The organism is Camelimonas sp. FR25 (assembly GCF_059740505.1).
Genome location: NZ_JCAWFG010000035.1, coordinates 1 through 57,671 on the forward strand (window position 1 = coordinate 1; position 57,671 = coordinate 57,671).

The following is a 57,671-nucleotide window of genomic DNA, read 5'->3' on the forward strand; positions in this document are numbered from 1 at the left end:
ATGGGAGCGAGACAGGCGCCCGACCTGTCAGCCTCGCGGCTTGCCCAGCGCCTCGGCCACATCATCCAGCACGCTCGCGTCCTCACCGGCCACCCAACCACGCGTGCGTCATGCCCGCGCTTGTCGCGGGCATCCACGTCCTGGGCCGGTATGGCTGCCGCCACGGCGGGGTGGGGTTGATAGCGACCGCGCCCGGGTTAATGGCCGTCACGCGCGTCGGCGGCGCAACCGTGGATGCCCGCAACAAGCGCGGGCATGACGGACAACAGGTGTTTCGGGAAAGGGGCCGCCTCGGCAAGGGGCAGGCTGGCCGCGAGCGACCGCCAGACCTGTCAGCCTCGCGGCTTGCCCAGCGCCTCGGCCACCTCATCCAGCACGCTCGGGTCTTCGATGGTCGCCGGCATGGTCCACGCCTCGGCGTCGGCGATTTTTTTCATCGTGCCGCGCAGGATCTTGCCGGAGCGGGTCTTGGGCAGGCGGCCGACGGTGACGACGGTCTTGAAGGCGGCGACCGGGCCGATCTTGTCGCGGACCAAAGCGACGATCTCTTTTTCGATGTCGAGCGGCGACTGGGTGACGCCGCGCTTCAGCACGATGAAGCCGCAGGGGATTTCGCCCTTGATGGCGTCGCGGGCGCCAATCACCGCGCATTCCGCCACCGCCGGATGCATGGCGATGACCTCCTCCATGCCGCCGGTCGACAGCCGGTGGCCAGCGACATTGATGATGTCGTCGGTGCGGCCCATCACGAAGATATAGCCGTCCTCATCAATGAAGCCGGCGTCGCCGGTGCGATAGTAGCCTGGGAAGTCGTCCAGATAGCTGGCGCGGAAGCGCGCCTCGTCGTTCCACAAGGTCGGCAGGCAGCCAGGCGGCAGCGGCAGGCGGATCGCCACGGAGCCCATGGTCCCGGACGGAACCTGCTTGCCCGCCTCATCGAGAATCTGCACGTCATAGCCAGGCATCGGCACGCCGGTGGAGCCATATTTCACCGGCAGCAGGCCGAGACCCACCGGATTGCCAGCGATGGCCCAGCCGGTCTCGGTCTGCCACCAATGGTCGACCACCGGGACCTTGAGCACCCGCTCCGCCCACTGGATCGTCTCCGGATCGGCGCGCTCGCCGGCCAGAAACAGGGTGCGGAAGCCCTTGAGGTCGTAATTCTGCAGCAGCTCGCCCTCGGGATCCTCCTTGCGGATGGCCCGCAAGGCGGTGGGGGCGGTGAATAGCGCCTTGGCGCCATGGTCGGCGATCACCCGCCAGAACGCCCCGGCGTCAGGCGTGCCCACGGGCTTGCCCTCATACAGGACGCTGGTCGCGCCATACACCAGCGGCGCATAGACAATATAGCTGTGTCCGACCACCCAGCCGACGTCGGAGGCGGTCCAGAACACCTCCCCTGGCTCGATGCTATACAGGCCCTTCATCGACCAGTTGAGCGCCACCAGATAGCCGCCGGTGTCGCGCACGACGCCCTTGGGCTTGCCGGTGGTGCCAGAGGTGTAAAGCACATATAGCGGCGCCGTGGCGTCGACCGGCACGCAATCGACGGTCTTGCCAGCAGCGCGGGCCCGGTCGACGAGGGTGGCCCAGTCGTGATCGCGGCCCTTGCACAGCTTCGCCTCCGCCTGCGGACGCTGCAGCACCACACAGGCGACCTTCTCGCCCGCCAGCTCCAGTGCTTCATCGAGCAGCGGCTTGTAGGGCACGATTTTCTGCCCCTCGACGCCACAGGAGGCCGCCAGCACCACCTTTGGTTTGGCGTCAGCGATCCGGGTCGCCAGCTCGCGCGCCGCAAAGCCGCCGAACACCACCGAATGGATGGCCCCGAGCCGGGCGCAGGCCAGCATGGCGATGGCCGCCTCTGGCACCATCGGCATGTAGATCACCACGCGATCGCCCTTGCTGACGCCCAGCCCCTGCAACACCGCCGCCAGCAGGTTAACTTCAGCCAGCAGGCCGTTGTAGGAGATGACGCGCTTTGAGCCGGTGACCGGGCTGTCATAGATGATGGCCGGCTGGGCGCCGCGCCCGCGCTCAACATGGCGATCAACCGCATTGTAGCAGGCGTTGAGCCGGCCATCACTGAACCAGCGGCCATAGACGCCGGCGCTGGCGTCGAAGATGGTCTTCGGCTTGCGCATCCAGTCGATGCCCTCCGCCGCCTGCTTCCAGAATGCTTCCGGATGCGCCATGGCGCTGGCGTGGACAGTCGCCCAATCGCCCGTCGTCGCGCTGTTTCCGCCTGTTGCTTTCGCCATCTGGAACAACCCGTCCCTCTGCCCCGGGACACGGCCACGCCGCGTCCATCAATCCTTGGAGATGGCGCCGCACGCGCGCCGCATCTCCGCTGCTGTTCATTGCGCCGCCAGACGCCATGCGTCTGCGCCGTCGCCATTGCCGATGCGCAAAACCCACGCGCCAGACCCAGTTTCCAGACCCATGCGCCAGACCTGATCGCCGCCTGGCGCGCACAGCTGGCTTCGTGCGGTGACGCTGGCGCATGTGGCGCGCCCTTTGCGCAAACTGTGTGACCTGCGAGGCGCCTGCGCGTGGCGTCCAGCGTATCCGCACTGGCGCGGGGCGCCACATGACGGCGGTCCGCCCTGTCACCATATCGCCTGGCGCTGCGCCGCACACCCCTCGCCCGTCGGCCGCCCCCTTCAAACGGACAAATGCACGCAACCCGATACTGGCCCGCGACCTGTAAGCGGTGGCCGGCATGTCGCGCCATGGGCCGCTTGCGCCACCGCAGCCCCGACCATGGAACTATTGTCAGCCCGGCGCAAACGGTGTCCATTCAGGCGATTTTTCCGGGGCGTCGCGCCGCCTGTGCGCCGCCGCCGGTTCGACGCTGCTGGAGCGCGCATGTCCTCGATCTACGCCCGTGACCTCGACCGCAACGCCGCCAATTTCCAGCCGCTGACGCCGCTGACCTATCTGGCGCGCGCCGCCGCCACCTTTCCCGATCAGCTGGCGGTGATCCACGGGCCGCTGCGACGCAATTATCGTGCGCTGTACCAGCGCAGCCGCCGCCTCGCCTCGGCCTTGCAGAAGGCTGGCGTCAAGCGTTTCGACACGGTCTCGGTGATGCTGGCCAACACGCCGGAGATGGTGGAGTGCCACTATGGCGTGCCGATGAGCGGGGCGGTGCTCAACACGCTGAACACCCGGCTTGACGCGGCCATCCTCGCCTTCACCCTCGACCACGCCGAAACCACTGTGCTGATCACTGATCGCGAGTTCTCGCGCGTCGTCGCCGAGGCGCTGGCGCTGGCCACGGTGAAGCCGCTGGTGATCGACGTCGATGATCCGGAATTTGACGGTCGCGGCGAGCTGATCGGACGCGAGACCTATGAAAGCTTCATCGCCGGCGGCGACGATGATTTTGTCTGGGCGCATCCCGACGATGAATGGGACGCGATCTCGCTGAACTACACCTCAGGCACCACCGGCGACCCCAAGGGCGTGGTCTATCACCATCGCGGAGCGGCGCTGCTGGCCATGGGCAATGTCATCAGCTGCGCCATGCCGAAGCATCCGGTCTATCTGTGGACGCTGCCGATGTTCCACTGCAATGGCTGGTGCTTCCCGTGGACGGTATCCGTGGTGGCGGGGACCCATGTCTGCCTGCGCCAGGTGCGGGCCAAAGCGATCTTTGACGCCATCGCCGATCATGGCGTCACCCATCTGTGCGGCGCGCCCATCGTCATGGCGACATTGCTGAACGCGCCCGACGACGAAAAGCGCGCCTTCAGCCATGCGGTGTCGTTCACCACCGCCGCCGCGCCGCCTCCTGAGGCGGTGCTGGCCGGCATGGCCGCCGCCGGTTTCCAGGTCACCCATGTCTATGGCCTCACCGAAAGTTATGGCCCGGCGGTGGTCAATGAATGGCATGCGGCGTGGGACGCCCTGCCCGCAGCGGAGCAGGCGCAGAAGAAGGCCCGCCAGGGCGTGCCCTATCCGGTGCTCGACGCCGTCGCCGTGCTCGATCCGCAGACCATGCAGCCTGTGCCCGCCGATGGCGCGACCATGGGCGAGGTGATGATGCGCGGCAATGTCATCATGAAGGGCTATCTGAAAAACCCGGCCGCGACGCAGAAGGCGTTCGACGGCGGCTGGTTTCACACCGGCGATCTTGGCGTGATGCACCCGGACGGCTATGTGCAGCTGAAGGACCGCTCCAAGGACATCATCATCTCGGGCGGCGAAAACATCTCGTCCATCGAGGTGGAGGACGCGCTGTACAAGCATCCGGCGGTGGCCAATGTGGCGGTGGTGGCGCGGCCAGACGACAAATGGGGCGAGACGCCTTGCGCCTTCGTCGAGCTCAAGCCCGGCAAGACCGCGACCGAGGCCGAACTGATCGACTGGTGCCGCGAGAAACTGGCGCGCTTTAAGGTGCCGAAGACCATCGTCTTCGCCGAGATCCCCAAGACCTCGACCGGCAAATTGCAGAAATTCCTGCTGCGCGACCGCGTCCGCGCCCTGTAGAGGCAGCGCCGCTGCGATATCGGCGGCGCAGACCGGCTCCGGCTGCGACGCGCGTCATACCAGGATGCGAAGATGCTGACATGCTCAGGCGCCGCACGGGCTTGATCAGAACGCGATCTGTCACGCTCATTGGGTGCTGGCGTCAGGCATAAAAAAGGGCGCGGCGGACATCGCCGGGCCCCATGCTTGTGTCGCTTGTCCTGACTGCGGTAACGGAGGTCAGCGACCGCTCAACGTCAATGCAGCGCGTGACCATTCACTTGTGTGCGCAATTTGACGATCTCTTCCTTGAGATGGAGCTTTTTCCGCTTGAGCTCGGTCAGCGCGACATCGGGCGTCGCGGGCTGCCTGCGCGCCGCTTCGAGCTCACGCTCGACAGCCTGATGGCGCCTCTCCAGTTCCGACAGATGGGACTGCACGCTCATGACGTATCCTTTCGTCGTTTCGGACGACAGGAGTGTGACACGCAGATCATGGCGAATGAAAGCCCCTCAGTGCGGCGATGGCGCTGCAATGACCTGCGGGCGTGGCGCAAACGCCGGGCAATTTGCCTGATCCAGAGGCGTAGCCCCAACCGCCACAGCACAAGCGCGGGGCATTCCCTTGCGTTGCGCAGCGCCCTGCATGACGCATAGGACAATATGCAGGACGCTGTGGTGACGCAGTTGTGATCACTTGCCCTCGGGGACGCCGAATCGCATAATTGTAGTTCCGGCGCCGTGATGCCGTCGTGCGTTAAAAACGTCACGGCGACAGGTGCTTATGCCCTTAGCCGATGTGCATGGCTCATCGGGTTCTGGTTAAGCCTGTGCGGCGCCTGAGCGTTTCAGGATGCGGATGCGTCAGCATCTTCGCGGACCCGTTTTATTGGCTATCGCCCCGCCACTTTGGGCGGACGCGGCGCCACCCTCCATGGATGCATGATGACCGACGCCCTTGAGCCAGGAACAGATCTGATCGCAGACCATGACAATAGCCCAATGCCCGACCCTGGTCTGGAGCAGCAGCGGCTGGGCGTGGAGCTGGCGCGACTGAAACAGGAGCATCGCGATCTCGACGCCGCCATTGACGCCCTTACCGAGACCGGCGTCGCCGATCTGCTGCAATTGCAGCGGCTGAAGAAACGTAAACTGCTGCTGAAAGACCGTATCATTCATCTTGAGGATGAACTGACGCCGGACATTATCGCCTGAGGCTGAAAGCGCGCCGCCCCGGCGCCAGTGTTCTGGCGGGGCCTGGCGCTGTTTTGCGCTCCAGCCTCCCTCTGGCCCGAAAAAACTTGCGAAACAGCCACCTTGCCGATAACAGCGCTTTTTCTGCGTGAGAGAAGTTCATGGCCAACAGCACGGGCAAAAGAGATGGCGGGCGTGACGGCGCGGGTCGCGTTCCGGTCGCCATTATCATGGGTAGCCAGTCTGACTGGGCAACGATGCGGCATGCCGCCGAGACGCTCGACGCGCTGGGCGTGGCCCATGACAGTCGGATTGTATCGGCCCATCGCACGCCGGAGCGGCTGGTGGATTTCGCCAGAGGCGCCCGCGACGCCGGGTTTCAGGTGATCATCGCTGGCGCTGGCGGCGCCGCGCATCTGCCGGGCATGGCCGCCGCCATGACGCCGCTGCCGGTGTTTGGGGTGCCGGTTGAGTCCAAGGCGCTCTCAGGCAAGGACAGCCTGCTGTCGATCGTGCAGATGCCTGGCGGCATTCCGGTCGGCACTCTGGCCATTGGCAAGCCCGGCGCCATCAACGCCGCGCTGCTCGCCGCCGCCGTGCTCGCGCTCAATGACCCGGCGCTGGCCGAACGGCTCGACGCCTGGCGCGCCCGCCAGACGGACGCCGTGGCGTTGCGCCCGGTCGACGAGGCCTGAGCGGCCACCTCATTACAGATACGGCAGGGAAAGCGCGATGCTGCGACCAGGCGCGACCATTGGGATTCTCGGCGGCGGCCAGCTTGGCCGCATGATGGCCATCGCCGCCGCCGGCTATGGTCTGAAATGCTGCATCTATTGCCCGGAAGCCGGCAGCCCGGCCTTTGAGGTCGCCGACAGCCATATTGAGGCCGCCTGGGACGATGAGGCGGCGCTGGCGCGCTTTTGCGCGCAGGTCGACGTCATCACCTATGAGTTCGAGAACATCCCGGCGCAGACCGCCGCCTTCATCGCCGCGCGCAAGCCGCTGGCCCCTGGCCTGAAGGCGCTGGAGACCTCGCAGGACCGGCTGGCCGAAAAATCCTTCGTCGCCAGCCTGGGCGTCGGCACGGCGCCGTTCGCGGCGGTCGATTCGGTCGCCGACCTTGAGGCGGCGCTGACCCGGCTTGGCCGCCCCGCCATCCTCAAGACCCGCCGCTTTGGCTATGACGGCAAGGGCCAGGTGCGCATCAATGACGGCGATGACGCCGCCAAAGCCTTTGACGCCATCGGCCGCGCCCCGGCGATCCTCGAAGGCTTCGTGCCCTTCGCCAAGGAAGTCTCGGTAGTCAGCGCACGCACGGCGACGGGTGACTTCGCTGCTTTCGATGTTTGCGAGAACGTCCACAAGCGCCACATCCTCGACGTCACCACCGTGCCGTCCAGCCTGTCGCCGGCGCTGGCCAAACGGGCGATCGCCGCAGCGCGTCAGATCGCAGACGCGCTCGACTATGTCGGCGTGCTGACGGTGGAGATGTTCGTGCTGGCCGATGGCGAGACGCTGCTGGTCAATGAGACCGCGCCGCGCGTCCACAATAGCGGTCACTGGACCATCGAAGGGGCCCGCACCTCGCAGTTCCAGCAGCATGTGCGCGCCGTGTGCGGCTGGCCGCTCGGCGACGTCAGCCGCTATGGCCGCGCCACCATGACCAACCTCATCGGTGACGACATCGACGCCTGGCAGGCGATTCTGGCGGAGCCAGGCGCCAGCCTGCACCTCTACGGCAAGGCCGAGGCGCGCGCAGGCCGCAAGATGGGCCACGTCACCCGCGTCACCCCGGAGTAAGGGCCGCGTCAGCAAGGCCCTCACTGGCCAGCCGCCTAGACCGCACTCCCGGCTCTGGCGATGATCCTCGCGGGGCTTCCCGCCACCGTCGCCCCTGCTGGCACGTCGCGCGTCACCACGGAGCCTGCGCCGACGATGGCGCCATCGCCGATGCGCACGCCAGGGGTGATGATCGCCCCGCCGCCAATCCAGACATCATCGCCGATTGTCACCGGCTTGCCGAACTCCACGCCACGGGCGCGGCTGGCGGCGTCGCGCGGGTGGTCGGCGGCATAGATCTGCACCATCGGCCCAATCTGCGTGCGCGCGCCGATCCGCACCGGACAGACGTCGAGGATAACGCAGTTGAAATTGAGGAAGGCCCCTGGCCCCAGCGCGATATTGTAACCATAATCGCAATGAAACGGCGGCCTGATCACCGCGCCTTCGCCAACAAGGCCGAGCCCCTCGCGCAGAATCGCCCCGCGACCGGAGGCGGGCATGGCCAGCGTGGCGTTGTAGCGCGCAAGCCACGCGAAGGTTTTGAACGCGTCAGCCTGCAACTCCGGGTCGGCTGGATCGTAGGGCAGCCCTGCGATCATGCGCTGTTTTTGGCTCTGGCCCGACATGACTCTCCTCCTGGCGGCTATGGACACGCCGGATGTTATCTGGTACCCGCAATCCAACGGCGCAATCCGGGCATTCGCTCCGAACGATTGCCTCTTTTCAAATCAAACCTTGGGACGAATTCGCGTGCAGGTACTTGTCCGTGACAACAACGTCGATCAGGCCCTCCGGGCCCTGAAAAAGAAGCTGCAGCGGGAAGGCGTTTTCCGTGAGATGAAGCTTCGCGACCATTTCGAGAAGCCCTCTGAGAAGCGCGCCCGCGAGAAGGCTGAAGCCGTCCGCCGCGCCCGCAAGCTGGCCCGCAAGAAGCTGCAGCGCGAAGGCCTGCTGCCGATGAAGGCGCGCCCTGCACGCTAAGTCATATCTGGCGCGGCCGCTGAGGTCGCGCGGCCAGATGTGATGGTAGCCAGGTTGTGATGTCGGATGTGTCCGGCCAGCCTGGCGATACGCGACTGCAGCGTCAGCAGATATCTCCGGACAGGATGCGGGCGACAGCCTCACGGCTTCTGCCCAGCCCCATTACGGAAATGCCGCGTTCAGGCGCGTCCAACGGCCCCACGGGGCCGTTTGTCGTTTGTGCGCCTGCGATTCAGGTGTGGGCAATGCTTCGGCCGCCTGACAGTCGGCTGCTGACGCCACGCACATCCTGTCCTGGGTCAGCCCTCACGCGGCGCGGCAGGCGCGATCAGCGCGCCACGGAACCTGCGCAGCCCGGCGCCAGTTTATTAACGAAATTCCCCGATACACTTGCGGGATCAGCCGCTTTCGTAACGGCGCCCTGGCGCCTGCGCGACAACGCGCTGACGCCATGCGCCGTGAAGGACATGGGCGACCGCGCCACACCTTCGCCAGTTTTGGGCGGGATGGACGCTGGCGCCCGTATCGCCACGCGCGGCGCCAGAACCCGACGAGCATGACTTATCGGGCTCTGGTCTAGCCCGTGCGGCGCCTGAGCATGTCTGGATGCGGATGCGTCAGCATCTTCGCATCCTGGTATAATACCAGAACCAGATGAGCTTCACTCATCGGGTTCTGGCTAAGCCCGTGCGGCGCCTGAGCATGTCTGGATGCGGATGCGTCAGCATCTTCGCATCCTGGTATGATCGGTCACGTCCGGGCCGCGCCATGGCGCAAGCCGCATCGTAAGTCAGCAAACCTGGTGGCCGTCTCCGCCCATGCGGTCCGGCGCCGTAATGGTAACCGGCCCGGCAGGCGGGCCGCCGCAGGAGACCCGGGCGATGGCCAGACAGCGCCCGCGTCGCATCTGTCGAGGGATGACCGTGCAATTGACCTTATCCAGACCCGGCGTTGCGGTGCTCTCAGCCGCGGCGCTCGCCCTTGCCCTCGCCGGTTGCGAGACCGTCAGCCCGCAGCGTTCGGTCAATGTCGCCGAGGTCGTCAACCAGGACCCGGAAGTCACCGGCGCCAATATCGGCTCGCTCAGCGAGGCGATCCGCAACAATCCGGGCAGCGCCCGCGCCTATAATACGCGCGGCGCCGCTTACGCCCGCACCGGCAATTATCGCAAGGCCATCGACGACTTCAGCCAGGCGATCCGGCTCGATCCGGCTGATGCGGCGGCCTACACCAACCGCGGCCTCGCCCAGCGCCAGAGCGGCGCGGCGGCGGCGGCGGAGCAGGACTTCAGCGCCGCCATCAACGCCAATCCCAATTACGCCCCGGCCTACATCGCCCGCGGTAATCTGCGGCGCGCCCAGAATGACCTGGCGGGCGCCCTGTCCGACATGGACAACGCCATCCGTCTCAATCCGGAATCGGCGGAAGCCCGCCATGCCCGCGCGCTGATCTATCAGCGCCAGGGCAATCACAGCCAGGCGGTGCTCGACTTCAACTCGGCCATCGACCGCAACCCCTTCGTCGCCGCGCCTTATGCGGCGCGCGGTCAGAGCGAGCTGGTGCTGGGGCGCAATGACAAGGCGCTGGAAGACTTTAACGCCGCGCTCAACGTCAACAACAAGCTTGCGGACGCCTGGGCCGGTCGCGGCCTCGCCCAGGAAAAGCTGGGGCAGCCCCAGGAGGCGCGTGGCTCGTTCAACAGCGCCCTTGGCATCGATCCCAACAATGAGATCGCCAAGGCCGGCCTGCGGCGCCTCGGCTCCTGAAGGCGGCCTGGCGTTCCAGGACAGCGACCCGGACAATTCAGGGGCCCAGCGATATCGCCGGGCCCCTTTTTGTTGCGCAGGCGACAAAAAAGGCGCGACCAGCGGACGCGCCTTGCAGGGACCAGCGGCGGCGCCGCCGCCTGCTGTCCTGATGCTCTCCCGCTGCCCGGGCCCGGCCAGCCCATACCAGGGCGGCGCCAGGGGCAGGCCCCAAGATCCAGACAAGGATCCGATCAACGATCCGGACCTGGGGGCAGGCTCAACAGCAATGCCCAGGGATCAGAGCAGGAACCACGCCATCAGCACAAGAATCAGGATGATGATCGACGTGCCCCAGATCGAGCCCTTGATGAAGCCGGCGTAGGTGTTTTCATGAGCCGGATAATCCATCGCCGGATGACCGCCGACGACGGAGTTATTGTGCTTCGCCATATCCTGTTTCCCCGATCTGAAGTCGACAGTAGCGCCGCGCCGGCTCTGGCGGCGCAGGCAGCGCCCCGGTCCGTCACAGGCGTAAGATTCAGACTTGATCTAGCCGAAGCCTCGCCCGCATGCAAACGCCTTGCTGTGAGGATAGCGGCGCAATTGTCGCGGCCCGGCGCGTCCACAGCCGGCGGCGACCGCCATCGCAGGAACGACGTCCGGCTCCCTGCGACCCGGCGCGCCTCTACGCAGTCACATCAGCGGGCTTGCGCCAGCCCCACGGCGTCCAGCGCCTCGCGCTGCCGCGCGCCCAGCTCCGCTTCGCTGAAGCCGTCGATCACCGCTTCGAACATGCGATGGAAGTTCAGCCGCGCGTCGAGGTGCAGGAACGCCGCGCCGAGGCCCACCGCCGCCCGGTCCATGAACACGAATTCGCGTGGAATGCGCAGCGGGCCGAGCTGTTTGAGCTGCTGGTGCACGGCGAAGGCTTCGCGCCGGCCATATTCGCCTGGCGCGACGCCATCGGCGATGCTGCGCTCGCGATCATCCAGCAACGGCCCATAGATAAACCGCGCCCAGATATTGAGCACGGCGATGGTCTCACGGGTCAGATTGGTGAAGCCCCAGGTCTCATAGGCGTGCGCCACCTCATCGTCGCGCCCATGCAGCAGACCGCGATATAGCGCGACCACGCCGGCGACGAAGCGTGGCGCAAAGATGCGGATGCAGCCGTAATCCAGCAGGTTGACGCCGCCGGGCAGCCCGTCGCCATCACGGAACACCGTGTAATTTCCGGGATGCGGGTCGCCATGGATGACGCCATGGCGACCAAATGGCCGCCACCACGCGGCGAACATGTGCTGCGCCACCAGATTGCGCGCCTGTTGCGTCGCGTCGCGCCAGTCGAGCAGCGGCGCCCCATCAAGCCAGCCGAGGGTCAGCAACCGGCCCGTCGACAGCTCGGGCCGCAGGTCGGGGACGCGCACCTGCGGCGTATCGGCGAGCATCAGCTGGTACAGCGCCACGTGACGCGCCTCGCGCCGGTAATCCAGCTCCTCATGCAGCCGCTCGGCCACCTCGATCGCCACGTCGCGGGTGTCGATGGCCGCGCCCATACGGCGGTGCAGGCCAAGCGCAAGCTCGAGCTGCTTCATATCCGCCGCCACCGCAGATTGCATGTCGGGATATTGCAGCTTGCAGGCCAGCGTCGCGCCATCGAGGGCGGTCGCCCGATGCACCTGGCCGAGCGAGGCGGCGGCCGCCGGGGTCAGGTCAAAGCTGTGGAAGCGGCGACGCCAGTCCGCGCCCAGCTCGTTCTGCATGCGGCGGCGCACGAAGGCAGGCCCCATCGGCGGCGCCTGGGACTGCAGTTTCTGGAATTCTGCAGCGTATTCCGGCGGGATGAGGTCCGGGATGGCGGCGGCCAGCTGGGCCACCTTCATCAGCGGCCCCTTCAGACCCCCGAGCGCCTGGGCGATGGCCAGCGCCTCGGCCTCGCGACCGCCGCCGCGCAGGCGGGCCCCGGCGACGCGGGCGGCGGCGCCGCCCAGCCCCACGCCAACCCTTGCGTAGCGGGCCACACGGGCGCCGAAGCGGTCGGCCTCATCGTCGTGCTGGTCGCTCACCGTCTCACCTCATGACGCCGCGCCTTACCCGGCGCGACGGTCCATGGCGGGCCCCATCTGACCAGAGCGCCGCCGCCCATGCGGCGCGCCCGCGCCAGGCCTCAGGGCAACACCGCCTCAGCCTCTATTTCCACGCAGGCGCCTGCATCGAGCAGGGCCGAAACCTCGACAATGGTCATCGCCGGAAAATGCCGGCCAAGCGACGCCGCCCACGCCGTCCCGACGGCGGCGCCATGGGCGTTGAAATCCGCGATACGCGTCAGATAGGCGCGCAGCGAGACGATGTGGCTCGCCTCGCCGCCGGCCGCCTGCACCACCGCCAGCACATTGGCCAGCGCCTGGGTGAATTGCGCGCCAAAATCCGCGTCCGCCGCCACCGCATGTTCGCCAGGCCTGACGCCTGTCTGGCCGGCCACCCGCAGGGTGCGGCCGCCGCTGGTGACCACGCCCTGGGAATAGCCGCGCGGACGCGGCCAGCCTTCGGGCAATACCGCCGTAAAACCATTATCCGCCATGTGTCATCCTCCCATGCTGTCGCCGCTCATTATGGCGGCGTGAAGCGGTCGCCGCCCCGGCAGCTCCGGGCGGCGCATTGATTGATATGCGGCGCGCCAGGCCGCGCCGGGGCGCCAGTCCCGGGGCGCCAGTCCCGCTCAGTCCGGCAGGCTCTCCAGCTCGGCGATGAAGCCCTCGATCATGCCGAGGCCGATCTGCCAGAACGCCGGATCAGCGGCGTTGAGCCCGAACGGCGCCAGCAGCTCGGCGTGGTGCTTGGTGCCGCCGGCTTCCAGCATGGCGAAATAGCGCTCGGCGAAGCCCTCGGCGGCGTTCTGGTAAACGCCATACAGCGAGTTCACCAGGCAGTCGCCGAAGGCATAAGCGTAGACGTAGAACGGCGAATGGATGAAGTGCGGGATATAGGCCCACCACACGCCATAGCTGTCATCCGTGCGGATCGCCGGACCCAGACTCTCGGTCTGCACCTCGAGCCAGAAGGCGTTGAGCTGCTCCGCCGTCAGCTCGCCGTCCCGGCGCGCCTCATGCACCTTGCGCTCGAAGGTGTAGAAGGCGACCTGGCGCACCACCGTGTTGATCATGTCCTCGACCTTGGCGGCGAGCATGGCCTTGCGCTCGGCCGGGGCCGCCGCGTCGAGCATGCGGCGGAAGGTCAGCATCTCGCCGAACACCGAGGCGGTCTCGGCGAGGGTCAGCGGCGTCGGGGCCATGAGCGCGCCCTGCTTGCCAGCCAGCACCTGGTGCACGCCGTGGCCCAGCTCATGGGCCAGGGTCATGACGTCGCGCGGTTTGCCGAGATAGTTCAGCATCACATAAGGATGCGCCGAGGGCACGGTCGGGTGGGCGAAGGCGCCGGGCGCCTTGCCCGGGCGCACCGGGGCGTCAATCCAGTTTTCGTCGAAGAAGCGCCGGGCGATGCGCTCCATCTCGGGAGCGAAATCGCCATAGGCGCCGAGCACGGTGTCGCGCGCCTCGTCCCAGCCGATCACCCGCTGCGCCACCTTGGGCAGCGGCGCGTTGCGATCCCAATAGTCCAGCTGCTCCTTGCCGAACCAGCGCGCCTTCAGCCGGTAATAGCGATGCGACAGGCGCGGATAAGCCTCGCGCACCGCCGAGACCATGGCGTCGACCACCTCACGCTCGACGCGATTGGCGAGGTGACGGCTGTCGGCGACATCCTCGAAACCGCGCCAGCGATCGGCGATCTCCTTGTCCATGGCCAGGGTGTTGGTGATCAGGGTGAAGGTGCGGGTATTGTCGCCAAACACCTTGCTGATGGCGCTGGCGGCTGCCTTGCGCCGGGCCGGATCGGCGTCCTGCAGATGGTTGAGCGTCGTCTCGATTGACAGGCTCTCGCCATCGACGTCGAAACGCAGCGCCGCGACGGTCTCATCGAACAAACGGTTCCAGGCGCCGACGCCGGTCACGGATTTCTCGTGGAACAGCCGCTCAATCTCATCGGACAGCTGGAACGGCTTCTCCTTGCGCATGTCGTCGAGCCACGGACGCCAGTGCGCCAGCGCCGGATCATTGCGCAGCGCATCCCACGCCGCATCGTCGAGGCGGTTCAGCTCGAGCTGGAAGAACAGCAGATGCACGCTGGCGGCGGTGACCCGCTCCTGGGCGTCGCCGTAGAATTTGGCGTGGGCCGGCGTTGCGGTGTCGCCATAATAGATCAGCCCGGCGTAGGACATGATGCGACCGAGGGTTTCGGACAGGCCCTCATAGGCGCGGATCGCCGCATCGAGCTGCTGCGGCCCATCGGCTGAAGCCGCCAGCCCGGCGATGCGGCCGCGCCACGTGTCGGCGAACGCGGCGCAGCGCGGCGCAATGGCGTCGAAATCCGCCTTGTAGGCCTCGGACTCCATACCCGGATACAGCGCCGACAGGTCCCAGCGCGGCAGATCGCCGAGGCTGGCGCCAGCGGCGACATCCGGGCCGGAGGCAGCGCCGGAGGCGCCTGCGGGCGCGGCGACAGCCGCGGCGAACAGACCAGGCTCAGGCAAACGCAGCGCTGAAGTGGCGCGTGACATCTTATTCCTCCGTTGCGGCCTGATCGCTTGCGGCTGCGACGACGCGTCCATCCGCGTCGCCACCGGCGCCGCCGGCAGATCTGGGCCCTCATATATTTCGGGCGTCTTTGCCCCACCGTCTCACCGCAAGGTGGCGACTGGGATGACAGGAAGCAATCGCTGGCCGGCATTTTCATGACGCGTGGCTTTAGAAACACGCCGCAGGGCCGGTTTTCTCCTGGTCCACCCCATGGGGCCCCCACCATTATGACGTCGTCATGCCCGCTATGACGCCGTCATGCCCGCGCTTGTCGCGGGTATCCACGGGCGCCGCCATGGCTGGCACCAGCGGCTGACTGGATTGCGATGGGTTAGCGGTAATGCTTTGGCGGCGTTGGCGTTCCATGGCTGGGCGAAGACGTGGATGCCCGCGACAAGCGCGGGCATGACGGCGTGAGGGGCGATTGGGGACTGGCGATGGACGATGGCGCCGGGCAAGCGTCAGGCGACGCGCAATGGCGGCAGACGGATGACGGGTGGCGGATGGCGGATGGCGGTGGATGGGCCCGGCCAGTGCTTCAGGCCGGCAAGGCGCCGATCGGTGGACGGCGGCAGACCCGCGCCCGGCGCGGGCAACAATTTTGCGACAGCGTTAACACCGACTTTACCGTTGTGCGCGAGCATGCTCCGGAACGACACACAGGGGTGGCATCATCTGCAGCGGCGCGAGCCGCACGCCCCTGCATCCAAGGCGACATCCCCGACAATGGCCATGCAGCCCCGACACAGTGAGCGCTTCCCTGGACAGCCGGCGCATGGCGAGCCTGAATCTTTGGCGGACCATCGCCTGGCCGTCCCATCGACGCGGGCTGGTGCGGTGATGCTGGTCTGCGCTGGCGTGGACGATCAGGACGCTCGCGCGGCGCTGACCTTGTTCGGCGGCGCGGCCCGCGCCACCAGCTGCCATGACAGCGCATTGGCGTATATCGCCCAAAGCGACGCCGGGCTGGCGGCGGTGGCCATATTGGGCGCGGTCGACCCCGCCACTGTGCTTTCGCTGCTGGAGCGCCTCCGTGCCCGGGGCTCCCGCGCGCCCGTGATGGCTGCTCATGGCGCCCTCAGCCAACGTGACGTCACAATTTTACATGATGCTGGCGTAGAACTGATCGCCGGCGCCAGCATAGAGCGCCAGGCCCGCAACCTGCTGGAGCGCCTGGGCGCTGGCGTCGCCACGCAGGCGCCAGGTCTGAGGCGTGGCGAACGCCGCCAGGAGCTCAACCTCGATGATCTCGCGGCGGCGGGCCACGCCATGACGCGCATCGTCGGTCTCGGCCGGCGCATGTTGCGCGGCGGCCTGCCCGTGCTGATAGAAGGTGAGCAAGGCGTGGGCAAATTTGCGCTGGCGCGCGCCCTGCACGCCGCCGGTCTGCGGCGGCAGCGGCCGCTGCGCCTGCTCGACGCCGCCATGGCTGCGGGCGGCGTCGCTGCGGCGCTAGACGTGCTGGGCGTCGATCTCGATCGTGGCCTGATCAATGGCGAAGCTGGCGGCTCGCTCTATCTGCGCGACGTCAACGCCTGGCCAGATAGCGCCCAGCGCCAGCTGACCGAATTGCTCCGCCGCCGCAACCTGCGGCAGGGGCGCGCTGGCGGCGAGACCTCCTTACGGATTTTCGCCGCCTCCCGTCGTCCCCTTGTCGATCTGGTGCGGGAGGGCGGCTTCCGCGAAGACCTGTACTATTTGCTGTCGGTGGCGCCGCTGACCCTGACCGCATTGCGCAACCGTCGCGAAGACATTCCGGCGCTGGCGCAGGCCATACTCGCCCGTATCCAGAACGGCAGGCTGGCCCCAGTCGACGCCAACGCGCCGCTGCAGCTTGGCGACGACGCCCTGGCGGCGCTCAGGGCTGAAGACTGGCCAGGCAATGTCGCGCAATTACGCGCCCGCATTCTGCGTGCGGCGCTGCGCGGCGACGACCCGCTGCTGACCGCCCCCGCCGTCGCGCCGATCCGCCCGGCGCCCGCCAGCGACAACTGGCTGTCGCCAGCAACCGACGCGACTACACCCATCGGCGACCTCGGCTCAGCGACGCGCCACGGCGCCGGCACAGCCCAGGTCGCACGGCCTGACGCGCCTTATGGTGGGCAGCACGGCGCCTCGGGCATTCTGGAGATCTTTGACGGTCAGGGCGAATTGCGCCCGCTCGCCGAAATCGAGGCCGGGGTCATCCGCTTCGCCCTGCGCCACTACCGTGGCCAGATGTCGGAGGTGTCGCGACGGCTCGGGATTGGCCGCTCGACACTTTATCGCAAGCTGAAAGACCTCGATCTGCTGTCCGACCGCGCCATGCTGGACGGCGGCGATGAGCTGATGTCGGCGGCCGCGGCCGGGCGCCAGGATCGTGTGTTGACGGCTGGACATCCGCTTGTTGACAGCGGCGCCGCACGCGGCTGGCCTGAGGCCGTGGCTGCAGCGCCGTCATGACGATTCGGCGCGGCGCCTGTTGGGCATGACGTGCTGGGGCGGCGCTGGACTTCAGGGGGCGGCGCAGGCGTCACCGGTTGAGCGCGCCGCGCTTCCGTGCGGGTTGCGTTGGGGCGACCGTGTCGGGGTGATCATTGCGGGCGCGTTGGCGACGGCTGTCAGCCAGCGCAGCCCTCGGACGGGGCGACGCCACGCCAACGTTACGGCGACAGCCAGCGGACCTGAGGACCAGGAGGCATGAGCGTGCGGACCGGCGGATCATTCACGGGCAAACCTGACGCCAACCCGGCGTCTGGTGACGGCATTCCGCGCGGCGACCGTCGCCGGACCGCCATGCTCAGCATTCTGGCGCTGGCGGCGGCGCTAGCCGCCACCCAGGCCGCCGCCTCGCCGCTCGCGGTGCGCGCCGCCTTCGCCCTTCCGCAATGCGCTGCGACGCCTTGCCTGCAACTGGCGCAGTGGCGCGACGACGGCGAGGACGATGCGGATCGGGACGGGTGGCAGGAGCCACAGGACGATCCCGGCGCCGATGACCCCGACGCGGACAGTGACTGGCGCGAGCGCGACGATCCCCGGCAGCCCGACAGCGGCCCTGCCCCCCGCGACGACCGCATGCAGCGCGACGGCGAGGAGCGCCCGCCTGCGCCGGAACATGACGATCAGGATCGCAGGCCACAGCCGGAAGATGATCAGCTACAGATCGAAGAGACCCAGGCGCGCAATCCCCGCAAGCAGCTGATTGACCTGTATGACGTCGCCGCCAGCGGGCCGCGCGACGGCGGCCCAATGGCTGGGCCAAAGCCAGCCCCAGTCCCTGGACCGACGGCGCCCGTCAAGGTTGCGGCGCCAGTCATCGCACAGCCGGCGCTCGCCCGGTCCGCGCTGGCGGCGCCCGCCGCCGCCGGCCCTGCACAGCCTCCCGCCAGCAGTCCCACGTCAGCGGTGGCGACAGCGGCCATCGCCGACAGCGTGGCGGCAGGTGGTCGCAAGCGTATCAGCGTGCTGCTCTATGGCCCGCCCGCAAGCGGCGCCGCGCAGGCCGACGCTGACGTGACCGCCTCGATCAGCCAGGCGCCTGACGTCCGCCCTGAGACGATCGACGCCATGCGTCGTGAGCACACGCCTGCACAGCTCACGCATCTGGACGACCGGCGCGCCGAAGAGGCCCTGCGCCAGCTGCCGCCCGTGGCGCCGCCGGCCCCGCTGGCGTTCCCTGGCGCGCCGTCCGCCGACGCCGGGCAGCCGGCTGCCCGGCATGGCCAGGATGACCTGGATGGTCTGGATGGTCTGGCGCCTCTGCTGCAGGCGGCGCTGGAATCGCCATCGATCTTCGCCGGCAGTCGCCTCGACGCCGCACAGCAGGACCAGGTGCGGGCGTTCTACGCCGCACGCCCTGGCCCGCTCTGGCTACAGAGCGGCGCGTGGAGCGCCCACGCCGCCGCCGCGCAGACGCGGCTGGAAAAGGCGTGGGAAGAAGGGCTTGAGCCGGCGGACTATCTGGTTCCGGCGCTACCGCCTGGCGCCGCCCCCGCCATGCTGGCCGAGGCCGACGTGCGCCTGTCGATCGCCGCCGTCAAATATGCCCGCGACGCCTCCGGGGGACGCATCGATCCGGTGCGACTGTCAAAACTGCTGACGCCAAAACGCGACCTGCCCGACGCCGAGGCCGTGCTGGCGCGACTTGCGGCGGTGGTCAGCGGGCGCGCCCAGCCGGGCGAGACGTCGGCAGCTGGCGACGCAGGCCTCGTACTGGCCAGCTATAACCCCCAGCATCCTGGCTACGCCGCGCTACGCGGCAAGCTGATCGAATTGCGGGCGGCGCGGCCGCCGCAACCGCCCATGGCCAGGGTGCCGCAGGGGCCAACCCTGCGCATTGGCATGACCGACCCGCGCGTGACCCTGGTGCGCAGCCGCCTCGGCCTGACGCCATCCGATGACGTGCTCTATGACGAGCAACTGGCCACGGCGGTCGCCGAATTCCAGCGTGAGCGCGGCCTGAAACCGAGCGGCCGTCTGACGCCGCAGACCGTCATCGCCATGGCCGGCGACCGCACCCCGGCCGCGCAGGACCCGGCGACGCTGATCGTCAACATGGAGCGCTGGCGCTGGCTGCCCCGCACCCTTGGCGACGACTATATCTTTGTGAACATTCCGGAATACCGCATGCGGCTGGTGCGCGGCGGCCAGCTCGCCCATGAGGCGCGGGTGATCGTCGGCAAGTCGGAAACCCAGACCCCGGTGTTCTCCGACACCATGCAATATGTGGTGATCAATCCTTATTGGAACGTGCCGCCGTCGATCATGAAGAACGAGTTTCTGCCGGGGCTCGCCCGTGATCCGGACTATGCGGCGAAGCGCGGATATGAGGTGATCCGGCGCGGCGACCGCATCCATGTCCGTCAGCCGCCGGGTGAGCGCAACGCCCTCGGCCACATCAAATTCATGTTCCCGAACCACCACGCGGTCTATCTGCATGACACGCCGTCCCGGGCCCTGTTCGGGCGCGAGCGTCGCGCCTTCAGCCATGGCTGCGTGCGGGTGGATGATCCGATGCGCTTCGCCGAGCTGGTGCTGGGCGAACAATGGACGCAGGCGCGTATCCGCAGGCTGATCGGCAAGGGCGAGCGCACCGTGCGGCTGCCGCAGCCGCTGCCGGTGCATCTGGCCTATTTCACCGCCGCCGTGGACGCCGATGGCGGCCTGCATGCTCGCGAGGATATCTATGGCCTTGACCGGCGCATGCGCGCCGCGCTGGAACGGGCGGCGCCGTAAGCGGCGTTGACCGGCGCATGCGCGCCGAACTGGAGCGGGCCGCGCCGGTAACGGCGCGGCCGGGCGCGGCGTGGATGCGCCCTGCGTGCGGTCTTGATGCGCCCTGCGTGCGGCCTTGCCCGGCAAGGCCGCGTCCAGCATTGAGACAGAAGCGAGATGGCGGGCTTCGCCGCCAAAACCCCGCGAAAACAACATTGTGACGGTTTGATGGACAATGACTGCGATCGCCGTAGCGGTATTTCGCGAAGCAGGCTAACCTCACATTAAGGCTTCTGGTCGAAAAGTCTGGCGATCGGGCGCGTCGCGCGCCGCCAGTCACAAGAACAGTCAGCCGGCCCCCTGGGCCGGTCATGATCGACAATGGGGCGCAGCCATGCGCCTGCATGACCTGACCATGCACAGGGGAACTCATTTGCCGGCGCCACGACTTTCCAGCTTTTTTCGCGTCGTGACCGCCGTGGCCACTTCCGCGCCCTGGCGCCGCCCGCGTATTGGCGCGCTGCGCTACGCCTTGGGCGCCGTTGTGGCTGCCGGCGCCTGCGTCATGGGCGTGTCTGAGACGCAGAACGCCATCGCCAATGGCGATACCCGCACCCTGTCGCTGTACTATGTGCACACCAAGGAGACGATCAACGTCACCTTCAAGCGCTCCGGCTCCTATGACCGGGCGGCGCTCAAGCAGCTGAACTGGTTCCTGCGCGACTGGCGGCGCGAAGAGCCCACCAACATGGACCCGCGCCTGTTTGATCTGGTGTGGGAAGTGCACCGCGAGCTTGGCTCGCGCGAGACCATTCACGTCCTTTCAGCGTTCCGCGCGCCCGCCACTAACGCGATGTTGCGCCGTCGCTCTGGCCGCGTCGCCGAGCACAGCCAGCATATGCTCGGCAAGGCCATGGATTTCTTCCTGCCGGACGTTCCGTCGTCGCGGGTGCGCGCCGTCGGCGTACGGCTGCAGCGCGGCGGCGTCGGCTATTATCCGTCATCCTATAACCCCTTCGTGCATCTCGACGTCGGCTCGGTGCGCGCCTGGCCACGGTTGAGCCACGACCAGCTGGCGTCGATCTTCCCTGACGGAAAGACCGTGCACATCCCGGCCAATGGCCGCCCGCTGGCCCGCTACAATGAGGCCCGCGCCGAGATTCTGGCGCGCGGCGGTCAGGTGGCTGGCGCAACCGCCTATGCGGTCGCCGTATCCTCCGGCTCCTCGAAGAAGGGCTTCTGGTCGAGGCTGTTCGGCGGCAATGACGAGAGCGAGGACGTGGCCGAACAGCGCGCCATCGCAGTGGCGCCAGCCTATCGGCCGCGCACGGCGAAGGAAGCAGCGGCCACGGCGCAGCAGGTGGCGTGGAGCAAGGGCGACGAGACCAGCGGCGACGCCGGTCTGCTCGGCTTTATCGGTGGCGGCGGACGCCAGCCGGCGCAGCAGCAGCCCGTCGCCGTCGCCGAGGCCCCCACGGCGGAGCGGCTGCCGCCGATGCAGGCGCAGCCATCGCGCATCGCCGAGATGGCGCCTGTGCCGTCCACGCGGCCTGAAGATCCCGCCTCGCTCGCCGCCATGCGCTCCGACGACGACGGGCAGGCTGGCGCCGGGCAGGCCATGGCCATCGTGCCGCTGCCGCCGCGTCGTCCGGACGATCCGGGCCTGAACATGGCCACCGCCGCACTGAGCAGCGAAACCGCCGCCGTCAACAGCATCGACGCCGCCATGGCGCCGCTGCCGCCCATACGTCCGCAAGACGTCGGCGCTGGCGTCGCAGTGGCGCGCGCCATAATGGACGAGCAGGAGCAGCCGGAGACGGCGGCCAGCCAGGCTGACGCGCAAGGGGCCGGCCAGACTTTGGCGCTGGCGCCGCTGCCGCCGGCACGTCCCTCGGAACTGCGCGCGCCGACCCCCGAGGCGCTGGCAATCGCCGCGCTTGGCGGTCGCCGCCAGGCGGTGGCCCCAGCCGACGCGCTGGCCTATGCCGCCTCGCCGGAGACGACATCGGCCCTATCGCCCATGCCGCCTCAGCGCCCGGCTGAGCTGCGTGGCGCAGCCGTCGCGCCTGCCCGTGCGCCGGCGCAGGCCCGCCGACCTGCCGCCGAAAGGCCTGAGCCGAAGGCGGCCCAGCCAGCTGCGGCGCCCGCCGCCCCGGCGCGGGCCACGGCAAGCGCGCCCACAGCTCCGCCCCCCCAGAAGAGCGCCAGATCAGCCGGCCTGCCGTCGCGCATCGCCGAGGTCTATGACGACGCCACCTTCGCCAGCACCACCGCAGCCGATGACAATGGCGCGGCGCTCGCCGCCGCCCTGCTGGGCCGCAAACGCCCCGGCAATTGATACCAGGATGCGAAGATGCTGACGCATCCGCATCCTTAAATGCTCAGGCGCCGCACGGGCTTCTACCAGAACCCGATGAGTCATGCTCATCGGGTTCTGGTAGAAGCCGCAGCAATCGCGGCCGCGTCGAAGCGGCGAGATATGGCGACCCCAGGCGCCGCAGCCTGACGCCCGCGCACGAGCGTTCAGGCTGACGGTCTGGCGCAGGTCATGGTCACAGGATTTTTGCCTGGGGTCGTGCCCGCCAGCTGGGTCCAGACAATAAAAAGACCCCGGCCAGCGTCGGGGTCTTGTTGATTCCACAACTGCAGCGTTGCTGGTCGCCAAACGATCCGGCGACGCAGCCGCGGCTGACGGTCGCGCCAGCACGCTGTGCAGACAGCCGGTCAGGCCATGCCGAGCGCCTGCAGGTACAGTTCGAGAATGGCTTCCTCTTCCTGACGCTCTGCCTGGTCCTTCTTGCGGATCCGCAGGATCTGGCGCACCGCCTTGGCGTCGAAGCCGCGCCCCTTCAGCTCGGCGAACACTTCCTTGATGTCGCCGGCGATGCCGGTCTTCTCTTCCTCGAGCCGTTCCAGACGCTCAATGAACTGCTTCAGCTCGTCTGCTGCGACGCCGGTATCGGCGACATCGGCCATGCCAGGATTGCTCATGGGCTAACAGGTGTCCTTGTGTGTTGGCCGCAGCAACCCGGGAGTCCCGGACGTCAGCGGCGATCCATTGTCGTTCCGGCATTGGGCGAGGTGCGCCCAGCGCCACCCGGGCGCCGCCAAAGGCGGCTCTGGGTGCAAGAATGGGCGGCCCGTCGCCAGGAGGAACGCGGTCAGGCGATCTATACCCGGATGTCTGACCACAAGCTAAATCAATTGCGTTAATCCCCGCCATGCGGCGGCCAGCGCGACATTTTTCCCGCATCTCGCTGGGCGACCCGGGCCGTCAGACGGCGCCGTTGAGCTGGGGCAAGCGGGCGGCTGCCCCAAGTTCATGCTGGTCGGCCCAGGCGACGCCGGGCATGATGCCGTGACGCGATTCGATAGCCTTCAGGCCGCAGGCGCAGCAAACCGGCGCAGGAGATCGGTCCAGGGTCATTCCAGACCTATGGCGCCAAGGGCGGCGCAGTCGCAGCGCGGGTTACGCGGCGCCACGCTGGGGACTGCCGCCAAAACGCCGCGTCTGCCACAGATTCGCCGCCCGCGCCGGGCATGCCTCGCTGCAGATGATGACGGCGCCAAATCCTGGAGGGCAAATCCTGGAAGGCAAGTCCTCGAGGGCAAGTCCTGGGGAGCATGTCCGGGAAAGCATGTCCTCAAGGGCGTGTCATGGAGGGCGTGTCGTGGAAGGCGTATCATGGAGGGCGTGTCGTGGAGGGGCAACCCGTGGTCGCACGCCGTTTGGCGCGTGAGCGGGGCCGCCCGATGTGCGCCATGCCTGGACGCCGTCATCAAACCGTGCGCATGCCGCGCCATAAATATTGCAGGAGTTAGCCAGCATGCCGTCCAAAAGTTCACCTGGTCGACCGGCGCAGAGGCGCGCACGGCTGGCCTTGTGCCTGGCGTTGCTGGGAGGAACGGTGACGCTGGCCCTGGGCGCGACCGAGGCGCGGGCTGACCTGCGCATGTGCAACATGACGGGCAGCCGTGTCGGTGTGGCTTTGGGCTATCGCGATCCCCAGGGGTGGATCACCGAAGGGTGGTGGAACCTTCCGTCCAAGGGATGCGAAACCTTGCTGCGCGGCTCCCTCGCCGCCCGTTTTTACTATATCTATGCCGTTGATTATGACCGCGGCGGCGAATGGTCTGGCAAGGCCTTCATGTGCACCAGGGACCGCGAATTCTCCGTGCGCGGCGTCGAGAACTGCCTCGCGCGGGGCTTCGACCGCAACGGCTTTTTCGAGGTCGACACCGGTGAACAGAAGAGCTGGACCATCCAGCTGACCGACACGCCCAGGACGCCGGAGATTACACGATGAGACGTTTGCGACGGGTCAAGATTGTCGCCACCCTGGGCCCGGCTTCCTCTACGCCCGAACGGATGGAGGCGCTGTTCCGCGCCGGCGCGGACATGTTCCGCATCAATATGAGCCACACCACGCGTGAGGCGCTGCGCGAGCGCGTCGCTGACATTCGCGCGGTCGAAAAGACCGTGGGCCGCCCCATCGGCATTCTCGCCGACCTGCAGGGGCCGAAGTTGCGCCTCGGTGTCTTCGCCGGCGACCGGGTGATGCTCGACAGGGGCGCCCGCTTCACCCTCGACAATGACGACGCCCCAGGCACAATCGATCGCGTGAAGCTGCCGCATCCGGAAATTCTTGAGGCGCTGGATGTCGGCCATCGCATCCTGGTCGACGACGGCAAGGTCGAGCTGGTGGTGACCGGCGTCAGCCGTGACGGAGCGCGCATCGCTGTGGAGACCAGCGTGCTGGTGCCAGGCGCCGCCTCGAACCGCAAGGGCGTCAGCCTGCCGGACACCACCATTCCGGTGTCGGCCCTGACCGCCAAGGACCATTCCGATCTGGAGGCGGCGCTGGATTGCGGCGTCGACTGGATCGCCGTGTCCTTCGTGCAGCGCCCCGAAGATGTCGCCGACGTCAAGAAAACGGCGCGCGGCCGCGCGCTGGTGATGGCCAAGATTGAGAAGCCGCAGGCCGTGACGCGGCTGGAAGAGATCTTCGAGCTGGCCGACGGCGTCATGGTGGCGCGTGGCGATCTCGGCGTCGAGATGCCGCTCGAACAGGTGCCGGGCATCCAGAAGCAGATCACCCGCATGGGCCGCCGCCTCGGCAAGCCCGTGGTGGTGGCGACGCAGATGCTGGAATCGATGATCTCGTCGCCAGTGCCGACCCGCGCTGAAGTCTCTGACGTCGCCACGGCGGTGTTTGAGGGCGCTGACGCGGTGATGCTGTCGGCCGAGAGCGCCGCCGGGCAGTTCCCGGTGGAGGCGGTGTCGACCATGGACCGCATTGGCCGGCAGGTGGAGGGCGACAACAACTTTCGCACCATCATCACCGCCCAGCGCACCCAGCCGGAGTCCACTGGCGCTGACGCCATCGCCGCCGCCGCCCGCACCATTTCGGAGACGGTGGACATTCGCACCATCGTGGCCTGGACCGCCTCGGGCGCCACAGGCCTGCGCATCTCGCGCGAGCGACCGCAGACGCCGATGATCGCCCTTACGCCGCGTGAGACCACGGCGCGCCGGCTGGCGGTGGCCTGGGGCATTCATGCGGTGGTGACGGAAGACGCCCATGACGTCGACGACATGACCGAACGGGCCTGCCAGATTGCCTGCGCCGCAGGCTTCGCCGCCCCGGCCGACCGGGTGCTGATCGTCGCCGGCGTGCCCTTCGGTTCGCCAGGCGCCACCAACATGCTGCGCATGGCCTTTGTCAGCTCAACCGGCAAGGGCGCAGCGTAAGGCCAAACCCTGGTGAGCATGGCTGATCGGGTCACGAGCAATGCCGGGCGGCGCCAGAGCTGTGCAGCTCGTGGCCGCGTCAGCAGCGGCGCGGCCCGGGCATGACGCTGCGCCAGGGACCAACCTCAATCGGCGCCGAAGCGCACGGGGTCAAAGCGGGCGACAGCTCGCCAGGTTGGGCGCCATAAGGCGCGCTACAGGTCGCGGCCATCCACATCCGGAGCGAGCCGCGTCACCTGCTCCTTGACGTCTGCCTGCCACGGGTTGATCTCCAGCGCCTTGCGCCAGACGCGCAGGGCGTTGCGGCTGTCGTCGCGGCGCAGGAACAGGGCGCCCAGCGCCGCCAGCGCCGGATAATTGCGCGGCTCCAGTTGCAGGGCCTTGCGCAAGTCAGTGGCCGCCCGCTCATCATCCCCCATCTGGCTGAACAGGATGGCCCGGCGCTTCCACGCCTCGGCCCAGGCCGGCCTGATGGCGATCACCCGGTCGATCAGCTCAACGCCCAGCGCCGTGTCGCCCACCATGGCGGCGGCTGCGGCGCGGCGCGCCAGCAGGTCTGCGGTTGGGCTGCCGGAACGGGCCCATTGCTCCTCGATCCGCCGCGCCGCGCCCTCGCCTTCCGCCTCATCGCGCGCGGCGGCGAGCCGGCCGAACAGAATGTCCAGGGTATCACCCTGCCCCTGCGCTGCGCCTGCGCGCGCCGCATCGGCCTGCGGCTGTGGGCTTGCGGCGACGGGCGGCCTGGGAAGGGCGCCGGCGTCCTTGGCAGCGTCAGCGGCAGCGCCCGCAGACGCCGCGAAAATGCACAGCGCCAGCGCGGCGCCTGTCGGACGCGCCGCATCTGTAATGCATTGCTTCAGTGAGTTGGCGACGCGGCGCCGCAGCAGATTGGCCATGGGCGGCATTCTAGAGCATTTCGCGCATGATCAAACGTCTGCGTTCAACCGCTTGCGTTTGCGCAGATTGCGCTCTGACGCGTCAGGCGCGGGTATGGGCCGGACGCAACGCCGCCGACGGGTGGGCGTGCGTCCCGCCCAAAACAAAACACCCGCGCCGGAGCGCGGGTGTTTTGATCTTCAGACATCGCCGTAAGGCGACTTCCTCAGCCCTGACGCGCCTTGTAGCGCTTCTGGGTCTTGTTGATGATGAAGACGCGGCCCTTGCGACGAACCAGCTGGTTGTCGCGATGGCGGCCGAGAAGAGCCTTCAGAGAATTGCGGACCTTCATGTTCCGGTTCCTCTATGACGCGACGCAACCGTCTCGCCGGGTGGCGCGCGCCACAGAAGACGCGCTTTGCGCCTCGACTGCGACCCACGACTGTTGGGGTTCAAAACGCCCGTCGACCGGTTGCGGCGCGACGGCGTTTCAATGAAATGGTGGGCGCGACAGGGATCGAACCTGTGACCCCTACGATGTCAACGTAGTGCTCTCCCGCTGAGCTACGCGCCCATTTCCGCCGTTGTCTGCCTCAAAAGCTGAAGCAATTCAACCCTGCGGAAAGGAATTTTTATCACCGTCTGGCTGGATCGCCGTGAAGCGCTTCGCCGTCTGGAGGCCTATGGAGCCGGGCGCTCCGTAAGTGAGCGGGGTAATAACTTGCCCCCACGCCGCTGGCAACTCCCCTTGTGTTGATAACTTCAGTTTGGCTGGGGGAAACTGGATGTCGCCGTCCGCGCCTGCCCCGCGCCCTGCCCCACGCCCTGTGGTCGCCGCCCCGCCTGACGGGATTGCGCCGGGCAGGTAACGGCTCAGGCCGCCAGCATTTTTTCCACTTCAGCGACCAGTTCGCGCAGATGGAACGGCTTCGACAGCACGCGCGCATCGCGCGGCGCCTGCGAATCCGCATTGAGCGCCACCGCAGCAAAGCCGGTGATGAACATCACCTTGAGGTCAGGATCGAGCTCGGTGGCGCGGCGCGCCAGCTCAATGCCATCCATCTCCGGCATGACGATATCGGTGAGCAGAAGCTCGAATGGCTCCTCGCGCAACCGGTTGTAGGCCGACAGACCATTGTCGAACGACGCCACGTCATAGCCGGCGTTCTCTAACGCCTTGACCAGGAAGCGACGCATATCGTCATCGTCTTCAGCAAGCAGGATTTTGTTCATCATCGCGATCAGCAATTCGCCCATTGTCTGTCAGCGTTTTAACCACAACGCCGTAAAGAAGCCGTGAATCCGGCGAAGCCTGGGCTGGGCCGACATGCGCCGCCCTGAACCCTGCGCCTGAAGCGGTTGCGGCGGATCTCAGGAGCGGCCGCAGGGCCGACTTGCGCGACGCGATCGCGCGGAACTCCGCCGGACTGGACATCGTTTCGCATCTGGCGTCCACTAACGACCCGCGCACGCCAGCCTTGTGACGATGCCCGCGCCCACCATGAAACGGCGCGCGCGCAAGGCGGCAAACGGCGCGCGCGCAAGGCAGGACGTGACGGCTACGGCGTGGGCAGGATCCGGTTTCGATCGCGCGCCACGCCCGCAGGCGCAGCCTCAGGGGTTGGGGACCATAACGCATGCTGACAATGACCGAGCCGCGTTTTGACCCGCCATTCACCCTGACCGAACCCCTCATTCAGTCGGTCCCGGTAGTGCTCAATTCGCCACACTCGGGAAGAACCTATCCCGACGAGTTTCTCACCCACACACGACTGACGCCGCTTGAGTTGCGGCGCTCCGAAGACGCCTTCGTCGATCTGCTCATCGCGCCGGCGGTGGCGCTCGGCGCGCCGATGCTGGCGGCGAATTTCCCCCGCGCCTGGCTGGACCTGAACCGCGAGCCTTGGGAACTTGATCCCAAACTGTTCGCTGGACCATTGCCAAAATGGGCCAATACCCGCTCAGCCCGGGTCATCGGCGGCCTCGGGGCCATCCCGCGCATTGTCGCCGAAGGCCAGGAAATCTGGCCCGACCGCCTGCCGCTTGAGGCGGCCCTGCACCGCATCGACACCCTCTACAAGCCCTATCACAGCGCCCTGCGCCGGCTGATCAACCGCACCCAGCGCCAGTTCGGCGCCGTGGTGCTGGTCGACTGCCATTCCATGCCCTCCAGCAGCACGCCGCGCCGCTTCGGCGCCACCCCCGACATCGTGCTCGGCGACCGCTATGGCTCCAGTTGCGCCGCAGCGGTGGTGGATTTTCTCGAATTGCGCTTTCAGTCCGCCGGCTATCGGGTGTCGCGCAACGCGCCTTATGCCGGCGGCTTTATCACCGAGCATTACGGCGCCCCCCTCGCCGGGCGCCACGCCGTGCAGATCGAGATCAATCGCGCCATCTATATGGACGAGGACCAGATCATCCCCTCGGATGGCTATGCAGATTTCGCCGCCGACCTCACCGAGGTGTTCGCCAGCTTCTTCGCCGCTTTGGATATGCTGACGCCGGCCCGTCGCCTCGCCGCCGAATAGCTGCCGCCGCGCCACCTGTCGGCAGCGCCTGTCTGGGGCGCCAGTCTGGGACGCCAGTCTGGGGCGTCAGTCTGGGGCGCAGTGTCATCGCCATGACGCCGACGATATGGCATGGATGGGGCATGACAGTCGGGCCGCGCGGCGCTGCAGCGGGCATGAGCGCAAGGGCGCGCATGGCCCTGGCGGCGGCAAGTCCGCACGCCCGCCGCACGCCCGTGAGAGAGAGCAAACCGTGACAGCCATCGACTTCGCCAGCTTTGTCAACGATTTGGCTGATATTTCCGCCCGCGCCGTCGCGCCCTTCTTCCGCTCCTCCATGACCATGGAGAACAAGGCGGGCCCAGGGGCGTTCGACCCGGTGACCGAGGCGGATCGCGCCGCAGAGGCCGCCATGCGCGCCCGCATTCGCCGCGCCTTTCCCGCCCACGGCATTGAGGGCGAGGAATATGGCGATGAGGGCGCCTCCGCCGAGTTCGTCTGGGTGCTCGACCCGATTGACGGCACGGCGGCGTTCATCAGCGGCCTGCCGCTGTGGGGCACGCTGATTGGCCTGAAGCGCCATGGCCAGCCGGTGTATGGCATGATGAGCCAGCCGTTTATCGGCGAGCGGTTTTATGGCGATTGCGGCCAGTCGCGTTACCAGCGCGGCGCGGACACCAGGATCATTCGCACCCGGCGCTGCGCCAGCCTGGCGACGGCGACGCTGGCCTCCACCTCGCCGCATCTGTTCAGCGAGGCCGAGGCCGAGGCCTATGGCCGGGTGCAGCGCGCCAGCCGGGTCACCCGCTACGGCGCTGATTGCTACGCCTATTGCATGCTGGCGGCGGGCCATATCGATCTGGTGGTCGAGGCCGGGCTCAAGCCCTGCGACATCGCCCCGCTGATCCCGATTATCGAGGGCGCTGGCGGCGTCGTCACCACCTGGACCGGCGCGCCCGCCACCCAGGGCGGCCGCATCATCGCCGCCGGCGACCCCGCCGTGCACGCCGAGGCCATGCGCCTGCTCGCCGACGTCGGCTGAGGCGCAGCCTGCCCTTCGACCATAACCTCCAACTCCCTGGGAAGAAACTTTGACTAGCGGCTGCCTGTTCTGCGCCATCACCTCTGGCGCCATTCCCGCCCGCATCGTCTGCGAGAGCGACAACCTTGTGGCCTTTCTCGACATCCAGCCGGTGCGCGAGGGGCACACGCTGATCGTGCCGCGGGAGCATCATCGCTTCTTCGACGACATGCCGGAGACGCTCGCCGCCGAAGTGGTCGCCATGGGGCAGAAGATCGCCCGGGCGCAGAAGCGGCTGTATGGCGTCGAACGGGTCGGCTTTCTGTTCACCGGCGTCGACGTTCCGCACGTGCACGCCCATGTGGTGCCGATGCATGAGCCGACGGATCTGACCTCGCGGCGCTACATCGCCGAGGAACAGCTGACCTTCCGGCCGACGCCACGCGCCACGCCTGAGGAGCTGGAGGCGACAGGCGCGAAGCTTGGCGAAGCCCTGCAGGGGAGCTGATGCCAAAGTGCGGTGAGCACGACTCATCGCACTTTGGTCAAGCCCGTGCGGTGCCTGAGCAATTCAGGATGCGGATGCGTCAGCATCTTCGCATCCTGGTATGAGGCGGCTGCTGCATACAGGCGGTGATCCTGCGCATCGCGGCTCATCAGGTCCGCGCGGCGCTAGAGCATGTCAGGCCGCCGCAGCGTCGGCGCCGCCGCAGTCGGGCGTCAGGCCACAAACTCAGCGGCGCTACCGGGGATGAAGGCGTCGAAGGCGGCGAAGAAGGCGGCGCGGGTCTCGTCACGTTCCATCAGCAATTCGTGGCGGGCGCCTGGCAGCACGATGGCGCGACCGGTCTTGAGCTGCAGCGCCAGCCGCTCGATGGCTGGCGTCGACACCACCCGGTCGGCCCCGGCGGCGAGGATCAGCGCCGGCGTGGCGATGCGGCGGCCAAAATCTGGCCGGGTGAACTCGGCCATGCAGCGAAACGCAGCGTCGAGCCAGCCGACGGTGGGATCGCCAATCGCCACCGCGATATCGGCGTCAGCTGCGGCGCGCACCAGCGCGGCGTTGCGGGCGTAACGCGCCGCATCGGTGGTCAGCGGATTCCCATCGAACGGGCGCGCCGAGATCGACCCGACCCCACCGCCAGGCACAAAGGCCGCGCCCATGCCGGCGAGGCGCAGACTGCGCGCCAGCGCGCGCGCCGACCGCGCGCCCAGCGGCAGCACGATGTCGACCATCGGCGCGCTCAGCGCCACCCGGGCGAAGCTGGTAAAGCCGCGCGCTAGCGCGCTGAGCACGATGGCCCCGCCCATGGAATGGGCCAGCCCGAACAGCGGCCGCGGCCAGTAATCCGGAATCGCCTGGCTGACCACCGCGTCGAGATCCAGCCGGTACTGGCTGAAATCCCGCACATGGCCCTTGAAGCGATTGGGCAGCGCCCGGTCGGACAGCCCCTGGCCGCGCCAGTCGAAGGTGATCACCGCAAAGCCGCGCTGCAGCAGATCGTCAATGGTCTCGGCGTATTTTTCGATGAACTCGGCCCGCCCCTGCATCAGCAGCACGCAGCCCTTCGGCGCGCGGGCAGCCGATCCCGCGAGCCGCGCCGGCCAGCGCACGGCGCGGAGCCTCACCCCGTCCGCAGTGGTCACATTCAGCGGCTCGCCGCCTGGCGGCAAACCGTAGTCCGCAGTCCTGACGAACAGCCAGTCGGCCCGTTCCATCTCCGCCCCCCTCGCCTGCCCACGCAGCCTGACCATGCCAGCCGCCCGGTCACAACGCCGTATTTTTTGCCGGCGGCCACCCTTGAAATGTCGTCATGGGCAACCAAACTCAGGTCTACGCAGGCCAAACTGGCTGCGTAATCCTGGCTGGTCCGCGCTCAATGGAGGCGGACTGCATGTTGCTCTGAAGAGGATATGCCATGCGTCACTTCGATCTGTCCCCCCTTTACCGTTCGACCATTGGTTTTGACGGCGTGTTCAACATGCTCGACAAGCTCGCCAATGTGGAGGGACCCTCCGGTTATCCGCCGTATAATATCGAGCGCACCGGTGAAAACGCCTATCGCATCACCATCGCCGTGGCCGGCTTTGGCCCCGATGAGCTGTCGCTGGAGCTGAAAGAGAACGCCCTTACGGTGCGCGGCGACAAGCCCGCCAGGGCGGAAGACGCCCAGCGCGAATATCTGCACCAGGGCATCGCCGCCCGCGCCTTTGAGCGCAAGTTCCAGGTTGCCGACCATGTGCTGGTGACCGGCGCCCATCTGGACAACGGCCTGCTGCATGTGGAGCTGGTCCGCGAGATCCCCGAGGCGAAAAAGCCACGGCAGATCCCCATCGCCACCCGCCCGTCGGATGTGCAGGAACTGACCCAGAACCAGCCGGCCCACTAAGGTCTTCAGGACTGCGGCCTATACTAGGATGCGAAGATGCTGAAGCATCCGCATCCTGGATTGCTCAGGCGCCGCACGGGCTTGACCAAAGCGCGATGAGTCGTGCTCACCGCACTTTGGTATTACGCCCTGTCCATTGACATTGCTGGCAAAGTTCCGCGCAGACTGAATTCAGGTCGAGGCGTCCCAGCTCTGGGGCGCCTCTTTTGTATGTTTATTGCACAAAAGTTGGGCGATCATTCTGACCGCAATCTATCTTGTGCCTAGTCTGGAAATCTGCCAAAGTGCGTTTAGGACAGTGCTACTGTCCATTTTTGGGCGCGCCTGGCGCCCATTGGCGAGGCAGAGTGGCGAAGCTATGATTGAAGCTGAGCGAAAAAGCCTGGAACATACCGTCCGCACCGAGCGGATCGCTGACGCACGCGTGGCCTGATCCCATTGTTGGGCCCGCGAGGAGCGGGCGCAAGGCCAGAGCGACCGACCCTCGATGACTGCCGCCTGTATTTGAGACACAGCCGTGTCTTCGTTGCAGGATTATTCTGGCGCGATCCGCCGTCCTGCGACGGCGCATGAGTTTATGTCGAGGGTCAGCACACCATGCGCGACAATCAAGGCGGTTTTGCCAGCACCAACGATAACGCCAGCCTGCACGCCGGGACTGGTCCTGCGCGCGGCGCCGTCAAAAGCGCCGATGCGGCTGCGCTGACGACCCGTCGCGTCGTGGACCCTGGCTTCCCCAAGGCCGCCGGCCTTTACGATCCTGCGAATGAGCATGACAGCTGCGGCGTTGGTTTCGTCGCCAGCATGCACAATCACAAAACGCACGAGATCGTGCAGCATGGCCTGTCGATCCTGAAGAACCTCGAACATCGCGGCGCCGTCGGCGCGGACCCCAAGGCCGGCGACGGCTGTGGTCTGCTGCTGCAGATGCCGCATGAGTTCTTCGCCGCAGTGGCGCCGGAAGCTGGCGTCGACCTGCCGGCGGCTGGCGATTACGCCGTCGGCCACATCTTTATGCCGCGTGATCCGGCGGCCCGCGCCGAGATCGAGGCGCTGGTGGCGGAGCGCACCCCGGCTGAAGGCCTGGTGCTGCTGGGCTGGCGCGACGTGCCGGTCGACAATTCCGGCCTCGGCTACAGCGTGTTGCCGACCGAGCCGGCGCATCGCCAGCTGTTCATTGGCCGCGGCGACGGCATCGCCGCCGGTGAGGCGGGCGCCGACGAGTTCGAGCGCCGCCTCTACATCCTGCGCAAGGTCATTTCCAACGTCATTTATGACCTGCATGACCCGCGGATGGATGGCTATTACGTCGTATGCCTGTCGTCGCGCACCCTGATCTACAAGGGCATGCTGCTGTCCAACCAGCTGGGCGAATATTACACGGATCTCAACGATCCGCGCATGAAGTCGGCCATCGCCCTCGTGCACCAGCGCTTCGCCACCAACACCTTCCCGACCTGGTCGCTGTCGCACCCCTATCGCATGGTGGCGCACAACGGCGAGATCAACACGGTGCGCGGCAACGTCAACTGGATGGCCGCCCGTCAGGCCTCGGTGTCGTCGCCGCTGTTCGGCGAGGACATCTCGAAGCTGTGGCCGATATCTTACGAGGGCCAGTCGGACACCGCCTGCTTCGATAACGCGCTCGAATTCCTCGTGCGTGGCGGCTATTCGCTGGCCCACGCCATGATGATGCTGATCCCGGAAGCCTGGGCGGGCAACCCGCTCATGGATGAGGAGCGTCGCGACTTCTACGAGTATCACGCCGCATTGATGGAGCCGTGGGACGGCCCCGCCGCCATCGCCTTCACCGATGGCCGCCAGATCGGCGCGACGCTCGACCGTAACGGTCTGCGCCCGGCCCGCTATTTCGTCACCCGCGACGGCCTCGTCGTCATGGCGTCGGAAATGGGCGTGCTGACCTTCCCGGAAGAGGACATCGTTGAGAAGTGGCGCCTGCAGCCAGGCCGCATGCTGCTCATCGACCTCGAGAAGGGCCGCATCGTCTCCGACGACGAGATCAAGAAGGAGCTCTCCACCAGCCACGACTATCGTGAATGGCTGGAGCGCACCCAGATCGTGCTCGAGGACCTGCCGCCCGTCGAAGCCCGCGCCCCGCGCGCCGACGTGGCGCTGCTCGATCGCCAGCAGGCCTTCGGCTATTCGCAGGAAGACCTGAAGCTGCTGCTCTCCCCCATGGCCGTCACCGGCCAGGAGGCCATCGGCTCCATGGGCACCGACACGCCGATTGCGCCGCTGTCGTCGCGTCCGCGTCCGCTGTTCAATTATTTCAAGCAGAACTTCGCCCAGGTCACCAACCCGCCGATCGACCCGATCCGCGAGGAGCTGGTGATGAGCCTGGTGTCGTTCATCGGCCCACGTCCGAACATTCTCGACCATGAGGGCACCGCGCGCCTCAAGCGTCTGGAAGTGCGCCAGCCGGTGCTGACCAATGAGGATCTGGAGAAGATCCGCAACATTGGCGCCATCGAAGACCAGTTCGACACCAAGACCCTCGACATCACCTATCCGGCGGCCAAGGGCGCCGATGGGATGGAAGAGGCGCTGAAGCGTCTGTGCGAGCGGGCGGAAGAGGCCGTGCGCGGCCGCTACAACATCGTTGTGCTGTCGGATCGCCAGATTGGCCCGGATCGCATGCCGATCCCGTCGTTGCTGGCCACCGCCGCCGTGCATCATCACCTGATCCGCAAGGGCCTGCGCACCTCGGTCGGCCTCGTGGTCGAGACCGGTGAAGCGCGCGAGGTGCACCATTTCGCCTGCCTCGCCGGCTATGGCGCCGAAGCGGTCAACCCTTATCTGGCGTTCGAGACCATTCTCGACATGCACGCCCGCGGCGAGTTCCCGCCGGAGGTCGATCGCAAGGAAGCCGTCAAGCGCTTCATCAAGTCGATCGGCAAGGGTCTGCTCAAGGTCATGTCCAAGATGGGCATTTCGACCTACCAGTCCTATTGCGGCGCGCAGATCTTCGACGGCGTCGGCCTGTCGAGCGAATTCATCAACCGCTACTTCACCGGCACCGCCACGCCGATCGAGGGCGTTGGCCTCGCCGAGGTGGCGCAGGAGACGGCCCGCCGTCACCGCGACGCCTTCGGCAATGCGCCGATCTATCTGAACGCGCTTGATGTGGGCGGCGATTACGCCGTGCGCATGCGTGGCGAAGCCCACGCCTGGGACGCCGACAGCGTCCGCGACCTGCAGCACGCCGTGCGCGGCAACGCCCAGGACAAGTACCGGGCCTTCGCCCAGCGCATCAACGAGCAGGGCGAGCGTCTGCTGACCATCCGCGGCCTGTTCGGCATTCGCACCGCCGAAGACGACGGCCGCAAGCCCGTGCCGCTGGATGAGGTGGAGCCGGCGTCGGCGATCGTTCGCCGCTTCGCCACCGGCGCCATGTCCTATGGCTCGATCTCGCGTGAGGCGCACACCACCCTCGCCATCGCCATGAACCGGATCGGCGGCAAGTCGAACACCGGCGAAGGCGGCGAGGAAGCCGACCGCTTCCTGCCGATGCCCAATGGCGACAGCATGCGCTCGGCCATCAAGCAGGTCGCCTCTGGCCGCTTTGGCGTGACCACTGAATATCTGGTCAACGCCGACATGATCCAGATCAAGATGGCCCAGGGCGCCAAGCCCGGCGAAGGCGGCCAGCTGCCCGGTCACAAGGTGGACGCGGTCATCGCCCGCTGCCGCCACTCGACCCCGGGCGTGGGCCTGATTTCGCCGCCACCGCACCACGACATCTATTCGATCGAAGATCTGGCCCAGCTGATCTACGACCTGAAGAACGTCAATCCGGTGGCAGACATCTCGGTCAAGCTGGTGTCGGAAATCGGCGTCGGCACGGTGGCCGCGGGCGTCGCCAAGGCGCGCGCCGACCACATCACCATCTCGGGCTTCGAGGGCGGCACCGGCGCCTCGCCGTTGACCTCGATCAAGCACACCGGCTCGCCATGGGAAATCGGCCTCGCCGAGACCCACCAGACGCTGGTCGCCAACAAGCTGCGTAACCGCGTCGCCGTGCAGGTCGACGGTGGCCTGCGCACCGGTCGCGACGTGGTCATCGGCGCCCTGCTCGGCGCCGACGAGTTCGGCTTCGCCACCGCGCCGCTGATCGCCGCTGGCTGCATCATGATGCGCAAGTGCCACCTCAACACCTGCCCGGTTGGCGTCGCCACCCAGGACCCGGTGCTGCGCAAGCGCTTCGTTGGCCAGCCCGAGCACGTCATAAATTACTTCTTCTTCGTCGCCGAAGAAGTGCGTGAGCTGATGGCCGCCCTGGGCTACCGCACCATGGATGAGATGGTCGGCCAACTGCACATGCTGGACCGTCGCCGGGTGGACGAGCACTGGAAGTCCCGTGGCCTCGATTTCGGCAAGCTGTTCCACAAGCCGGAGGCCGATGGTCCCGAAGCGATCTTCCATAACCAGGTCCAAGACCACCATCTGGAGGCGGTGCTCGATCGCAAGCTGATCGCCGCCGCAGCCCCCGCGCTGGAGCGTGGCGAGCGGGTGGAAATCGCGGTTGAGGCGCACAATTACGATCGCTCCACCGGCGCCATGCTGTCGGGTGAAGTGGCCAAGCGTTATGGCCATGCCGGCCTGCCGGACGACACCATTCACGTGCGGCTCACCGGCACCTCTGGCCAGGCCTTCGGCGCCTGGCTGGCGTCCGGCGTCACCCTCGACCTGACCGGCGAAGCCAATGACTATGTCGGTAAGGGCCTGTCGGGCGGCCGCATCATCGTGCGTCCCCCGGCCAATTCCGGCATCGTCCCCGAGAAGTCGATCATCGTCGGCAACACGGTGATGTATGGCGCGATCGCCGGCGAGTGCTACTTCCACGGCGTGGCGGGCGAGCGTTTCGCCGTCCGTAACTCCGGCGCGATCTGCGTTGTCGAAGGCACTGGCGATCACGGTTGCGAATACATGACCGGCGGCGTCGTGGTGGTGATTGGCCAGACCGGCCGCAACTTCGCGGCGGGCATGTCGGGCGGCATCGCTTATGTGCTCGACGAGAGCGGCGATTTCGCCAGCCGCTGCAACCTCTCCATGGTCGACCTTGAGCCAGTGACCGAGGAAGAGGACCTGATGCGCGAGCATCAGCACCAGGCAGGCGACCTCGACTTCAAGGGCCGCATTGACGTGCTGGCCAATATGTCGAGCCAGGACGCCGAGCGCCTGCGCCAGCTGATCGCTGACCATCTGCGCTACACCGGCTCGGGCCGGGCGAAGCAGATCCTCGACAACTGGGCCGACTATCTGCCGAAGTTCGTCAAGGTGATGCCGGTTGAGTACCGTCGCGCCCTTCAGGAGCTGGAGAAGTCCCGGCGTCCGGTCGCAGCTGAATAAGCGCATGACAGCACGGGCGTCTGACGCCCACGCCTGACCGCAACGCGGTCAGGACAAATCGTCGGGCGGGACAGGCACGGCGCGCGGGGCGCGCCGGTCCGTTCTCCCAGGCGCAGCCCTCCGGACGCAGGGACCGGGCGGCGCGCCGATCAGGATCAAGCGGTTATTCGCGCCAGCGCGAAGGGGGCCGCCCGCATAAGGCTAACGCAGACGATGGGCAAGGTTACCGGCTTTCTCGAAATCGACCGGCAGGACCGCAAGTACCGGCCTGCCTCCGATCGTATCCGCCACTACAATGAGTTCATCATTCCGCTGGGCGAGCAGGGCATCCGTGACCAGGCGGCGCGCTGCATGGATTGCGGCATCCCGTTCTGTCACAACGGCTGCCCGGTCAATAACCAGATCCCGGACTGGAACGACCTCGTCTACAATGACAGCTGGGAAGAGGCGCTGCGCAACCTGCACAGCACCAACAATTTCCCGGAGTTCACCGGCCGCATTTGCCCCGCCCCCTGCGAAGCCTCGTGCACGCTGAACCTCATCGACGCCCCGGTGAACATCAAGTCGATCGAATGCGCCATTGTTGATCGCGGCTGGCAGAAGGGTCTGATCCATCCCGCCCCCGCCGCGAAGAAGACTGGCAAGCGTATCGCCGTGATTGGCGCAGGTCCGGCCGGCATGGCCGCCGCCCAGCAGCTGGCCCGCGCCGGCCATGATGTGCATCTGTTCGAAAAGAACGCCCGCGCCGGCGGCCTGCTGCGCTATGGCATTCCTGACTTCAAGATGGAGAAGCATCTGATCGACCGCCGCGTCGCCCAGATGGAAGCCGAAGGCGTGACCTTCCACTATGGCGTCAATATAGGCGTCGACGTGCAGATGGACGACATCGTCAACGGCCATGACGCCGTGCTGCTGACCGGCGGCGCGGAGAAGCCGCGCGACCTGCCGATCCCCGGTCGTGACCTCGCTGGCGTGCATTTCGCCATGGAGTTCCTGCCGCAGCAGAACCGCCGCGTTTCGGGCGAGAACAGCGGCGCAAAGCCAATCCTCGCCACCGGCAAGCATGTGGTGGTGATCGGCGGCGGCGACACCGGCTCCGACTGCATCGGCACCTCGGTGCGCCAGGGCGCCCTGTCGGTGACGCAGCTGGAAATCATGCCGCAGCCGCCGGTGAAGGAAAACAAGCTGCTGACCTGGCCGGACTGGCCGCTGAAGCTGCGCACCTCCTCCAGCCATGAAGAGGGTTCGGAGCGCGAGTTCGCCGTCAACTCCACAGAGTTCGTCGGCAAGAATGGCGCGGTGAAGTCGGTGAAGTGCGTGCGCGTCGGCCCGGATTTCAAGGCCGTCGACGGCACGGACTTTGAGCTCAAGGCTGATCTGGTGCTGCTGGCCATGGGCTTCACCCAGCCGGTGCACGAGGGCATGCTCGACAGCCTCGGCGTCGATTTCGACCCCCGCGGCAATGTCGCGGCCAACACCTTTAGCTACAAGACCTCGAAAGAAAAGGTCTTTGCGGCGGGCGATATGCGTCGCGGCCAGTCGCTGGTGGTCTGGGCCATTCGTGAGGGCCGCCAGGCCGCCCGCTCGATCGATGAGTTCCTGATGGGCGCGAGCGACTTGCCGCGCTGATCCTGGTGCGCCTGGCACATGCGCGCGTCTGGTCGCCCTGAACAGGGCATCCAGGGCGCAGTGCATCGGGGCGCGTGAGATAGCCAACGCGATAAAGCTACGAAAGGCGCGGGCCTCCTCCGCGCCTTTTCTCGCGTCTGATGGCGCCCGGCCACGCGCATGGCGCATCGCCAAATGTTGCGCCGAGCGTCGGCATCGCGCCTTTCTGGCCGCGGAAGCGTCAGCAGTTTTGCGACCTGGTGTGGGCCTTGCCGGTCGAAACGGAGTTACTGGGCCTGGGACTGGGTCGCCTGCCGTCGTGGCCAGCGGAAATCATCGGCGCGCCCTTGCGGTGGTTGGGCGGCGGCATCCTGCTCGGCTGTCCCGGACTCACTGGCTGGCGCTGACGCCAGCGGCAGCAGATTGCCCTGGGCCTCGACCCACACCCGGTTAAGCGGCAACACCGGCCCGACCGGCGGCGGCGCAGGCCGGGCCGCCACCGCGGCGGGCGCGTCCCGTGGCGACTGCGGCCCCGGCAGGGCGAACGGATCCGCCACCGAGGGCAGCGCCGGGCGCTGTTCCATGCGCTGGTTCTGCAACCGGCGGATCTCGGTGGCGATGAAATGCGCCAGCTTGCGCGCCCCCGCCCGGGTCAGCGCGCCATCAGCGTCCTCGCGCAACCGCACCTGTTCGCCGGTCACCGATGGCCCGAAGGCGGCGAAACCGCCGCTGTCGCCGGCAAACGCCGCCCAGGCGTCGACATAGCCATCGCCCTGCTTCTGCGCCGCCGCCTTGAGCGCGGCGTTGAGCCGGGTGATCTGGTCGGCGCTGGCGGCGTTGACGGCCGGCGGCAGACCGACCCAGACAACGGCGCCGCCACGCTGGGCCGCGGCGGCGCTGACGCCATCCAGCAGCGTCTGCAGCTCCTGCGGGGCAAGCGCCATCCATGCCGGCCGCGCCTCAATCACCAGCATCGCCTCCCGCCCGGCCCGGGCCAACGGCGTCGGGAGCGGCGCCAGCAGGGCGGCGGCGCGGGCCTCGTCAACGGCGGGCGCGGCGGCGCGGCGCACCTCGACCGCAGGACGGCTGGCGAAAATCTCCTCCAGCCCCTCGGCGAGGCGTCCGCCTGCTGGCCATAGCAAGTAAACGAACTCGGTTTTCTCGACGACGGCGCGCGGCGCGGCCACGGGCGGCTTGCGTTGCACGCGCTTCGGCGGCGGGCGCTGCTGACGCTGCGGCGCGGGGCGATAACCTGGCTGGTATTGCGGGCGTTGTGGCGCGCCAAACAGGCTTTCGAAGAAGCCCCGCGGCGCCGGCTGGTACACCGGCGCGCGGCGGTAGCGCGGGTCCGGGGCGCCTTGCGGCGCCCGCCGCGCCCCGCTCGGCGCGCTGAACATTGGCCGGCGCAGATCATTGTCGAGGGCCAGCGCGGATGTCCCCAGCCATGACCAGGACAAGGGCCAGAATGCGCCTGCTGGCGTCGTCGCATCGCGCGGAGCTGGCGGGTTGGGCATCGGGGCAAGCCACAAGGCGCAGGCCAGCGCAATCATCTGCGCGCCCCGTCGCCAGCCAGATCGACGCGACGGCGACCGGGCGCCTGCTATTGGCGCTCTCTGCGACGGGTATGGCGCGGTGTCTCGCAAACCCTGCTCCCCTGGCGCCCCTCCGGCGCCGCGCCGCGCACATTTGTGATGCGGCCCATGCGAACGGCGTCGCGCGCTGCACAACCAGTATAGCTGGCCCGCCCGGTAGCGTCACGGCGCCGCCGCGCTGGCAATTTGGCGGGAGAAACCCGGCACCGCCACGCCTGCGTCACGGATTGGTCACACCTCATCTGACAATAGGCTGACAGGCGCCGCTGCGGTCTGTGCCTGTGCAGCCCGGCGCAACGCGAAACAAATACGCTGCGGCGCGCCACAGGCCGGTGCGTATCGCAAAAAGAGTGCTGCAATTCCCATAAGGCCGTTGCTAAGCTGACATTGGTCACAACCGGCCCCGTCACCATGACATCCCAGGGACGTAACCAGGATTTTTCATGCCTAAACCGATCCGCAAAGCCGTGTTCCCGGTCGCTGGCCTCGGCACCCGCTTCCTCCCCGCCACCAAGGCAATGCCCAAGGAGATGCTGACTGTCGTGGATCGACCGGTGATCCAGCACGCCGTGGACGAGGCGCGCGCCGCTGGCATCGAGCATTTCATCTTCGTCACCGGCCGCAACAAGGGCGTGATCGAGGATCATTTCGACAACCAGTTTGAGCTGGAGCGCACCCTGGCCGAACGCGGCAAGGTGAAGGAGCTGGAGCAATTGCTGGCGGAACTGCCAGGCGCCGGCCAGACCAGCTTCACCCGCCAGCAGGCCCCGCTCGGCCTTGGCCATGCGGTGTGGTGCGCCCGCGAGATCGTCGGCGACGAACCCTTCGCGCTGGTGCTCCCTGACATGCTGCACTTTGGCGACACCGCCTGCCTCGCCGACATGCGCGCCGCCTATGACAAGGTCGGCGGCAACATCATCTCGGTCTATGAGGTGCCGGAAGACCAGGCCAATCAATATGGCATCGTCGGCGTTGAGCCGGAGCGCGACGGCGTCTATCCGATCACCCAGATGGTCGAGAAGCCGAAGGCCGGCACGCAGCCGTCGAACCTCGCCATTTCGGGCCGCTACATCCTGCAGCCGGAGATTTTTGACCTGCTCGCCAAGCAGGAGCGCGGGGCGGGCGGCGAGATCCAGCTGACCGACAGCATGATCCAGCTGTCGAAGAACGATGCGTTCTACGCCACCCGTTTCGACGGCGAGATCCACGATTGCGGCTCCAAGCTCGGCTTCCTGATGGCCAATGTCTCCTACGCCTTGTCGCGCAAGGATCTGGGCGAACAGTTCCGGGCCGAGTTGACCCAGTTGCTGGCCAAACGCTGAGCGACGGTTACATCAGGCGGCCGCTGCGGCTGACCACCCATTGCGCCAACGCATGGCCTCAGGCCTGAGGCGCGGCTGCCGCTTGTGACCCGCTCTTCAATGTCGCCGTCGCTTCTCCAGGGAGCGGCGGCGTTTGCGTCCAGGGGCCGGTGAGACTATTTAGGGGCGGCCGCGCCAGCCGCACGGGCGACGATGGCCACAGGGACCTGCGCCACTTACCGGCGCCAGAGCAGACCGAGACAGACGAGCCCCATGACCGCCACGACCCCGACGACCCCGTCCCCAGCCGCCCAGGGCCCCGATACGCGGGCCGAACAGCAGGCCGGGTTTGGGGCCGACGCCGCCGACGGCGCGATCGCCTCCGCCCTGCGCACCGTGGCGACGGAGTGGGCTGGCCTCGATGCGCTGGCTGAGGCCTTCGCCAATGGGTTGGGGGCGCCGTTTGCTGCGGCGGTGGCCTTGATCAGCGCCAGCCGTGGCCGGCTGATTATCACCGGCATGGGCAAATCTGGCCATGTCGGGCGCAAGATCGCCGCCACCATGGCCTCCACCGGCACCCCGGCCTATTTCGTCCACCCGGCTGAGGCCAGCCACGGCGATCTCGGCATGATCCAGCCCGATGACGTGATTCTGGCCATGTCCTGGTCTGGCGAGACTACCGAGCTGTCTGACATCATCGCCTATTCGCGCCGGTTCCGTATTCCGCTGATCGCCCTGACCTCGCGGGCTGGCTCGACGCTGGGCGGCCAGGCCGATGTGGCGTTGGCCCTTCCGGTGGTCGAGGAAGCCTGCCCGAATGGCATGGCCCCGACGTCGTCGACCACGCTGCAGATGGTGGTGGGCGACGCCCTGGCCATCGCCCTGCTCGAGAGCCGCAGCTTCTCCCGCCAGGATTTCCGCGTCTTCCATCCCGGCGGCAAGCTGGGCGCCCAGCTCCGGCATGTGCGCGAGATCATGCATACCGGCGCGCTGCTGCCGGTGATCCGCGACGACGCGCTGATGAACGACGCTATCGCCGAAATCTCCAGCAAGGGCTTTGGCTGTGTGCTGGTGGAGAATGCGGCGGGCAAGCTGGCCGGCATTATCACTGACGGCGATCTGCGCCGGCATTTCCGCCCGGATATCGGCCTTACGCCGGTCACCCAGGTGATGTCGCGCAATCCGCGCACGGTCTCGCCGGACACGCTGCTGGCCAGCGCGCTTGAGTTGCAGGAACGCAGCAAGGTGACGGCGCTGGTGGTGGTGGAAGACGGCGCCATCGCCGGCCTGGTGCATTACCTCGATCTGCTGCGCGCTGGCGCCGCCTGAGGCGGCGAGGCCACGCCGTGGCCGTCGGCGTAACAACCCTTGGCGCCCATCTGGCGCTTTTCACTCAGCGTTCGGCCCCCACCATGAAACTGGGAATTGCGCCGGTCCTGAGTGACCGGACCGTGCCCTAGCGCTGCTCGGCGGACGGCTCCGCCGCATGCTCCGCGGGCGTCACGGCGAAGCCGATGCCCTGCACGGCGGTCAGCCGCACCACCGCGCCCTGGGGGGCGTCGGCCCCATAGACCCGCCACACCGTGTCATCGATCCGCACCGCGCCCTGGCCATTGGCGATCGGCTCATGCAGTGGCGCCACCCGCCCGAGCAGGGCGCTGGCGCGGCGATTGAGCACCACGGCCTGGGCGTCATCGCGCTCGAAGGCGGTGCGCGTCAGCCAGCGCCCGACCAGCACGGTGACGATGCTGAAGCCGCAGAACGCCACCAGCGCCACCTCCCAGCTGAGGTCGAGCCAGGCTGACAGGCCGCCCGCCAGCAGGGCGGCGAGGCCAAACCACAGCAGATAAACGCCAGGCGACAGCACCTCGAGGCCCATCAGCACGAGGCCGCCGATCAGCAGCACCCAGCTCGTCTGTAATCCGCCCATCCAGATGCTCCATCCTTGAGCCAGACGCCCTCGCCCAGGCGCCGCTGTTGCGCTGAACCTCACCCGCCATGACCAGCCAGACGCCTGAACATCATACCAGAACCCGATGAGCGTGAATCATCGGGTTCTGGCCAAGCCCGTGCGGCGCCTGAGCATTGCAGGATGCGGATGCGTCAGCATCTTCGCATCCTGGTATCAGACGTGTGGCGTGGTCACCGGATTGCGACGCGGCGCCGGGTTCGGGCCGCTGTCGCCAAACGCCTGCTTCGAGATTTCGGCGATGCCGGCCACGGCGCCGATCAGCCCGGCGGAATCATAGGGCGTGACAATGATCTTCTGGTTTGGCGACTGGGCCAGCACCTTGAACGCCTCGATGTATTTTTCAGCGACGAGGAAGTTGACGGCCGCCGGGTCGCCGGAGGCGATGGCGGCGGAGACCATGCTGGTGGCCCTGGCCTCGGCCTCGGCCTGGCGTTCGCGGGCCTCGGCGTCACGGAAAGCGGCCTCGCGGCGGCCTTCGGAGGCGAGGATTTCCGCCTGCTTTTCACCCTCGGCGCGCAGGATCGCCGCCTGACGCAGGCCTTCGGCCTCCAGGATATTGGCGCGCTTTTCACGCTCCGCCCGCATCTGCCGGGTCATGGCGTCGGCGATCGACGGCGGCGGCTGGATGTCCTTGATCTCGATGCGCGTGACCTTGACGCCCCATGGCGCGGCGGCCTGATCCATCACCCTGAGCAGCCGCTCATTGATCTCGTCGCGATGCGACAGCAATTCGTCGAGGTCCATCGAGCCCACAACCGTGCGGATATTGGTCATGGTCAGCGTCAGCAAGGCGACGGGCAGGTTCGACACCTCATAGGCGGCGCGCGGCGCGTCCAGCACCTGGAAAAACGCCACCGCATCAATGCTGACGCCGGCGTTGTCGCGGGTGATGGCCTCCTGGCCTGGAATGTCCAGCACCTGCTCCATCATGTTCATGCGATGGCCGATGCGCTCGACGAAGGGCACGATCAGGCCGAGGCCTGGCCCGAGCGTGCGCGCATAGCGACCGAAGCGCTCGACCGTATAGGCATAACCCTGCGGCACCGTGCGAACGCCGGCGATGATGGTGAGGATCACCACCGCCACCAGCACGATGATGAAGATGTTGACGCCGGACAGCATCAGATCGGTACCCATTTGCGCTCCCGCTTTTCTCTCTGCCGCGACGCCGCGCGCCTCGCCATGGCTGCGGCTGACCGTAACACACATCCTGTCGTCGCCGCCCGACGCCACAGCGGCAGCCCGCGACGCCCGACCTGCAGAGACGCACGGCCTGTAGAGACGCACGGGCGCCGCCATGCGCCGCTCTCAAAGCCGCGCAGCGCGACGATCAGACCGCCTGTGCTTGCCCGCCACGACGCCGCGCTGCAACCACGCGGGGCGGGACGCCAGGGGATTTTAGCTCAAGATGTTGTGATATTGCATAAGCTTAAGTGTGCGCCGATCCCCGAACGGCGATATCGCGGCGGCTGGCGGGCGCAGGTGGCGCAGGCAGAAGTGGCGCAGTGAAAACTGGCGCAGGCTGGGCGGCGCCCGATGGAGCCAATTCAGGACGGCGCGGCGCGCAGACATGGCTACCGCAAGAGCGGCGGAAAGCAGGACGCAGGCACGGAGCAAGCGGCAGGCGTCGCCTGGCGCGGCGAAGGCACAAAGCCAGACCACCCGACGTCGCCAGACGCCGGGTGGCCGATAATTCGTCAATCAATGAACCGGATCACGCTGACAGTGGCGTCGTGAGGCCAGCGTCTCAGATCCAGCCCTGCAACTCGCGCAGCACAATCTTTTGCAGCATCTCGCCGTTCTCGGCGGTATCGTTGAGGCAGGGAATGGCGGCGTAATGCTCACCGCCGTGCTCGTGGAAATATTCGGCGTTCTCAACGCCGATCTCCTCAAGCGTCTCAAGGCAATCGGCGGAGAAGCCCGGCGTCACCACGGCGAGGCGCTTCACGCCGCTTTTGGCCATCTCGATGATGGTTTCGTCGGTGTAGGGGCGCAGCCATTCGTCCTTGCCGAACAGCGACTGGAAGCTCATGCGGAAGCGCTCTTCCGGCAGACCCATGGCCTCGCGCATCAGCCGCCAGGTGGCGTGGCACTGGCAATAATAGGGGTCGCCCTTGAGCAGATATTCCTTGGGCATGCCGTGGAATGAGGTGAGGATCACCTCCGGCTCGAAATCGAGCTGCGCCAGATGGCCCTTCAGCGACGTGGTCACCGCCTCAATATAGGCCGGGTCGTTGTAATAGGGCGAAACCGAGCGAATGGTCGGCTGCCAGCGCATTTTCATCAGCGCGCGAAACGCCTGGTCCATGGCGGTCGCCGTGGTGGCGGCGGCGTATTGCGGATAGAGCGGCACCATCAGGATTCGGTCGCAGCCCTGCTGCTGCAGCGCCTTCACCCGGTCCTCGACGGATGGCAGGCCATAGCGCATGGCCCAGTCGACGACGATGCGCTCATCGACCTTGCCCAGCATCTCTGCCAGTTGCTCGGTCTGGGCGCGGGTGATGGTCTTGAGCGGGCTCTCGTTGCGCTCATGGTTCCAAATCGAGGCGTAATCCTTGCCCTTGGCGGACGGACGCTTGGTCAGGATCACCAGATTGAGCAGCGGCCACCAGATCAGGCGCGGGACCTCAATCACCCGGCGGTCGGACAGAAACTCCTTGAGGTAACGGCGCATCGACCAATAGTCCGTGCCCTCCGGCGTACCCAGATTCATCAACAGCACGCCAATGCGGCCGCTGTTGACGCGCGGATGGTCCGGAGGCAGGTGCGACGCGCCGTTGTGGAGAGCGTTCGCGGAGGTCGCGCGGGTCATCGGCATCCCTGTTCCCCGTTCCGGATGATGCGGAACGGCTGTTGGCGCCGCGCCTGGCCGCAGGGGCCAGACGCGGACGGCTTCTCCCGTAACGCATAAAGCGACGGGTTGGATCATTGTGCGGCGCCGTGCGCCTGCGTTGGCTGGGCGTGCCGTGCGCAAGTCCTGCGGCGCGCAAGGCCCTGCGGCGGCGTCAACATAAAACCAGAGGCTGCGTGCGCTGCTGCCGGCCTGGCCGCGCGTCCGCCGCACGCGCCTGTGCTATGAAAGGCTCATACCTCAATCGGGGGCAATGGGGGAGCAAGCATGGGTGAGATAACGCGTCGCGGCGCCATAGGCGCGCTGGCCGCGCCGATCGCGGTGAGCGCAAGCGGGGCAGGCGCAGCGCCGGAGCGCCAGGACGACGCCAGCGCCAGCAGCAAGCCCGCTTTCAGCTTTGTGCTGGTCAACGACATCTACCAGATGAACGCCCAGGACGGACGCGGCGGCTATGGCCGGCTGGCCGCCGTGGTCAACGCCGAACGGGCCAGGGGCACGCCGATGCTGTTCGTGCATGCCGGCGACGCCTTCTCGCCCTCGCTGTATTCGGGCTTCGATCAGGGCGCCCATGTGGTGGCGCTGACCAATATGCTGGCGCCCGATGCCTTCGTGCCTGGCAACCACGAGTTCGATTTCGGCCCGAAGGTCTACGCCCAGCGCGTCAGCGAGGCGCGCTTTCCGTTCTTTGCCGCCAATATGCGCGATGCGGCGGGGCAGCCCCTGCCAGGGCACAGCGACCGCAAGATTTTCGAGCTTGGCGGCTACAAGGTCGGGCTGACCGGCGTCACCCTGTCGGACATTCCCATGCAATCCAACGCTGGCGACCTGCGCTTCGCCCCGGTGATGCAGACGCTGGCCGAACAGACGGCGCTGCTGCGCAAGGAAGGGGCGGAATTCATCGTCGCCCTCACCCATACCGATCGTGAGACCGACTTCCAGATCATCCGCTCTGGCCTCGTGGACCTGCTGCTGACCGGGCACATCCATGATCTGTTCATCTATTGGGACGAGCGCACCGCGGCGGTGGAATCGAGCCACGACGCCAATTACGTCACCGCTGTCGACATTTATGTGCAGAAGAGTCCGGCGGGCGACGGCGCGGCGAAACTGCGCTGGAGCCCGGATTTCCGCATCCATGACACGCTGCGCGTCGCGCCCGACGCGCAGATGCAGGCCAAAATCGACGCGCTGGAGAATGACCTCTCCAAATCCCTCGACGTCAAGCTGGCGCTGATCACGGCGGAGATGGACACCCGCGCCGCCTCCGTCCGCTACCGCGAGGCCACCGGCGGCAATCTGATCGCCGACGCCATTCGCGACAGCTCAGGCGCCGATGTCGCCATCGTCAATGGCGGCTCGATCCGTGGCAATCGCGTCTATGCGCCGGGCACGCGCCTGAGCCGCCGCGACGTGCTGGCCGAGCTGCCGTTTGGCAACAAGACCGTGGTGGTCAAGGCCAGCGGCGCCGTGCTGAAGCAGGCGCTGGAAAATGGCTTTTCGCGGCTCGATTCACGCGCGGGCCGCTTCCCGCAGGTGTCGGGGTTGCGGGTCGCCGCCAATTACAGCCGCCCGGCGGGCGATCGCATCACCAGTCTCAGCGTCGGCGACCGCCCTGTTGATCCGCTCGCCACCTATACGGTGGCGATCAATGACTACATGCTGCGCGGCGGTGATGGCTACGGCATGCTCGGCAATGGCCGCGACAGCGCCGACGCCGGCAACCGCCTGCTGGCCAATGACGTGATGAGCTGGCTGCGCGGCAAGGCGGAAGTGACGCCGCGTCTCGATGGCCGAATCCGCGTCGGGAGCTGATGCCAGAACCCGATGAGCATGGCGCATCGGCCTCTGGTTAATCCCCTGCGGCGCGTGAACATGTCAGGATGCGGATACGTCAGCATCGTCGCATCGCGATATGGATGGTCCGGCGGATGGGGGCGGTGAAGTTTCGGCGCGGGCGTGGTTCAACGCGCTGTCGCCGTGGCGTATAGCTGCGCCATGCGTAATCCATCCCCCGCCTCCCCTGCTGCAGCCGTCGCGGCGACCGGCGCAGAGCCAAAAGACTATCAGCAGGCTGTCGCCCGCTTCATGGCGCACGACAGCGCCGGCGGCTGGGCGGAATTGCCGTTTTTCCGTTCTGGCGCCGCCAGCGCCGTGGCGGCCCGGGTCGATGCGCGGCGGAAGGCTGGCGCACAGGTTTTGCCGCCGCCGGCCGACGTGCTGACCGCGCTGCGCCTGACCCAGCGTGAGGCGGTGCGGGTGGTCATTCTCGGCCAGGACCCCTACCCCACCCCGGGCGACGCCCATGGCCTCGCCTTCTCCGTCAATCCGCACGTGCCGCCGCCGCGCTCACTGAAGAATATCTTTCGCGAGCTGAGCGACGATCTCGGCGTGCCGCCGCCGTCGGGCGGTGATCTGCGCGGCTGGGCGCGACAGGGCGTGCTGCTGCTCAATGCGGCGCTCAGTGTCGAGGCAGGCGCCGCCGCCGCCCATCGCGGCTGGGGCTGGGAACAGCTGGCCCATGACGTGGTGGCGGCGCTGGCCAGTGGCCCCAGGCCGGTGGTGTTCGTGCTGTGGGGCGCGGACGCCCGCAAATTCGCCGGCGAGATCACGGCGCGCGATCGCGCAGGCCGCCATCTGATCATTGAAAGCCCGCATCCATCGCCGCTGTCGGCCCGGCGCGGGTTCTTTGGCTCGAGGCCGTTTTCCCGCGCCAACGGGTTTCTTGCCGCCCACGGCGTCACGCCGGTGGACTGGAGCGCCGCCGCCGCTTCCTGATGCGGCGCGCCCCCGCGCAACGTGGACGCTGAGGGGGCGCAGGCGCCTTATGGGTTAACCGACGGGGCGTTCGTCGGCGATCACCTTGCCATCATTGGGCAGGGACCCTGGCGCCACCAGCGTCACCGCGCCCTTCAGCTTGGTCAGGGCCTGCAGCGTCTGCTGCACCGCCTCGCGCAGCGCCTCGGATTGCTGCGCCGCCTCGGCCTGCAATTCCATGGCGTCATTCTCATTGCGCCGGGTGACCACGAGGCGCAGCCGCGTCAGCTCGGGGTGGCGTTTGCCGATGTCGGCGATCTGCTCGGGGCGCACGAACATGCCCTTGACCTTGGCGGTCTGGTCGGCGCGGCCCAGCCAGCCGCGGATGCGCGGCGCGGTGCGGCCGCAGGGTGAGACGCCGGGCATCAGCGCCGTCAGATCGCCCAGCGCCAGGCGGATCACCGGATGCACCGGATCAAGCGTGGTGACCACCACCTCGCCGACCTCGCCGTCCGCCACCGGATCGCCTGTGCCAGGCCTGACAATCTCGACGATGATATGCTCATTGAGCACCATCCCGTCCCGCGCCGCGGTTTCATAGGCCACCGTGCCGACATCCGCCGTGCCATAGGACTGATAGGCCTCGATGCGCCGGGCGAAGAACGCCTCCTGCAGTGATTTGGGGAAGGCCGCGCCGCTCACCGTCGCCTTGCGGATGCTGGACAGATCGTGGCCATCCCGGTCCGCCGTCGCCAGCAGGATGTTGAGAAAGTCCGGCGTGCCGGCATAGGCGACCGGCCGGAACGCCCGGATCACCTCAAACTGCTGCTCGGTATTGCCTGGCCCCGCCGGGATCACCGGGCAGCCAAGCGCCCTTGCGCCGTGATCCATCATGAAGCCGCCGGGCGTCAGGTGGTAGGCGAAGGTGTTGAGCACCACATCGCCCGCGCGGATGCCGGCGGCGAACAGGGCGCGGGCCGTGCCCCACGGGTCGGCGCCACGCCCCTCGCCCTCAAAGATCGGCCCTGGCGACGTGAACAGGCGACCAAAATGGCTGAGGTCGGAGGGGCCGAAACCGCCAAAGGGCGGCGTCTCGCGGTGCTGGGCCGGCAGCACCGATTTGCGCAACACCGGCAGGCGCGCAAGGCTGGCCCGATCGGTGACCGCCATCGGGTCGACCCCGGCCAGATGCGCCGCCCACCCGGGATAACGCTGGGCCGCCGCCACCGCCCCAGGCAGGCGCTGCATCAGATCGGCCTCGCGCTCATCGACGCTGCGCAGCTCCAGCTGGTCGAGATGCCCGCGCGCCTGGGCCTCCTGCGTCGGAAGATCCCTGGCCTGCACGTCTGTTCGCCCGCTCATGACCTGTCCTCCCCTGGCGTCATTGTCGGCGACCGCTGTTGCCTTTGACCTATGGCCGTTGCGGCGCTTTGCTGCTGGCAGTCTGGCCGGGGCGATGGATGGCGCGCAAGCGAAGATTGGCGCAGGCCCGCCAGGCCATTGGGCCCAAGGCCCGCCAGGCAATTGGACCAATGCATCGTGACGGGCGCAGCGCCAGAGACTGACGAGGCCGCGTGATGGCGCGGCGGCTAGCGCCGCGCCAGGGGGGCAGGCGTCGTTGTCCCGATCAGAAATCGCGCTGGATGCGCAGTTTGCCCGACCAGCCCTGGTCGCGGTTTGCCGTGGCGTAAGCGATATCCAGCTGTTTGCCCCTGGGGCGCAGATTGCGCATCTGCGTCCAGGCGACCTCGCCGCTGACGCTGAGATCCTTGACTGGCATCCAGTCCAGCCGTGTGCCGAAGGCGACGGTTTCATTGTCCTGCAGGGGGAGACTGACGCCGCCGGGGCTGCCCGCGCCAGCGATGTCGCCACGGCCATAGCTGATGCGCGACATGCCGGCGAAGATGCTCTGCGACAGGTCGGGCCGCCAGTAATGCTGCAGCGCCGCCAGCGCCGACCAGCTTTCCGACAGGCGCAGACGGCCCTGCGGGTCGATATACGCTTCGGCGTTGACGGCGGTGATTTTGCCGCTGGGTCCACCGGTGAGATTGTCAAAGCCGATGGCCGAGCCCGCGCCGGTATAGGCCAGCGCCCCGCGTCCCCAGGCGCCTTGCAGCCACAGGCTGTCGCCCTGGCCGAGCATGGGCAGATTGACCTTGACGCCGACCTGGATGGCGCCGCCGGTTTCGGCTGGAGGCCGTCGCGCCACGCTCGCCGCGCCACCGCGCAGCAGGCCGCCCACGCCGATCCGCCGCAGCACCCCCGACAGTTGCGCGGCGCCCCAGGGCTGATCAATGCGCAAAGCGGCGACAAGATCTGGCGCCGTCACCGGCTGCCGCATGTCCACCCAGCCGTAGCGTCGCTGGCCCGCCGCATCGAGCTCTCCCGGAACCAGCCCCACAGGCGTCTGGCCTGGCCGCCAGTCGCCAGGCTGATAGACCCCATCGGGACCAAGGATGCCGGAATAGACCAGCGGCGTCCGCCGGCCGATCGGACTTTCCGCCGACAGAGTCAGTTGCACGCCCTTGCCGAGGGCGAAGGTCCACGCCAGCAAATCGACCGGGGCCGGGTCGGACACCGGCGTTGCGCCGATCATCTCCAGCTCATGGGCGTAGAAATCAAAGAACGAGGTCGCGCGGCCCGCAGTGAGCCCACCGAACTGGATGAAGGCGCGGTCGAGCTCTACGCCCTTCTGCGCCCGGCCCTCGGTGTCGACGCCGGTGGCGCCGAAGCCGCCCGCCAGCCGCGACTTGCCGCCAGACACACTGGAACCAGTGAGGCTGCCCAATTGCAGCCGGATAAAGCTGCGCAGGACGCCCCAATCGGTCCGGGTGCGCGCGTCAGCGCTGAGCCGGCCAATCACCGCGGTCCCATAGCGATTGGCGCTGCCGCCGCGCTGCGGCCCGGAGGCGCTGGCGTCGAGACGCGCCATGCCGCCCAGACGCAGGCACGTTTGCGTGCCAGGGATGGTGAAGAAACCTTCGCCATATTGGTTGGCGGCGTAAACCGCAGCAGGCGCTGGGGTTTGCGACGCCGGCAGCGCGTCTGCCTGCGCCGGCCCGACGACGCTTGCGACAGCAACCATTGCGCCAATCATCGTCCCGCCGATCACCGTCGCGCCACGGACGATCGCGTCCACGCGGCGCACGCCCGCCCCGTTTGCGTAACGGAGCCACACGGCTACAACACCCCTGCGGGCGCAATTTTTATTCAAAACAATCATTTTTCAATACACGCTTAAATGAAAATTGAATTCGAATGAATTATCGAAAAATAATCTCAGCCCAATTGCAACATATACACGAAGAGTACATGCATTACCTGCTGACAACAGCTCACGAAGAGGGACATCACGTGTGCGGCCTGGCGCAACAGGGCAAAAAAAAGACCGGCGCTGGGCGCCGGTCCAGAGATAACGACATGCGCCAGCGAGGGCGGATGCGTTGATTGCTGCGTGGCATCGCCGCCGCTGAACAGGGTCAGCTGACCCGGATCAGCCAGCAGCTTGCGGCGCGCTGGCCAGGTTAATGCCGGGATGCGAAGATGCTGACGCATCCGCATCCTGAAATGCTCAGGCGCCGCGCGGGCTTAGCCAAAACCCGATCTATCACGCTCATCGGGTTCTGGTATTAGCGGGACAGCAGCTCCTTCTCACGCACCCAGGTCTTGCCGTCGAACTCGGCCAGATAGAAAGTGCGCACGGTCTCGTAATCGTCCGGGCTGATCTCGAACTTGACCCCTGGCAGGAAGTGGGCCGGCGCATAGCCGCTCATGCCCATCAGCTGCTTCATCAGGTTTTCGCGGGTGAGATTGTCGCCAGACCGCTTGAGCAGCTCTTCCAGCATGCGGGCGCCGCTCCACGCCATGAAGCCCACCGCGTCGCCCTTGTCGACGGTCGGCGCATTCTTCTCGCGGAACGCCTGATATTCCTTGACTAGCGGATCATCGACCCATTCAGCGTCGCTCTGCTGGCGCACATAGACCAGCGAACGCAGGCCCTTGGCGTTGTCGAAGCCGGCGGCGGCCAGCAGCGGGCGGCTGGTGGAGACGCCGATCAGATAGTGCAGCGGCTTCCAGCCCAGCTCATTGACCTTGCGCAGCGACTGCGACACGAATTTGCCGACCGTGACGTTGTAGAACACGTCTGCGCCAGAATTGGCCAGCTTGACCAGCTGCGAGTCGATGGTCGGATCGGTGATGTCGTAGGACGCTTCGGCGACCACGAGGTTCTTGGCCTTGTCGCCCAGCGCCTTCTTGAAGTCGGCGACATATTCGCGACCCAGATCGTCGTTCTGGAACAGGATGGCGACCTTGGCGTCTGGCTTGTGCTTGACCAGCCAATGGCCGAAGGCGCGCGCCTCGGTCGAATACAGGCCGAGCGCCGAGACGGTGAGCGGGAACTTCTTCGGCTCGTTCCAGTGCGGCGAGCCGGTCGCCACCATCAGCTGCGGCACCTTCTTGGAATTCAGATATTTCTGGACGGCGATCTGCGGACCGGTGCCCATGGAGTACCAGGTGGCCAGCACGCCGTCGCTCTCGACCAGGCGGCGGGTCGCCTCCACGGTCTTCGGCGGGCTGTAGGCGTCGTCGAGCGAGATGAACTTGACCTTGCGCCCGTTGATGCCGCCGCGCTTGTTCAGCTCTTCGAAATAGGGAACCTGGATACGGCCGATGGTGCCGCCATAAGAGGCCGGGCCACTATAGGGCACCGTCTGGCCGATGCGGATCTCCGTATCGGACGCGCCCTGGTCGTATTTCTTCTCTGCAGCGAAAGCAGTTGCGCTGGCCAACAGGGTCGCAACGGCGACGCCAGCCCCAATCAAGGACTTCATGATACCTCCCATGCGGCCGCCGCTATTTGGCGGTCTGGCCTGTTTTGTTCTTATCACCCGATATTCACAGGTGTAAACGACAACGATGCGGCAGTGTTCGCCGCAGACCTGGGCCAGCGCAGCGGCAGCGCGCGCGCGCGTGGCTGCTTCAGCGGCTGGCGGAAGAGCGGATTGCGCCTGATCGCGCCATTTACCTGCTGATTTTCACCGCATCACCGGCCCTGCCCGCCCCTGTAGCCCAGGTCACGCCTTCGCCCCGGCGTGGAAAATCGCCAGGCGCCGGCCATGACTGACCAAGGAAACGATTTCGAACGGTTGCAAAGGGCACTACAACACTTGCCGGAGCGGCGCGGCACAGGCGCCGCAAGAAGAGCAAGACGAGGAAACACATGCTGCTGCCCATGGGCGATACGCCCCGCTGGTACGCCGACCGCAAGGGTCACGACACGCCAGCTGTCATCCACGGCGACGACATCCTGACCTGGGGCCAGCTGGAGCGCGGCGCCAACCGTCGCGCTCGCGCCTTCATGGCCATGGGCGTCAAGCCTGGCGACTTCGTCGCCGTCGGCCTGCCCAACAGCAACAGCTTCTACGAGAACACCTTCGCCATCTGGAAGTGCGGCGCGACGCCCTGCTCGCTGTCCTATCGTCTGCCACCGGGTGAAGCCGCCGCCATTCTGGAACTGCTGCGGCCGTCGCTGGTCATCGGCGGCGAGGCCAACTGGAATGCGCCCACCTCCGTGCCCGCCGACTTCATCCCGGAAGGCTTTGACGACGCGCCGGTGGATGCGCCAATCGCCCGCTACTGGAAGGCCATGACCTCTGGCGGCTCGACAGGCCGCCCCAAGGTGATCGTCGACCACATGCCGGCGGTGGTGGACACCGCCGTGTCAGGCGGGCTGGTGCCGCTCGACGCCAATATCCTCAATCCGGGCCCGCTGTATCACAACGCCCCATTCACCGCGACGCATCTGGGCCTGCTCGGCGGCGGCCTGCTGGTCGGCATGAAGAAATTCGACGCCGAGGAAGCGCTGCAACTGATCGAGCGGCACAGGATCCACTGGGTGAATTTCGTGCCGACCATGATGAGCCGCATCTGGACGCTGCCGGAGAGCGTGCGCAACGCTTACGACCTCTCCAGCCTGACCACGGTGTTCCACATGGCGGCGCCGATGCCGCAATGGCTGAAGCAGGCCTGGATCGACTGGCTGGGCGCCGAGCGGATTTTTGAGCTCTATGGCGGCACCGAGCGCCAGGCGGCGACGATTATTCCCGGCACGGAATGGGTGAAGCGCAAGGGCTCCGTCGGCAAGGTCGACGTCGGCGCCGCCAAGGTCGTCGGCGACGACGGTCGCGAACTGCCGCCTGGCGAGGTGGGTGAGATTTTCCTCAAGGCGGCTGACGGCCCTGGCACCACCTATCATTACATCGGCGCCGAAGCGAAGCGCGACGCCGATGGCTGGGAGTCGCTCGGCGACATCGGCTCTATGGATGAAGAGGGTTACATCTGGCTGGCCGATCGCCGCTCGGACATGATCCTGCGCGGCGGCGCCAATGTGTACCCTGCCGAGGTCGAGGCGGCGCTGATCGCCAATCCGGCGGTGCGCAGCTGCGCGGTGGTCGGTCTGCCTGACCCGGATCTCGGCGCCCGGATCCATGCCGTCATCGAGATCGATGAGGGTGAGGCGGCGGATGAGCTGCTGGCTGGCCTGCCAGCCTTCCTCGCCGAGCGGCTGAGCAAGCCCAAGCATCCGGAGAGCTACGAATTCACCACCCAGACCGTGCGCGATGACGCCGGCAAGGTGCGCCGCACCATGCTGCGCGACGAGCGCATCCGCTGGATGGACGAAGGCCGCGACTTCCGCATTCCGGCGCCGCGCGGCTGATGCACAAGGCGCGGGCGACAACGCCCGCGCCATCTGCGGCGACGCCTGAATCCGCCATCGGTTCGCCTGCGCTGGCGCGGCGAGACCGCCGCAACAGGCGCCCAGAGCCTTGCGGCATCGTTCGGCGACGTCATTGTGGCGACGCTATTCAGGCGTGTCTGCCCGCCGTCGAACACGGGCGTTTGGCCGACCACTGCCTGCCTCTGAACCTTCCAGAAAGCCTGTAAAGCCGCGCTGGCCAAAGGCCCGCGTCCACCGCCGTGCGCGCCTTGCCGGCGGCGGCGCGTGCGCGCGGCGCAGCCCTGCTGCAGCTAAAGAAGTATTGCGTCTGTGTTCGCCGCGATTTACCGAGCGGTATCCCATGAAACAGCTGAACAATGGTTTGCAGCGCAACTGTTTCACCTGACGTATAGACAGGCGTCGCCGCCAGCCGTGATGCATGCAGTGCCCCGCAATGCATCACGATTGGCTCACCGCCGGAGAAAACCCAGCGTGTCAACTTCAGCCCCCACCCCGTCCGCCAATTCGCCACGGCGCGTCCTCACCGCCTCTCTGGTCGGCACGACGATCGAGTTCTTCGATTTTTATGTCTACGCCACGGCAGCGGTGATCGTGTTCCCGAAGCTGTTCTTCCCGTCCAGCGATCCGACCAGCGCGTTGCTGCAGTCCTTCGCCACCTTCGCCATCGCCTTCTTCGCCCGGCCGATCGGCGCGGCGGTGTTTGGCCACTATGGCGACCGCGTGGGCCGCAAGGCGACGCTGGTGGCGGCGCTGATCCTGATGGGACTGTCGACCGTGCTGATCGGCCTGCTGCCAGGCTATGAGTCGATTGGCGTCATGGCGCCGCTGCTGCTGGCCCTGTGCCGGCTGGGCCAGGGCCTTGGCCTTGGCGGCGAGTGGGGCGGCGCGGTGCTGCTGGCCACGGAAAACGCCCCGCCCGGCAAGCAGGCCTGGT

General features: G+C 67.1%; 42 protein-coding genes, 1 tRNA gene and 1 pseudogene (1 of these 44 running past the window's edge). 23 read left to right on the forward strand and 21 right to left on the reverse strand.

The annotated features are described in order from the left end of the window. Positions 1-332: 332 nt before the first annotated feature. Positions 333-2,261 (reverse strand): propionyl-CoA synthetase, encoded by a 1,929-nt coding sequence (locus AC6A67_RS04150; RefSeq protein WP_498035295.1) that lies wholly within the window; start codon positions 2,259-2,261, stop codon positions 333-335. Between the two features lie 607 nt (positions 2,262-2,868). Between AC6A67_RS04150 and AC6A67_RS04155 the strand changes: the two genes are divergently transcribed. Then, complete coding sequence (locus tag AC6A67_RS04155; protein ID WP_498035296.1) at positions 2,869-4,494, forward strand: acyl-CoA synthetase; 1,626 nt, start codon at positions 2,869-2,871, stop codon at positions 4,492-4,494. A gap of 236 nt (positions 4,495-4,730) precedes the next feature. On the opposite strand, the gene AC6A67_RS04160 is transcribed toward AC6A67_RS04155, so the two are convergent. Beyond that, entirely contained in the window at positions 4,731-4,919 is a 189-nt protein-coding gene (locus AC6A67_RS04160) for a YdcH family protein (protein ID WP_498035297.1), read from the reverse strand. 555 nt (positions 4,920-5,474) lie between these two features. Here AC6A67_RS04160 and AC6A67_RS04165 point away from each other — a divergent pair. The 3 genes from AC6A67_RS04165 to AC6A67_RS04175 all read left to right on the forward strand — a co-directional run bounded on the left by AC6A67_RS04165 (position 5,475) and on the right by AC6A67_RS04175 (position 7,466). Beyond that, positions 5,475-5,687: a YdcH family protein gene (locus AC6A67_RS04165; RefSeq protein WP_498035360.1), complete on the forward strand. Its 213-nt coding sequence runs from the start codon at positions 5,475-5,477 to the stop codon at positions 5,685-5,687. A 140-nt stretch (positions 5,688-5,827) separates the two neighbouring features. After that, positions 5,828-6,361, forward strand: coding sequence for a 5-(carboxyamino)imidazole ribonucleotide mutase (gene purE / locus AC6A67_RS04170; RefSeq protein WP_498035298.1), 534 nt, complete (start codon positions 5,828-5,830; stop codon positions 6,359-6,361). A 37-nt stretch (positions 6,362-6,398) separates the two neighbouring features. Then, complete coding sequence (locus tag AC6A67_RS04175) at positions 6,399-7,466, forward strand: 5-(carboxyamino)imidazole ribonucleotide synthase (RefSeq protein WP_498035299.1); 1,068 nt, start codon at positions 6,399-6,401, stop codon at positions 7,464-7,466. 35 nt (positions 7,467-7,501) lie between these two features. On the opposite strand, the gene AC6A67_RS04180 is transcribed toward AC6A67_RS04175, so the two are convergent. Beyond that, positions 7,502-8,074, reverse strand: coding sequence for a sugar O-acetyltransferase (locus AC6A67_RS04180; protein ID WP_498035300.1), 573 nt, complete (start codon positions 8,072-8,074; stop codon positions 7,502-7,504). A gap of 124 nt (positions 8,075-8,198) precedes the next feature. Between AC6A67_RS04180 and rpsU the strand changes: the two are divergent. Continuing rightward, positions 8,199-8,420, forward strand: a pseudogene (rpsU, locus tag AC6A67_RS04185) (30S ribosomal protein S21); the annotation flags it as partial. Between the two features lie 926 nt (positions 8,421-9,346). Then, on the forward strand, positions 9,347-10,195 hold the full coding sequence (locus tag AC6A67_RS04190) for a tetratricopeptide repeat protein (protein ID WP_498035361.1): 849 nt from the start codon (positions 9,347-9,349) through the stop codon (positions 10,193-10,195). A 279-nt stretch (positions 10,196-10,474) separates the two neighbouring features. Here AC6A67_RS04190 and AC6A67_RS04195 read toward each other — a convergent pair whose 3' ends face one another. The 4 genes from AC6A67_RS04195 to AC6A67_RS04210 all read right to left on the reverse strand — a co-directional run bounded on the left by AC6A67_RS04195 (position 10,475) and on the right by AC6A67_RS04210 (position 14,792). Continuing rightward, positions 10,475-10,627, reverse strand: coding sequence for an aa3-type cytochrome c oxidase subunit IV (locus tag AC6A67_RS04195; RefSeq protein ID WP_498035301.1), 153 nt, complete (start codon positions 10,625-10,627; stop codon positions 10,475-10,477). A gap of 248 nt (positions 10,628-10,875) precedes the next feature. After that, positions 10,876-12,243, reverse strand: coding sequence for an ABC1 kinase family protein (locus tag AC6A67_RS04200; RefSeq protein WP_498035302.1), 1,368 nt, complete (start codon positions 12,241-12,243; stop codon positions 10,876-10,878). A gap of 101 nt (positions 12,244-12,344) precedes the next feature. Next, positions 12,345-12,758, reverse strand: a complete 414-nt coding sequence (locus tag AC6A67_RS04205; RefSeq protein ID WP_498035303.1) for a RidA family protein — start codon at positions 12,756-12,758, stop codon at positions 12,345-12,347. A gap of 138 nt (positions 12,759-12,896) precedes the next feature. Then, positions 12,897-14,792 (reverse strand): M3 family oligoendopeptidase, encoded by a 1,896-nt coding sequence (locus AC6A67_RS04210; RefSeq protein ID WP_498035304.1) that lies wholly within the window; start codon positions 14,790-14,792, stop codon positions 12,897-12,899. Between the two features lie 859 nt (positions 14,793-15,651). Between AC6A67_RS04210 and AC6A67_RS04215 the strand changes: the two genes are divergently transcribed. The 3 genes from AC6A67_RS04215 (at position 15,652) to AC6A67_RS04225 (ending at position 22,342) form a co-directional block, all read left to right on the forward strand. Then, positions 15,652-17,253 (forward strand): sigma-54-dependent transcriptional regulator, encoded by a 1,602-nt coding sequence (locus tag AC6A67_RS04215; RefSeq protein WP_498035305.1) that lies wholly within the window; start codon positions 15,652-15,654, stop codon positions 17,251-17,253. Positions 17,254-17,490: 237 nt separating this feature from the next. Further along, positions 17,491-20,025 carry a L,D-transpeptidase family protein gene (locus tag AC6A67_RS04220; RefSeq protein WP_498035306.1) on the forward strand — a complete coding sequence of 845 codons (2,535 nt, stop codon included), beginning with the start codon at positions 17,491-17,493 and terminating at the stop codon, positions 20,023-20,025. A gap of 457 nt (positions 20,026-20,482) precedes the next feature. Further along, positions 20,483-22,342, forward strand: coding sequence for a peptidoglycan L,D-endopeptidase MepK (locus tag AC6A67_RS04225; protein WP_498035307.1), 1,860 nt, complete (start codon positions 20,483-20,485; stop codon positions 22,340-22,342). Between the two features lie 386 nt (positions 22,343-22,728). Here AC6A67_RS04225 and AC6A67_RS04230 read toward each other — a convergent pair whose 3' ends face one another. Then, positions 22,729-22,995, reverse strand: a complete 267-nt coding sequence (locus AC6A67_RS04230; RefSeq protein ID WP_498035308.1) for a DUF2312 domain-containing protein — start codon at positions 22,993-22,995, stop codon at positions 22,729-22,731. 917 nt (positions 22,996-23,912) lie between these two features. Here AC6A67_RS04230 and AC6A67_RS04235 point away from each other — a divergent pair. Both AC6A67_RS04235 and pyk read left to right on the forward strand, forming a co-directional pair. Beyond that, on the forward strand, positions 23,913-24,311 hold the full coding sequence (locus AC6A67_RS04235; RefSeq protein WP_498035309.1) for a DUF1036 domain-containing protein: 399 nt from the start codon (positions 23,913-23,915) through the stop codon (positions 24,309-24,311). After that, a complete protein-coding gene (gene pyk, locus AC6A67_RS04240; protein ID WP_498035310.1) occupies positions 24,308-25,756 on the forward strand; it encodes a pyruvate kinase in 1,449 nt (482 codons plus the stop codon). The genes AC6A67_RS04235 and pyk overlap by 4 nt, the downstream gene beginning before the upstream one ends. Positions 25,757-25,950: 194 nt before the next feature. On the opposite strand, the gene AC6A67_RS04245 is transcribed toward pyk, so the two are convergent. The 4 genes from AC6A67_RS04245 to cpdR all read right to left on the reverse strand — a co-directional run bounded on the left by AC6A67_RS04245 (position 25,951) and on the right by cpdR (position 27,868). Next, positions 25,951-26,652, reverse strand: a complete 702-nt coding sequence (locus tag AC6A67_RS04245) for a tetratricopeptide repeat protein (RefSeq protein WP_498035311.1) — start codon at positions 26,650-26,652, stop codon at positions 25,951-25,953. Positions 26,653-26,858: 206 nt separating this feature from the next. Continuing rightward, positions 26,859-26,984, reverse strand: a complete 126-nt coding sequence (ykgO, locus tag AC6A67_RS04250; RefSeq protein ID WP_132007802.1) for a type B 50S ribosomal protein L36 — start codon at positions 26,982-26,984, stop codon at positions 26,859-26,861. A 147-nt stretch (positions 26,985-27,131) separates the two neighbouring features. After that, positions 27,132-27,206: transfer RNA gene (locus AC6A67_RS04255), tRNA-Val, on the reverse strand. A 299-nt stretch (positions 27,207-27,505) separates the two neighbouring features. Continuing rightward, positions 27,506-27,868: a cell cycle two-component system response regulator CpdR gene (cpdR, locus tag AC6A67_RS04260; RefSeq protein WP_498035362.1), complete on the reverse strand. Its 363-nt coding sequence runs from the start codon at positions 27,866-27,868 to the stop codon at positions 27,506-27,508. Between the two features lie 401 nt (positions 27,869-28,269). Here cpdR and AC6A67_RS04265 point away from each other — a divergent pair, with 401 nt between their 5' ends. From AC6A67_RS04265 to AC6A67_RS04275, 3 genes are all read left to right on the forward strand, one after another. Then, a complete protein-coding gene (locus tag AC6A67_RS04265; RefSeq protein WP_498035312.1) occupies positions 28,270-29,160 on the forward strand; it encodes an N-formylglutamate amidohydrolase in 891 nt (296 codons plus the stop codon). A 232-nt stretch (positions 29,161-29,392) separates the two neighbouring features. After that, complete coding sequence (hisN, locus tag AC6A67_RS04270; protein WP_498035313.1) at positions 29,393-30,181, forward strand: histidinol-phosphatase; 789 nt, start codon at positions 29,393-29,395, stop codon at positions 30,179-30,181. Positions 30,182-30,230: 49 nt separating this feature from the next. Beyond that, complete coding sequence (locus tag AC6A67_RS04275; protein ID WP_498035314.1) at positions 30,231-30,668, forward strand: HIT family protein; 438 nt, start codon at positions 30,231-30,233, stop codon at positions 30,666-30,668. Between the two features lie 212 nt (positions 30,669-30,880). Here the strand turns inward: AC6A67_RS04275 and AC6A67_RS04280 are convergent, their stop codons facing one another. Beyond that, positions 30,881-31,879, reverse strand: a complete 999-nt coding sequence (locus tag AC6A67_RS04280; RefSeq protein WP_498035363.1) for an alpha/beta fold hydrolase — start codon at positions 31,877-31,879, stop codon at positions 30,881-30,883. Between the two features lie 200 nt (positions 31,880-32,079). On the opposite strand from AC6A67_RS04280, the gene AC6A67_RS04285 reads away from it, so the two are divergent. From AC6A67_RS04285 to AC6A67_RS04295, 3 genes are all read left to right on the forward strand, one after another. Continuing rightward, positions 32,080-32,550 carry an Hsp20 family protein gene (locus AC6A67_RS04285; RefSeq protein ID WP_498035315.1) on the forward strand — a complete coding sequence of 157 codons (471 nt, stop codon included), beginning with the start codon at positions 32,080-32,082 and terminating at the stop codon, positions 32,548-32,550. Positions 32,551-33,147: 597 nt separating this feature from the next. After that, positions 33,148-37,920 carry a glutamate synthase large subunit gene (gltB, locus tag AC6A67_RS04290; RefSeq protein ID WP_498035316.1) on the forward strand — a complete coding sequence of 1,591 codons (4,773 nt, stop codon included), beginning with the start codon at positions 33,148-33,150 and terminating at the stop codon, positions 37,918-37,920. A gap of 213 nt (positions 37,921-38,133) precedes the next feature. Continuing rightward, complete coding sequence (locus tag AC6A67_RS04295) at positions 38,134-39,549, forward strand: glutamate synthase subunit beta (RefSeq protein WP_498035317.1); 1,416 nt, start codon at positions 38,134-38,136, stop codon at positions 39,547-39,549. Positions 39,550-39,815: 266 nt separating this feature from the next. Here the strand turns inward: AC6A67_RS04295 and AC6A67_RS04300 are convergent, their stop codons facing one another. After that, positions 39,816-40,985 carry a DUF459 domain-containing protein gene (locus AC6A67_RS04300; protein WP_498035318.1) on the reverse strand — a complete coding sequence of 390 codons (1,170 nt, stop codon included), beginning with the start codon at positions 40,983-40,985 and terminating at the stop codon, positions 39,816-39,818. A gap of 578 nt (positions 40,986-41,563) precedes the next feature. Here AC6A67_RS04300 and AC6A67_RS04305 point away from each other — a divergent pair. Further along, the gene (locus AC6A67_RS04305; protein ID WP_498035319.1) at positions 41,564-42,442 is read left to right on the forward strand and encodes a UTP--glucose-1-phosphate uridylyltransferase; all 879 of its coding nucleotides are present in this window, start codon (positions 41,564-41,566) and stop codon (positions 42,440-42,442) included. A 252-nt stretch (positions 42,443-42,694) separates the two neighbouring features. Beyond that, positions 42,695-43,750: a KpsF/GutQ family sugar-phosphate isomerase gene (locus AC6A67_RS04310; protein WP_498035320.1), complete on the forward strand. Its 1,056-nt coding sequence runs from the start codon at positions 42,695-42,697 to the stop codon at positions 43,748-43,750. A gap of 127 nt (positions 43,751-43,877) precedes the next feature. On the opposite strand, the gene AC6A67_RS04315 is transcribed toward AC6A67_RS04310, so the two are convergent. The 3 genes from AC6A67_RS04315 to hemH all read right to left on the reverse strand — a co-directional run bounded on the left by AC6A67_RS04315 (position 43,878) and on the right by hemH (position 47,205). Next, positions 43,878-44,351 (reverse strand): NfeD family protein, encoded by a 474-nt coding sequence (locus tag AC6A67_RS04315; protein ID WP_498035321.1) that lies wholly within the window; start codon positions 44,349-44,351, stop codon positions 43,878-43,880. Between the two features lie 195 nt (positions 44,352-44,546). Then, positions 44,547-45,530, reverse strand: a complete 984-nt coding sequence (locus AC6A67_RS04320; protein ID WP_498035322.1) for an SPFH domain-containing protein — start codon at positions 45,528-45,530, stop codon at positions 44,547-44,549. Positions 45,531-46,140: 610 nt separating this feature from the next. Then, positions 46,141-47,205, reverse strand: coding sequence for a ferrochelatase (gene hemH, locus AC6A67_RS04325; protein ID WP_498035364.1), 1,065 nt, complete (start codon positions 47,203-47,205; stop codon positions 46,141-46,143). A gap of 306 nt (positions 47,206-47,511) precedes the next feature. On the opposite strand from hemH, the gene AC6A67_RS04330 reads away from it, so the two are divergent. Then, positions 47,512-49,056: a bifunctional metallophosphatase/5'-nucleotidase gene (locus tag AC6A67_RS04330; RefSeq protein ID WP_498035323.1), complete on the forward strand. Its 1,545-nt coding sequence runs from the start codon at positions 47,512-47,514 to the stop codon at positions 49,054-49,056. 273 nt (positions 49,057-49,329) lie between these two features. Next, a complete protein-coding gene (locus AC6A67_RS04335) occupies positions 49,330-50,019 on the forward strand; it encodes a uracil-DNA glycosylase (RefSeq protein WP_498035365.1) in 690 nt (229 codons plus the stop codon). Positions 50,020-50,073: 54 nt separating this feature from the next. On the opposite strand, the gene AC6A67_RS04340 is transcribed toward AC6A67_RS04335, so the two are convergent. The 4 genes from AC6A67_RS04340 to AC6A67_RS04355 form a co-directional block, all read right to left on the reverse strand. Then, the gene (locus AC6A67_RS04340; RefSeq protein WP_498035366.1) at positions 50,074-51,246 is read right to left on the reverse strand and encodes a phenylacetate--CoA ligase family protein; all 1,173 of its coding nucleotides are present in this window, start codon (positions 51,244-51,246) and stop codon (positions 50,074-50,076) included. 379 nt (positions 51,247-51,625) lie between these two features. Then, on the reverse strand, positions 51,626-53,083 hold the full coding sequence (locus tag AC6A67_RS04345) for a porin (protein ID WP_498035324.1): 1,458 nt from the start codon (positions 53,081-53,083) through the stop codon (positions 51,626-51,628). Between the two features lie 194 nt (positions 53,084-53,277). Further along, a complete protein-coding gene (locus AC6A67_RS04350; protein WP_498035325.1) occupies positions 53,278-53,553 on the reverse strand; it encodes a hypothetical protein in 276 nt (91 codons plus the stop codon). A 74-nt stretch (positions 53,554-53,627) separates the two neighbouring features. Further along, positions 53,628-54,830 carry an ABC transporter substrate-binding protein gene (locus AC6A67_RS04355; protein WP_498035326.1) on the reverse strand — a complete coding sequence of 401 codons (1,203 nt, stop codon included), beginning with the start codon at positions 54,828-54,830 and terminating at the stop codon, positions 53,628-53,630. A gap of 389 nt (positions 54,831-55,219) precedes the next feature. On the opposite strand from AC6A67_RS04355, the gene AC6A67_RS04360 reads away from it, so the two are divergent. Both AC6A67_RS04360 and AC6A67_RS04365 read left to right on the forward strand, forming a co-directional pair. Further along, the gene (locus tag AC6A67_RS04360; protein WP_498035327.1) at positions 55,220-56,716 is read left to right on the forward strand and encodes an AMP-binding protein; all 1,497 of its coding nucleotides are present in this window, start codon (positions 55,220-55,222) and stop codon (positions 56,714-56,716) included. Positions 56,717-57,151: 435 nt separating this feature from the next. Next, positions 57,152-57,671, forward strand: the start of a protein-coding gene (locus AC6A67_RS04365; protein WP_498035367.1) for an MFS transporter. It continues 842 nt past the right edge of the window; only the first 520 of its 1,362 coding nucleotides appear in the window; its start codon is at positions 57,152-57,154; its stop codon lies beyond the right edge, outside the window.

Coding starts and splice junctions, on each gene's coding strand:
- AC6A67_RS04150 (WP_498035295.1), bottom strand. CDS start 2,261: ATGGCGAAAGCAACAGGCGGAAACAGCGCGACGACGGGCGATTGGGCG.
- AC6A67_RS04155 (WP_498035296.1), top strand. CDS start 2,869: ATGTCCTCGATCTACGCCCGTGACCTCGACCGCAACGCCGCCAATTTC.
- AC6A67_RS04160 (WP_498035297.1), bottom strand. CDS start 4,919: ATGAGCGTGCAGTCCCATCTGTCGGAACTGGAGAGGCGCCATCAGGCT.
- AC6A67_RS04165 (WP_498035360.1), top strand. CDS start 5,475: ATGCCCGACCCTGGTCTGGAGCAGCAGCGGCTGGGCGTGGAGCTGGCG.
- purE (WP_498035298.1), top strand. CDS start 5,828: ATGGCCAACAGCACGGGCAAAAGAGATGGCGGGCGTGACGGCGCGGGT.
- AC6A67_RS04175 (WP_498035299.1), top strand. CDS start 6,399: ATGCTGCGACCAGGCGCGACCATTGGGATTCTCGGCGGCGGCCAGCTT.
- AC6A67_RS04180 (WP_498035300.1), bottom strand. CDS start 8,074: ATGTCGGGCCAGAGCCAAAAACAGCGCATGATCGCAGGGCTGCCCTAC.
- AC6A67_RS04190 (WP_498035361.1), top strand. CDS start 9,347: ATGACCGTGCAATTGACCTTATCCAGACCCGGCGTTGCGGTGCTCTCA.
- AC6A67_RS04195 (WP_498035301.1), bottom strand. CDS start 10,627: ATGGCGAAGCACAATAACTCCGTCGTCGGCGGTCATCCGGCGATGGAT.
- AC6A67_RS04205 (WP_498035303.1), bottom strand. CDS start 12,758: ATGGCGGATAATGGTTTTACGGCGGTATTGCCCGAAGGCTGGCCGCGT.
- AC6A67_RS04210 (WP_498035304.1), bottom strand. CDS start 14,792: ATGTCACGCGCCACTTCAGCGCTGCGTTTGCCTGAGCCTGGTCTGTTC.
- AC6A67_RS04215 (WP_498035305.1), top strand. CDS start 15,652: ATGCTGGTCTGCGCTGGCGTGGACGATCAGGACGCTCGCGCGGCGCTG.
- AC6A67_RS04220 (WP_498035306.1), top strand. CDS start 17,491: ATGAGCGTGCGGACCGGCGGATCATTCACGGGCAAACCTGACGCCAAC.
- AC6A67_RS04230 (WP_498035308.1), bottom strand. CDS start 22,995: ATGAGCAATCCTGGCATGGCCGATGTCGCCGATACCGGCGTCGCAGCA.
- pyk (WP_498035310.1), top strand. CDS start 24,308: ATGAGACGTTTGCGACGGGTCAAGATTGTCGCCACCCTGGGCCCGGCT.
- AC6A67_RS04245 (WP_498035311.1), bottom strand. CDS start 26,652: ATGGCCAATCTGCTGCGGCGCCGCGTCGCCAACTCACTGAAGCAATGC.
- ykgO (WP_132007802.1), bottom strand. CDS start 26,984: ATGAAGGTCCGCAATTCTCTGAAGGCTCTTCTCGGCCGCCATCGCGAC.
- cpdR (WP_498035362.1), bottom strand. CDS start 27,868: ATGATGAACAAAATCCTGCTTGCTGAAGACGATGACGATATGCGTCGC.
- AC6A67_RS04265 (WP_498035312.1), top strand. CDS start 28,270: ATGCTGACAATGACCGAGCCGCGTTTTGACCCGCCATTCACCCTGACC.
- AC6A67_RS04280 (WP_498035363.1), bottom strand. CDS start 31,879: ATGGAACGGGCCGACTGGCTGTTCGTCAGGACTGCGGACTACGGTTTG.
- AC6A67_RS04285 (WP_498035315.1), top strand. CDS start 32,080: ATGCGTCACTTCGATCTGTCCCCCCTTTACCGTTCGACCATTGGTTTT.
- gltB (WP_498035316.1), top strand. CDS start 33,148: ATGCGCGACAATCAAGGCGGTTTTGCCAGCACCAACGATAACGCCAGC.
- AC6A67_RS04295 (WP_498035317.1), top strand. CDS start 38,134: ATGGGCAAGGTTACCGGCTTTCTCGAAATCGACCGGCAGGACCGCAAG.
- AC6A67_RS04305 (WP_498035319.1), top strand. CDS start 41,564: ATGCCTAAACCGATCCGCAAAGCCGTGTTCCCGGTCGCTGGCCTCGGC.
- AC6A67_RS04310 (WP_498035320.1), top strand. CDS start 42,695: ATGACCGCCACGACCCCGACGACCCCGTCCCCAGCCGCCCAGGGCCCC.
- AC6A67_RS04315 (WP_498035321.1), bottom strand. CDS start 44,351: ATGGGCGGATTACAGACGAGCTGGGTGCTGCTGATCGGCGGCCTCGTG.
- AC6A67_RS04320 (WP_498035322.1), bottom strand. CDS start 45,530: ATGGGTACCGATCTGATGCTGTCCGGCGTCAACATCTTCATCATCGTG.
- hemH (WP_498035364.1), bottom strand. CDS start 47,205: ATGACCCGCGCGACCTCCGCGAACGCTCTCCACAACGGCGCGTCGCAC.
- AC6A67_RS04330 (WP_498035323.1), top strand. CDS start 47,512: ATGGGTGAGATAACGCGTCGCGGCGCCATAGGCGCGCTGGCCGCGCCG.
- AC6A67_RS04335 (WP_498035365.1), top strand. CDS start 49,330: ATGGCGCACGACAGCGCCGGCGGCTGGGCGGAATTGCCGTTTTTCCGT.
- AC6A67_RS04340 (WP_498035366.1), bottom strand. CDS start 51,246: ATGCAGCGCCTGCCTGGGGCGGTGGCGGCGGCCCAGCGTTATCCCGGG.
- AC6A67_RS04345 (WP_498035324.1), bottom strand. CDS start 53,083: ATGGTTGCTGTCGCAAGCGTCGTCGGGCCGGCGCAGGCAGACGCGCTG.
- AC6A67_RS04350 (WP_498035325.1), bottom strand. CDS start 53,553: ATGCGTCAGCATCTTCGCATCCCGGCATTAACCTGGCCAGCGCGCCGC.
- AC6A67_RS04355 (WP_498035326.1), bottom strand. CDS start 54,830: ATGAAGTCCTTGATTGGGGCTGGCGTCGCCGTTGCGACCCTGTTGGCC.
- AC6A67_RS04360 (WP_498035327.1), top strand. CDS start 55,220: ATGCTGCTGCCCATGGGCGATACGCCCCGCTGGTACGCCGACCGCAAG.